The 57,671-nt window shown below is 40.8% G+C and carries 48 protein-coding genes (2 of these 48 cut by a window edge); 23 read left to right on the top strand and 25 right to left on the bottom strand.

Features of this window, described 5'->3' with window-relative positions; genetic code table 11:
- The 4 genes from PR795_RS11840 to PR795_RS11825 all read left to right on the top strand — a co-directional run.
- Positions 1 to 1,960 carry the 3' portion of an acyl-CoA reductase gene (locus tag PR795_RS11840; protein ID WP_181480858.1) on the top strand. The gene continues 446 nt to the left of window position 1, outside the view, so 1,960 of the gene's 2,406 nt are visible here — the last part of the coding sequence; its start codon lies beyond the left edge, outside the window; the stop codon is at positions 1,958 to 1,960.
- Between the two features lie 55 nt (positions 1,961 to 2,015).
- Positions 2,016 to 3,278 (top strand): phenylacetate--CoA ligase family protein, encoded by a 1,263-nt coding sequence (locus tag PR795_RS11835; protein ID WP_232373819.1) that lies wholly within the window; start codon positions 2,016 to 2,018, stop codon positions 3,276 to 3,278.
- Positions 3,275 to 4,171 (top strand): GNAT family N-acetyltransferase, encoded by an 897-nt coding sequence (locus tag PR795_RS11830; protein ID WP_181480856.1) that lies wholly within the window; start codon positions 3,275 to 3,277, stop codon positions 4,169 to 4,171. Before PR795_RS11835 ends, PR795_RS11830 begins: the two co-directional genes overlap by 4 nt.
- Positions 4,172 to 4,438: 267 nt before the next feature.
- Positions 4,439 to 5,533, top strand: coding sequence for a porin (locus PR795_RS11825; RefSeq protein ID WP_036963696.1), 1,095 nt, complete (start codon positions 4,439 to 4,441; stop codon positions 5,531 to 5,533).
- A 55-nt stretch (positions 5,534 to 5,588) separates the two neighbouring features.
- Here PR795_RS11825 and gss read toward each other — a convergent pair whose 3' ends face one another.
- Positions 5,589 to 7,484 (bottom strand): bifunctional glutathionylspermidine amidase/synthase, encoded by a 1,896-nt coding sequence (gene gss / locus PR795_RS11820; protein WP_154636600.1) that lies wholly within the window; start codon positions 7,482 to 7,484, stop codon positions 5,589 to 5,591.
- Between the two features lie 161 nt (positions 7,485 to 7,645).
- Positions 7,646 to 7,909: a DUF3811 domain-containing protein gene (locus tag PR795_RS11815; RefSeq protein WP_006659807.1), complete on the bottom strand. Its 264-nt coding sequence runs from the start codon at positions 7,907 to 7,909 to the stop codon at positions 7,646 to 7,648.
- A gap of 144 nt (positions 7,910 to 8,053) precedes the next feature.
- On the opposite strand from PR795_RS11815, the gene mnmH reads away from it, so the two are divergent.
- Positions 8,054 to 9,175 (top strand): tRNA 2-selenouridine(34) synthase MnmH, encoded by a 1,122-nt coding sequence (gene mnmH / locus PR795_RS11810; protein WP_036963691.1) that lies wholly within the window; start codon positions 8,054 to 8,056, stop codon positions 9,173 to 9,175.
- Between the two features lie 128 nt (positions 9,176 to 9,303).
- Positions 9,304 to 10,518, top strand: coding sequence for a hypothetical protein (locus PR795_RS11805; RefSeq protein WP_272516850.1), 1,215 nt, complete (start codon positions 9,304 to 9,306; stop codon positions 10,516 to 10,518).
- A 284-nt stretch (positions 10,519 to 10,802) separates the two neighbouring features.
- Here the strand turns inward: PR795_RS11805 and PR795_RS11800 are convergent, their stop codons facing one another.
- The 5 genes from PR795_RS11800 to PR795_RS11780 all read right to left on the bottom strand — a co-directional run bounded on the left by PR795_RS11800 (position 10,803) and on the right by PR795_RS11780 (position 14,888).
- Positions 10,803 to 11,447: a LysE family transporter gene (locus PR795_RS11800; RefSeq protein WP_181480912.1), complete on the bottom strand. Its 645-nt coding sequence runs from the start codon at positions 11,445 to 11,447 to the stop codon at positions 10,803 to 10,805.
- A gap of 121 nt (positions 11,448 to 11,568) precedes the next feature.
- Positions 11,569 to 12,027, bottom strand: a complete 459-nt coding sequence (locus tag PR795_RS11795; protein ID WP_006661738.1) for a YaiI/YqxD family protein — start codon at positions 12,025 to 12,027, stop codon at positions 11,569 to 11,571.
- Positions 12,028 to 12,194: 167 nt separating this feature from the next.
- Positions 12,195 to 13,220, bottom strand: coding sequence for a threonine aldolase family protein (locus tag PR795_RS11790; RefSeq protein ID WP_036965749.1), 1,026 nt, complete (start codon positions 13,218 to 13,220; stop codon positions 12,195 to 12,197).
- A 102-nt stretch (positions 13,221 to 13,322) separates the two neighbouring features.
- Entirely contained in the window at positions 13,323 to 13,964 is a 642-nt protein-coding gene (gene alkB / locus PR795_RS11785; RefSeq protein WP_036963683.1) for a DNA oxidative demethylase AlkB, read from the bottom strand.
- Positions 13,965 to 14,009: 45 nt separating this feature from the next.
- Complete coding sequence (locus PR795_RS11780; RefSeq protein ID WP_181480853.1) at positions 14,010 to 14,888, bottom strand: EamA family transporter; 879 nt, start codon at positions 14,886 to 14,888, stop codon at positions 14,010 to 14,012.
- Positions 14,889 to 14,972: 84 nt separating this feature from the next.
- Between PR795_RS11780 and PR795_RS11775 the strand changes: the two genes are divergently transcribed.
- Positions 14,973 to 15,458 carry a MarR family winged helix-turn-helix transcriptional regulator gene (locus PR795_RS11775; protein WP_006659815.1) on the top strand — a complete coding sequence of 162 codons (486 nt, stop codon included), beginning with the start codon at positions 14,973 to 14,975 and terminating at the stop codon, positions 15,456 to 15,458.
- 40 nt (positions 15,459 to 15,498) lie between these two features.
- On the opposite strand, the gene PR795_RS11770 is transcribed toward PR795_RS11775, so the two are convergent.
- The 5 genes from PR795_RS11770 to PR795_RS11750 form a co-directional block, all read right to left on the bottom strand.
- A complete protein-coding gene (locus PR795_RS11770; RefSeq protein ID WP_181480852.1) occupies positions 15,499 to 17,553 on the bottom strand; it encodes an SWIM zinc finger family protein in 2,055 nt (684 codons plus the stop codon).
- The gene (locus tag PR795_RS11765) at positions 17,550 to 18,713 is read right to left on the bottom strand and encodes a VWA domain-containing protein (RefSeq protein WP_006659817.1); all 1,164 of its coding nucleotides are present in this window, start codon (positions 18,711 to 18,713) and stop codon (positions 17,550 to 17,552) included. Before PR795_RS11765 ends, PR795_RS11770 begins: the two co-directional genes overlap by 4 nt.
- Positions 18,706 to 21,264 (bottom strand): DUF5682 family protein, encoded by a 2,559-nt coding sequence (locus PR795_RS11760; protein WP_272516849.1) that lies wholly within the window; start codon positions 21,262 to 21,264, stop codon positions 18,706 to 18,708. Before PR795_RS11760 ends, PR795_RS11765 begins: the two co-directional genes overlap by 8 nt.
- Before the next feature lie 63 nt (positions 21,265 to 21,327).
- Positions 21,328 to 22,437: an ATP-binding protein gene (locus PR795_RS11755; protein WP_006659819.1), complete on the bottom strand. Its 1,110-nt coding sequence runs from the start codon at positions 22,435 to 22,437 to the stop codon at positions 21,328 to 21,330.
- 38 nt (positions 22,438 to 22,475) lie between these two features.
- Positions 22,476 to 26,213 carry a DUF4132 domain-containing protein gene (locus PR795_RS11750; RefSeq protein WP_272516848.1) on the bottom strand — a complete coding sequence of 1,246 codons (3,738 nt, stop codon included), beginning with the start codon at positions 26,211 to 26,213 and terminating at the stop codon, positions 22,476 to 22,478.
- Positions 26,214 to 26,599: 386 nt separating this feature from the next.
- Here PR795_RS11750 and PR795_RS11745 point away from each other — a divergent pair, with 386 nt between their 5' ends.
- The 4 genes from PR795_RS11745 (at position 26,600) to PR795_RS11730 (ending at position 29,996) form a co-directional block, all read left to right on the top strand.
- Entirely contained in the window at positions 26,600 to 26,992 is a 393-nt protein-coding gene (locus PR795_RS11745; protein WP_181480850.1) for a RidA family protein, read from the top strand.
- A gap of 62 nt (positions 26,993 to 27,054) precedes the next feature.
- Positions 27,055 to 28,023, top strand: a complete 969-nt coding sequence (locus tag PR795_RS11740; RefSeq protein WP_036979384.1) for a threo-3-hydroxy-L-aspartate ammonia-lyase — start codon at positions 27,055 to 27,057, stop codon at positions 28,021 to 28,023.
- A gap of 85 nt (positions 28,024 to 28,108) precedes the next feature.
- On the top strand, positions 28,109 to 28,738 hold the full coding sequence (locus PR795_RS11735) for a helix-turn-helix transcriptional regulator (RefSeq protein WP_006659823.1): 630 nt from the start codon (positions 28,109 to 28,111) through the stop codon (positions 28,736 to 28,738).
- A 373-nt stretch (positions 28,739 to 29,111) separates the two neighbouring features.
- The gene (locus PR795_RS11730; RefSeq protein WP_181480849.1) at positions 29,112 to 29,996 is read left to right on the top strand and encodes an alpha/beta fold hydrolase; all 885 of its coding nucleotides are present in this window, start codon (positions 29,112 to 29,114) and stop codon (positions 29,994 to 29,996) included.
- Positions 29,997 to 30,059: 63 nt separating this feature from the next.
- Here the strand turns inward: PR795_RS11730 and PR795_RS11725 are convergent, their stop codons facing one another.
- The 3 genes from PR795_RS11725 to PR795_RS11715 all read right to left on the bottom strand — a co-directional run bounded on the left by PR795_RS11725 (position 30,060) and on the right by PR795_RS11715 (position 33,000).
- Positions 30,060 to 30,944, bottom strand: coding sequence for a 4Fe-4S binding protein (locus PR795_RS11725; protein ID WP_154601155.1), 885 nt, complete (start codon positions 30,942 to 30,944; stop codon positions 30,060 to 30,062).
- A gap of 91 nt (positions 30,945 to 31,035) precedes the next feature.
- A complete protein-coding gene (locus PR795_RS11720; RefSeq protein WP_006659827.1) occupies positions 31,036 to 31,698 on the bottom strand; it encodes a CerR family C-terminal domain-containing protein in 663 nt (220 codons plus the stop codon).
- A gap of 39 nt (positions 31,699 to 31,737) precedes the next feature.
- Positions 31,738 to 33,000, bottom strand: coding sequence for a M24 family metallopeptidase (locus PR795_RS11715; protein WP_006661749.1), 1,263 nt, complete (start codon positions 32,998 to 33,000; stop codon positions 31,738 to 31,740).
- A gap of 236 nt (positions 33,001 to 33,236) precedes the next feature.
- Here PR795_RS11715 and PR795_RS11710 point away from each other — a divergent pair, with 236 nt between their 5' ends.
- Positions 33,237 to 34,394 carry an iron-containing alcohol dehydrogenase gene (locus tag PR795_RS11710; RefSeq protein ID WP_036963659.1) on the top strand — a complete coding sequence of 386 codons (1,158 nt, stop codon included), beginning with the start codon at positions 33,237 to 33,239 and terminating at the stop codon, positions 34,392 to 34,394.
- 478 nt (positions 34,395 to 34,872) lie between these two features.
- Entirely contained in the window at positions 34,873 to 36,060 is a 1,188-nt protein-coding gene (ydeE, locus tag PR795_RS11705; RefSeq protein WP_006661751.1) for an efflux MFS transporter YdeE, read from the top strand.
- A gap of 47 nt (positions 36,061 to 36,107) precedes the next feature.
- Here ydeE and PR795_RS11700 read toward each other — a convergent pair whose 3' ends face one another.
- From PR795_RS11700 to PR795_RS11690, 3 genes are all read right to left on the bottom strand, one after another.
- Positions 36,108 to 37,514, bottom strand: a complete 1,407-nt coding sequence (locus tag PR795_RS11700) for an aminotransferase-like domain-containing protein (RefSeq protein WP_036963657.1) — start codon at positions 37,512 to 37,514, stop codon at positions 36,108 to 36,110.
- 491 nt (positions 37,515 to 38,005) lie between these two features.
- Entirely contained in the window at positions 38,006 to 39,070 is a 1,065-nt protein-coding gene (gene ada, locus PR795_RS11695) for a bifunctional DNA-binding transcriptional regulator/O6-methylguanine-DNA methyltransferase Ada (RefSeq protein WP_006659833.1), read from the bottom strand.
- Positions 39,071 to 39,224: 154 nt separating this feature from the next.
- Entirely contained in the window at positions 39,225 to 40,067 is an 843-nt protein-coding gene (locus tag PR795_RS11690; RefSeq protein WP_181480847.1) for an AraC family transcriptional regulator, read from the bottom strand.
- A 137-nt stretch (positions 40,068 to 40,204) separates the two neighbouring features.
- Between PR795_RS11690 and PR795_RS11685 the strand changes: the two genes are divergently transcribed.
- The 3 genes from PR795_RS11685 (at position 40,205) to PR795_RS11675 (ending at position 43,384) form a co-directional block, all read left to right on the top strand.
- Positions 40,205 to 40,750: a GNAT family N-acetyltransferase gene (locus PR795_RS11685; RefSeq protein ID WP_179896302.1), complete on the top strand. Its 546-nt coding sequence runs from the start codon at positions 40,205 to 40,207 to the stop codon at positions 40,748 to 40,750.
- A 201-nt stretch (positions 40,751 to 40,951) separates the two neighbouring features.
- Positions 40,952 to 42,379, top strand: a complete 1,428-nt coding sequence (locus PR795_RS11680; RefSeq protein ID WP_036963651.1) for a Na+/H+ antiporter NhaC family protein — start codon at positions 40,952 to 40,954, stop codon at positions 42,377 to 42,379.
- A gap of 15 nt (positions 42,380 to 42,394) precedes the next feature.
- The gene (locus PR795_RS11675) at positions 42,395 to 43,384 is read left to right on the top strand and encodes a D-cysteine desulfhydrase (RefSeq protein ID WP_181480846.1); all 990 of its coding nucleotides are present in this window, start codon (positions 42,395 to 42,397) and stop codon (positions 43,382 to 43,384) included.
- A 45-nt stretch (positions 43,385 to 43,429) separates the two neighbouring features.
- Here the strand turns inward: PR795_RS11675 and PR795_RS11670 are convergent, their stop codons facing one another.
- Positions 43,430 to 44,362 carry a DMT family transporter gene (locus tag PR795_RS11670; RefSeq protein WP_272516847.1) on the bottom strand — a complete coding sequence of 311 codons (933 nt, stop codon included), beginning with the start codon at positions 44,360 to 44,362 and terminating at the stop codon, positions 43,430 to 43,432.
- 105 nt (positions 44,363 to 44,467) lie between these two features.
- Here PR795_RS11670 and PR795_RS11665 point away from each other — a divergent pair, with 105 nt between their 5' ends.
- Positions 44,468 to 45,337 (top strand): LysR family transcriptional regulator, encoded by an 870-nt coding sequence (locus PR795_RS11665; RefSeq protein WP_272516846.1) that lies wholly within the window; start codon positions 44,468 to 44,470, stop codon positions 45,335 to 45,337.
- On the opposite strand, the gene yqfB is transcribed toward PR795_RS11665, so the two are convergent.
- Entirely contained in the window at positions 45,334 to 45,663 is a 330-nt protein-coding gene (gene yqfB / locus PR795_RS11660) for a N(4)-acetylcytidine aminohydrolase (protein WP_006659840.1), read from the bottom strand. The genes PR795_RS11665 and yqfB overlap by 4 nt on opposite strands.
- A gap of 118 nt (positions 45,664 to 45,781) precedes the next feature.
- Here yqfB and PR795_RS11655 point away from each other — a divergent pair, with 118 nt between their 5' ends.
- Positions 45,782 to 46,564 carry a GNAT family N-acetyltransferase gene (locus PR795_RS11655; protein WP_181480843.1) on the top strand — a complete coding sequence of 261 codons (783 nt, stop codon included), beginning with the start codon at positions 45,782 to 45,784 and terminating at the stop codon, positions 46,562 to 46,564.
- Between the two features lie 50 nt (positions 46,565 to 46,614).
- Here the strand turns inward: PR795_RS11655 and PR795_RS11650 are convergent, their stop codons facing one another.
- A complete protein-coding gene (locus PR795_RS11650; RefSeq protein WP_036963637.1) occupies positions 46,615 to 47,544 on the bottom strand; it encodes an acyl-CoA thioester hydrolase/BAAT C-terminal domain-containing protein in 930 nt (309 codons plus the stop codon).
- Positions 47,545 to 48,044: 500 nt separating this feature from the next.
- Between PR795_RS11650 and PR795_RS11645 the strand changes: the two genes are divergently transcribed.
- Positions 48,045 to 48,833, top strand: a complete 789-nt coding sequence (locus tag PR795_RS11645) for a GNAT family N-acetyltransferase (protein ID WP_036975755.1) — start codon at positions 48,045 to 48,047, stop codon at positions 48,831 to 48,833.
- A gap of 70 nt (positions 48,834 to 48,903) precedes the next feature.
- Here the strand turns inward: PR795_RS11645 and ddlA are convergent, their stop codons facing one another.
- Together ddlA and PR795_RS11635 are read right to left on the bottom strand one after the other, a co-directional pair.
- Positions 48,904 to 50,007 carry a D-alanine--D-alanine ligase gene (ddlA, locus tag PR795_RS11640; protein WP_006661762.1) on the bottom strand — a complete coding sequence of 368 codons (1,104 nt, stop codon included), beginning with the start codon at positions 50,005 to 50,007 and terminating at the stop codon, positions 48,904 to 48,906.
- Between the two features lie 134 nt (positions 50,008 to 50,141).
- The gene (locus PR795_RS11635; RefSeq protein ID WP_006661763.1) at positions 50,142 to 51,017 is read right to left on the bottom strand and encodes a LysR family transcriptional regulator; all 876 of its coding nucleotides are present in this window, start codon (positions 51,015 to 51,017) and stop codon (positions 50,142 to 50,144) included.
- 170 nt (positions 51,018 to 51,187) lie between these two features.
- Here PR795_RS11635 and PR795_RS11630 point away from each other — a divergent pair, with 170 nt between their 5' ends.
- Positions 51,188 to 51,808 carry a LysE family translocator gene (locus PR795_RS11630; protein WP_154636607.1) on the top strand — a complete coding sequence of 207 codons (621 nt, stop codon included), beginning with the start codon at positions 51,188 to 51,190 and terminating at the stop codon, positions 51,806 to 51,808.
- A gap of 10 nt (positions 51,809 to 51,818) precedes the next feature.
- Here the strand turns inward: PR795_RS11630 and PR795_RS11625 are convergent, their stop codons facing one another.
- Both PR795_RS11625 and PR795_RS11620 read right to left on the bottom strand, forming a co-directional pair.
- The gene (locus tag PR795_RS11625; RefSeq protein ID WP_006661765.1) at positions 51,819 to 52,301 is read right to left on the bottom strand and encodes an NUDIX hydrolase; all 483 of its coding nucleotides are present in this window, start codon (positions 52,299 to 52,301) and stop codon (positions 51,819 to 51,821) included.
- 25 nt (positions 52,302 to 52,326) lie between these two features.
- On the bottom strand, positions 52,327 to 53,664 hold the full coding sequence (locus tag PR795_RS11620) for an aminotransferase-like domain-containing protein (RefSeq protein ID WP_181480842.1): 1,338 nt from the start codon (positions 53,662 to 53,664) through the stop codon (positions 52,327 to 52,329).
- Positions 53,665 to 53,750: 86 nt separating this feature from the next.
- Between PR795_RS11620 and PR795_RS11615 the strand changes: the two genes are divergently transcribed.
- The 3 genes from PR795_RS11615 to PR795_RS11605 form a co-directional block, all read left to right on the top strand.
- Entirely contained in the window at positions 53,751 to 54,662 is a 912-nt protein-coding gene (locus tag PR795_RS11615; RefSeq protein ID WP_272516845.1) for a DMT family transporter, read from the top strand.
- Between the two features lie 111 nt (positions 54,663 to 54,773).
- Positions 54,774 to 55,865 (top strand): efflux RND transporter periplasmic adaptor subunit, encoded by a 1,092-nt coding sequence (locus PR795_RS11610; protein WP_272516844.1) that lies wholly within the window; start codon positions 54,774 to 54,776, stop codon positions 55,863 to 55,865.
- Positions 55,862 to 57,671 carry the 5' portion of an efflux RND transporter permease subunit gene (locus PR795_RS11605; protein ID WP_181480841.1) on the top strand. The gene runs 1,277 nt beyond the window's last position, so 1,810 of the gene's 3,087 nt are visible here — the first part of the coding sequence; its start codon is at positions 55,862 to 55,864; its stop codon lies beyond the right edge, outside the window. Before PR795_RS11610 ends, PR795_RS11605 begins: the two co-directional genes overlap by 4 nt.

Raw genomic sequence — 57,671 nt, 5'->3', positions numbered from 1 at the left:
ATTGTTACAGGCATTTCTTGAATGTGATGAAACCCATACGCTGGCGAACTATATTGCCATTTTACCCATCGCAATAAATAGTCTTCCCCTCTTGATGAAACATGTTGATGGCGTTTCAGCATGGGGAGGCGATAACACACTAACAACTATCAGAAATCAGCTTTCACCTAATTGTCGTTGGATCCCCTGGGGGCATAAAATCAGCTTTGCTTGGATAACGCAAAATACCATTAACGATAAACAGCTAGATGAACTGGCAGATGAAGTTTGCCGATTCAATCAACAGGCATGCTCAAGTCCACAAATTATCTTTGTCGATACCGAATCCTTGCCAGCGCTTATCAAAATGGGTCACCATCTTGCACAAGCAATGCATCGACGTTGTCATCATTGGCTCTTTCAGCAACCAGATGCAAAATCTGCAGCGGACATTACCGCCACAAACGCTTTTAACGAATTAGACCGTGTTTTTACTGATGCGCAAAACCGATGCTGGAAAGGTGATAACTGGCGTATCTGGCTAAAAAATACGGTTGAATTTGAACCATCCCCGCTATATAGAACACTTTTATTGCGCCCATTGCCTCGCCATAAACTGATTGAAACTTTACGTCCATGGCGTGCTTACTTGCAAACCTGTGCGCTCATCGCGACAACAAATGAAACGGCAAGTCTGAGCCAGCTATTATTGACTGCTGGAGTTAATCGCATTACAACACCAGCAAGTATGCATTCAGGATATAACGGGGAGCCGCACGATGGTGTTTTTGCATTAAACCAACTGGTTAGACGGGTTAGCGTAACCCTTGATGCAAAGAATTTATCAGGTTTAGCCACGCTCAATCTCCCTCCACAAGCGCCCAGTTTACTCATCGAACAACCCATTATGGATAAATCGTTATTCACTGAAAACGCGATTCAACCTAGTGCAAAATTATTTTTCCGCAGTGGGGGTAGCTGTGGTACGCCTAAGCTATCAGGCTTTACTTATCGTGATTACCACCTTCAAATGCAAGCTGCTGCGGATGGGATATACGCTGCGGGTCTCGACCCTGTGAATGACAAGGTGCTGAATTTGATGTTTTCCGGAAATTTATATGGTGGATTACTCAGTTTTTTCACCATCCTTGATAAAGCCGATGTGATGCATCTTCCAATGGGAGGACCGAAAAATACCAACTATGACGAAATTGTCAAAATGATCGAGAGCCAGCAAGTCAATACTCTCCTCGGTATGCCAAGCACCCTTTCCTCGTTATTCCAGCAACAAGAATCTCGGCTACGTCGTTATGGCGGCATTCGTAAATTATTGACTGGAGGTGAGTCAATGAGCCATGCCCAGCGAGAATTTTTGCATAGCTTTAATATCGAAATCATCCGTTCTGTACTATATGGCTCCATAGATGCAGGTACTCTGGGTCATTCCTGTAAAGCAAGTAGAGATGGCGTATTTCATTTAATGGCAGATATCCAGTGGCTAGAGATTGTCGAGATTCAGAACGATACTCCCGTTAAATTTGGTGAAATAGGTCGTTTACTCTTTACCTCCAGAAACCGTGAAGGTCATCGGGTTATTCGCTACGATATTGGCGATCTTGGGCGTTGGGTTAAAGGTCCTTGTGCATGCGGTGCCCTCACTCCACGCTTTGAATTACTGGGACGTCATGACAATCTAACACGTATTGGGACAGCATTTATCCCTATGCAACAACTGGCTCTATTGGCAGAGGCTCCCGTACAATTCATTTTAGATCACAATCCTCATAGCCGATCAGAACGGATACGTATTTTGACGGACGGTGATGCAACCGAAGTTAAGAATCGTGTCAAAAGTTATCCTCTACTATTAATGATACTCGATGCTGCTTTACTTGAAATTGAAGTAATAAGCCGCCCATTAATTGAGTTTGAGCGTCATCCTCATAGTGGAAAAACACCATTAGTCATAGATAAACGTTAAGCATTCCCAAACATAACTGTTGGAATAGATGAATATAACTACAATGAAAACATATATGAATGACACGTCCACATTATCTCTTGAACAACTTGTCGAATTTGCTCGCCAGCATTCTCTTTATTATGCTCGACATTATCAGCAAGTTCCCAAACATGGCTGGCAGCTATGTGATTTACCTCTGATTGAACCTGCAAATTATTGGGCTGAAAGTCATGAGTTGACCCGTTGGCCAGTATTAACTGCCCCTTTTACCGATGGTTTTGCCTTTAAAACAGCAGGCACCAGTGGTGCCTGTAAATTATCCCTCTATACTCGTAGCGAATGGCGTACCTTCGTGACCAGCTTTAGCCGTAGCCTATCAGTCCAATTACAATCGGGCGATCGCGTTGGAAATCTATTCTTTGCTGGAGACCTATACTCTAGCTTCTTATTCATTCATCAGGCGCTTTCCCATGTGGATATTCCCATATGTGAATATCCATTTAGTGGGTCAATAGAGCCTCAAAGCTTATTTGATCAAATAAGCCAATATAAAATCAATGTCCTCGCTGGTGTGCCCGCCACGTTATTACGGTTAGCAGCAAAAGCTGAGGAGCAACATAAGCAACTATTTGAAATTTCGCTTATTCTCTTTGGCGGCGAAAGCTTATTTGCAGAACAATTATTATTACTTAAACGTATTTTTCCTCATGCCCGTATTGCCTCTATCGGGTGTGCCGGTGTTGATTCAGGTTTGATAGGTCAGAGTGACCCACAGTGTCATGTTGGTGAGCACCGAGTTTTTGAACCCGAAACTATTATCGAAATTATTGATGAGATGACGGGTGAACCTATTAAGGATGAAAATCGGACAGGCATGCTGGTTGTCACAAACTTAACGCGCAAACTTATGCCGCTGATTCGCTACCCTGTTGGTGATATTGCTGCTTGGTCGGAACCTATGGGAAAACCGGCTCGTAAGTTCATTTTGCAAGGTCGAAGTAGTTTTGGTCATCGCATCCGAGTTGGTCTCTCGACGATTTACCCTGACGATATTGACATGCTTATTACCGAAAAACTCGGTAGACAACAATGGCAAATAATATTGGCGCACGATGAACACAGTAACCAATTAACATTACGTATTGCTTTTTCCGGCAATAAAACGCATTCCGATATGCTGTTTAATATCATCCAAACAGAGAGTCATAAATCTGAACCATTACATTGGATTATTGAATGGTGCAAACCCGATGAGCTCATCTGTAGCACTCGAACGGGTAAATTACAGCGCATTATCGATCGCCGTACATATGTGACGAAGAAGAGTAGAAGATGATTATCAGGCGCTTTCAAGTCACAGATGCCAATGAAATCAGCGCTCTCTTTCGTGAGATATACGCTGAACGCTATGTTTATTCTGATCTTTATGTTCCAGCAATGATCACTTGGCGTAATACACAACACAATTGGTACAGTGCTGTCGCAGTAATAAATAATAAGATTATCGGACACGCAGCCTTAAGACGGGAGAATAACCACGCCACGTGTGCAGAGTTGGCGATGATTGTTATCCATCCTATGGCCCAGCATCGTGGTATAGCATTCAAACTTGGCAAGTACCTATATGATGAAGCACATAAACAGCAATTAACAACACTCACTATTAAAATGGTATGTAGCCATTCTCGTTCACAGCAGTTGGCAATAAATCTAGGTTTCCATACGACAGCTCTTTTACGGGACTATGTCAGTTCACCATTTGAATCGGGTCATTTTGAGAGCGTTGTTGTCGGTGTTCAGGCTTTACAACCTAGACCCGTGCCAACATTAGGTAAGATGAACGGACAACCAAATACACTTTCATTACTGAGTGTTCCATTCGGTAACAAATCACCGTCTTCCATCGAGTCAATACGACACGCGTTTCCGATAGAAATAACTGATGTTAATGCGCGCATAAACGTCATTATTCACCAAGTAACACAAGACATTATCAATGAACTCAGTGAGTTGCCTCATGGTCGGCTTATCTATCTTCAAGTGCCAATAAATGGCGGATTAGCAAAATACCATCCCGTACTTTATCAAGCCGGCTATCGAGATGCAGGTCTAATACTCGACAATAGCGGAGAGTGGTTTTGGCTATTTCAGCGTGGGTTTAAACGGCAACATCTTCAATTATGTTGCCCCATTGCACAAAAACTACAAACAGATTTATTTTTAAATTAGCTCTAGTTTCATTCTTAAAGGGTTATGGCTCACCACAATGAAGCCATAACCCTGAACTCCTCAGTATTCTGTTATTACCGTTCAAACAATGACTTAGCAATATAATTTGCGAGTAATCACATTTAGTTCAGTTTAATCGACTTATTGAATAATTCTCATTTAATTTTTGATTGCCTGAATTAGTAACTTACATTGATAATATGTGCGATTTATTTCTTATCTATGCATAAAATCAACTGATTTATACGCTTTTTAAAGGATTTTTATATGAAATACAATAAATTAGCAACACTTATCACAATTCTAGCCGTCACCGGTTCAGCGAATGCCGCCGAAGTGTATAACAAAGATGGCAATAAATTTGATGTTTACGGACAAATTGACGTACGTCACTATATTGCAGACTCGAAAAGTGGTGAGGATGGTGATGATTCACGCGTTCGTTTAGGGTTCCGTGGTGACACCCAAATCAACGATCAACTCACTGGCTATGGTCGCTATGAGTGGGAGACACCAACCAATAAATCTGAGAGTGACAATGAAAACCAAAATCGCTTAGCCTATGCAGGGTTAAAGTTTGCTGATTTTGGTTCACTGGATTATGGTCGTAACTATGGTGTGATTTACGATACTAACGCTTGGACTGATGTTCTGCCTTTATGGGGCGCAGACACCATGGATCAAGAAGATAACTTCATGACAGGTCGTAACCGTAATCTACTCACTTACCGTAATAATAATATGTTCGGTTATGTTGATGGATTAAGTTTTGCCCTGCAATACCAAGGAAAAAATGGCGATCAAAACAAATCTTCAGGCGATGATGCATTACAAAACAACGGTGATGGTTACGGCTTTTCAACCGCTTATGAATTAGGTTACGGCGTCACGTTGGGTGGTGGCTATGCCAATTCAACGCGTACTCCTGGACAACGTGATGGCTCAGTTGGCGCAACCGGTAAACGAGCGGAAGTTTGGAATGTCGGTGGTAAATTTGAATGGGAAGATTTCTACCTCGCCGCAATGTATGGTCAAGCCCTGAATACAACCCGTTATGGTCATGATGATGCAGAGGCTGTTGCGAATAAATCAGAAAACTTAGAAGTTGTAGCGACTTATACTTTAGATTTTGGTCTAACCCCTTCTATTGGCTATAACCAATCTAAAGGGAAAGATTTGGGTGATTACGGTAGCAAATATTTAGTTAAATATTTGGCTGTTGGTGCCGCTTATGATTTCAATAACAACATGTCTGCCGTGATTGATTACAAAATTAACTTACTCAATAAAAATGATTTTACGCGTGATCACGATATCAACACTGATAACGTATTAGGTCTTGGTTTAGTGTACCAATTCTAATTAGTCGTCTGTCGAAAGTGGCGCTATCTTCAATATCAAAGATAGCGCCATTTTTTTAGTTACCTTGCTTTAAATACTCGTCGTCTTCAAGCACCCAAAGAGGCTCAATATCGCTGTCTTTCTTAATCACCAAAGAAGGATCTGAACGCAAACATGCGCCACCATAATGCCCGCCAACGGTGAAGGTACACACTTGAATATAACGGTCAGCAACTTTAGGCAAACACCACAGTTGTTGATAAACGTTCTCTTGATAGGCAAATTGACCACACGTTTCATCAAGAACTTCATCTTGATGATCCACCAAGCCAATATTGTTACCACAACGCCCCGCTATCGGTTTCACGGCATAACCGGTTTGACGTAACTCATCGTTAATTTCAAAGTCGGTATCCAATAAATATGGGTGATGCGGAAACAGTGACCATAAAATAGGCAAAATAGCTTTATTACCAGGGATCACGGTCCATAACGGTTCGAAAACACAAATTTCTGGGCGCAACAACACATCAATCAATCGAACATCATTATGGTGAGGGTGTCCTGTTCGGATAGGCAAACCCGAAAATTTAATATCGTTCTCACTTTCTTGGCGTAATTGTTCCAACGCAGTTTCCCATGCCCATGTTTTCCATACGCATTGAAGTATTCGCCCATCACCATCCACAACTTGACCCGTTTCATTCCAGACTAATTCGTCTAAACCATGAATAATCTTGCATTCAAATCCTGCAGCAATGATCGATTGAGCCATAAACAGTGCGTGATAGTCCTCTTCATTGTCTTTATCCTGCATGATATGAATAAAGGGTTTTGCTGTTGTATGCTTCCAAGTATCTGTGAGCAATTCTTGCAAGCGCTCACCGGGATTCCATCCTGTGCTTATCCCACTGATTTTTGACCATTTATCAATGATTAATCCAGTTTCTGTATGACAAGATGCTGAGTCCGCATTGTACTCATACACTTTCAGTCCTCGCTGATCCATACAAAAATCAAGTCGCCCCGTTACCATGTCATGCCTTCTATTTTGCCATGACAAACGTAAACGAGGCCAAAGGATTTCAGGAATATTAAATAATTTCAAAAGATTATCATCTTTCAAAACTTTTTCAGTTGCATGTAAATACATCAAGTGAACTTCGTTTGTCGCTTGCATCAATTGGTTTTCAGCGGTACTTGAAATCGTGAAATACTCGTGTGGATCGGCACTAATCTTATGACCGTGATTCGCCTTAACATACGCTAATTCGATAGGGTTAGATTCATCTAACCAATTCTGATTGAAATTAATTTGGCTATCTACTCTAGCAGCATGCAACTTCATTAATTGGGGATCAATCTCAGGCTCTTCATAGGCATACTGGTCATTATCCGTCTGTACCATCCAACCGAGGATTGTGGTATCTGTGAATGTGTCAGATAACGTATAGATTCCGTCATCAAACGTTAACGGAAGTTCTCGAGTCCATTGTTGCCCCACAGGTAGTTTATGGTGCAAAACATTTTGCTCCACAACTCTCACTTTGTTGTCAAAAACTTTTGTAATAACAGCGACATGCCCAGTATGTTGAAATTCGCCGCCCTCATCCCAAATCAACAAACTCCCCGCGGAAGGCTTCATGCGACTGCCATTTTTATAGGCGCGTAATGGCAAAATACCATCGTCTACCACATGGCGTAAAAAGCGTAATGCGAAAATTTCATACGCCATCCCGACATCCGTGAATACGACGCCATAGTTGAGGTAAAGAAAGCGGCGGGCAAACTCAACACATTGCCATTTATAGCCCATGTACTCATTATTGATATAGCTGCGAAAAGAGATATCTTCTTGCTTTTCGAGATCAGGAATAGAGCTGTAATCTGATGAATAAATCGCAACACCACCAGGGGCATAGCCAAGTAAAGTACCAAACGGTTCATGTTCTTCTGTCTTGCTCAGAGTCATATTACAGCCCCACTGATATTATTTAAATTGCAATTATAAGAATGCTAATAATCAGTATACGCCTGTAATATTTAAAAAACTTGGCTTTTTTTATGGCATAAAAAAAGCACTTACCAGTAAGTGCTCATCGAGTGAATATGGGATGGAATACTAAAATTTTGCTAGCGATGACCTCGAGTATGGTTATTCGATGACCAGTTGTATGTCGCAGAACTTTCACTTACACGTTCTTTTTTCTTTTGGGTTCTTTTTGCTTTCACTTCTTTTTCAACTTCAGCTGATATTTCAGTAATGATCTGTTTTCTGACTTTGTTCTCTTCTGAATTGGTTAAATCACGCCCTACACTTTTACGCTCTTGAGCTAACCGTTGTCTCACCCGCATTTTTTGAGTTTCAGTCATTTCTTGCAGCGTTAGTATTTTCATGTCATTACCCCTTCGAAAGTTGAAAGACGACTTTCAATATAGCACTCCATTCTCTTTTCGTCCCAGATAAGGTGCCATCCTGCCTATTTAGGAGTATAGTAGCCTTCATTGAAATCTGAATTGATATGAATCATTTTATTTATTATGGAATTAGCGCTATCCACTCTTGAAATTCGCCAGATCCTCGCTTCTGACACCCCAATTATTGATGTTCGTGCTCCTATTGAGTTTAAACAAGGTGCCATGCCATCTGCACTCAATTTACCGTTAATGAATGACGAGGAACGTGCTGCTGTAGGTACGTGCTATAAACAAAAAGGTTCAAAAAAAGCCGTCGAGTTAGGTCATCAATTAGTATCTGGAGAAGTGCGAGAAAACCGAATTAATGCTTGGAAAGCAGTGTGCCAACAACACCCTGAGGGCTATCTTTGTTGTGCTCGTGGTGGAATGCGTTCGCATATAGCACAACAATGGCTAAAAGACGCCGGTATAGACTACCCACTCATCAATGGAGGGTATAAAAATTTGCGCCAAACCACCCTTGATGCCATTGATGAATTAGCACTGCGCCCAATACTATTAATTGGTGGCTGTACGGGGAATGGAAAAACATTATTGGTCCAAAGCTTCGATAATGGAATTGATCTCGAAGGGATTGCTCATCATCGCGGCTCCTCTTTTGGCCGTACATTAGAAACCCAGTTTTCACAAGCCACGTTCGAGAACCATCTAGCGGTTTCTATGTTAAAAAAAGCCCCCAAGCACAACCGATGGATAGTAGAAGATGAAGGTCGTGCGATTGGTGTTAACAGCCTGCCTGATTCACTACGTCGAGCAATGGAAACCGCAACCATCGCTGTTGTTGAAGATCCTTTTGAGCGGCGCATTGAAAGGTTAAAAGAAGAATACTTTGACCGAATGACCCATGATTTTTTGACTGCATTCGGTGAAGAACAAGGTTGGATTGCCTACAGTGAATATTTACATCATGGATTGTATGCGATACGTAAACGTTTAGGCTCCCAACGAGCCATTGAGCTAACAAAATTACTCGATGAGGCTTTAATCGCTCAGCGCCAAACCGAAAAAACTGATGTCCATTTTTCGTGGCTAACCCCGCTTCTCCATGAATATTATGACCCGATGTATCGTTATCAATTGAGTAAAAAATTGGATCGAGTGGTATTCAAAGGGACATATGATGAAGTCTCTGAATGGGTCAAACTGACCGCCAACGAGGAATGTCCCCTTCCATCATATAAATAACCTTCGCCATTTTTTTAGATATTGGTGATTTTCCATGCATAACATTGCTTTTTGCAAGTTACTTAATAACCGTTTGGTATGTTAGCTGTGAATATATCAACACATATAATTAACTCTGGAAGAAAACAATGTCTACTATTAATACTAATACTCAATCAACTCAATACATACAGACCCTTTCTAAGCAAGCACTTAGTGAGAAAAAACAAACGCTCACCAACCAGCTTAAAGTAATTAATAATACAATTGAAAGCCATCAAAGTCTGTTTCATGAACAACAAAAAGAGATTAAACATATACAAGAGGGAGTATTACCTGAATTGATGAAAATATCCGATCAGTATGGCAGTGATAGCATAATTCGTATCAAAAACAAACAGATTCGCGAGCAACCAAGTAACAGTTTTTTAAAAAAACTCTTTTTTGGTAACCGTTATAAATCAGAGTTAAAGATTGCGGCTGAAATAGCGGAGAGCAAAAAGAGCCATATTACAGCCTCTGAATTTAGTAACTATCTCAATCGGAGAATATTTAAATATAAAACAAAAAATAATGAATTAACACAGACAATATGCTCTGAGAAGAAGAGTCTTCCTTCAATTAACAAAGAACTCACACAAATTAATGCTCAATTGGAAAAGATTCAATTACAAGAAGCCGAAGACCAAAAAATTGATGAACAAAACAACAATTTTGCATTGATTTACCAAAGTAATGCTGGCTGTGAAGCGATTAATGCGCAAGTGCGATATCTTTATGGTTCATCCACTCAAAGCGCAAGCTTAAGAGGTAGTGACGTCATCAACGAATATGAGCGTGTTCATGGCGATAATATTTTTACCAAAGGCAATAAACATTACAAATTTAAGTTGAAATACTATGCAGAAGAACTGAAGCAACTGGTCGAGACTGCAATACAAAACTGGTATACCCCAACAATGACAAACAAGAAAACGTATCGTGGGCAAAGAATGACGAGTGAAGGACTCCAGACATTAATACAGCATTTTAATGCCGATAAAAATCACGATCATAAAACTGTTTATCAATTAGGGCAGTTTTTCTCCACCTCTTCAAGATACGATATCGCTGAACGCTTTGCTAAGTCTGGCGATAATGGGGTAAAAGTCATATTTACTGTCATGGGTAACAGTGGAAACGAGATTTATGTTTCTGATGGACTTGGCTTTAATGATAATGAGAGTGAGAGGCTTTATTCTCCACTCGCAAACTTTACGGTGACCAATTTCACCCGAAGTTCAGAGAAGAATAAGAATTATACCTATTATATTACATTAAAAGAAGTCCCATCACAGGAAGGGGCAAAATTACTTCCTTACTAAGTCAAACTTCCGCTATATCATCAAAAAACGTGACACCGTCACGGAATATTGATGATATAGCCAATTAACAAAACCCGATTCCCAATAGAAATAACCCCTCTAATACACAACATATCCCTGAACTAACATACCAAAACAGATCATGATAATACGCTTCCCCGCTTGAGCCATTTGAATCCACCTGCCCCAACACCAAACAAGCAAAATGTAATAGTGCGGCGTTCCATGTTAGAACGGCAGCCAAATACTATGCGGTTATTCCTATGCTTGATCTTCCCATGAGTCTATTTTTTAAAGGCGAGCTCGGTAATACCTTGGTAAATCAATTTAGAAGCTAATCCGCCTAAAATCAATCCAACCCCTTTACCAATAACTTTATGAATACGGGAATAAGTACGCCTAACTGAGGATAATGAGAATGTCTGGCATAATATAATACGCCAAATAAGGGATGCTAAAACAATTCCAAGCCAAATCAAAAGTTTAGCCCAAAGCGGTGTTGACGGTGAAATCGTCGTAGAGAAAATACTCATAAAAAATAAAACGGTTTGCGGGTTAGATAGATCAGCAATTAATCCTCTACGGAAATAAACCCCTGTCGGAAAAATTTCAGTTTTATTTTCAGCTGCAAGAGACAGTTGCGTTTTATTTCGAAAGACACTGATCGCGTAATACAGCAGGTATAAACCGCCTAAAATCTTAATCAGGGAAAATAACGATTCAAATTGAGTCATTAAAGCCACCAGCCCAAATAACCCTAACCCTGAATAAATCGCATCCCCTAAGACAACGCCATAACCACATGTTAATCCGGCTTTTTTACCTGAACTTAACGTCGTTTGAACAACAGTGAATAAGTTAGCTCCAGGATTAAAAAAGGTCAGAACAAATAAAAACAGCGTAATCACAATACTGTGTAGTGGATCCATCATGGTGTCTCACATTTGAGGAGGATTTTTTTATTATAGACACAGATAACTCACCGTAGTGCAATCTATGTCAGGTTATTGAAACTCCATCCTAAGCGAAAAATGTGCTCCCCAAAAACAACTATGCCAACGATTTTCTGCGTTGCAGTAACCACTTATCCAATTCATTAGCAAATTGTTGACGATCTCGCTGATTTAAACTCGCGGGGCCCCCTGTTTGCACACCACTTGCTCGCATCGTATCCATAAAATCTCGGATGGTTAAACGCTCACGAATGGTTGCCTCACTGTAACGTTCACCTCGTGGATTTAACGCAACAGCCCCTTTTTCCATCACTTCTGCTGCCAATGGGATATCCGCGGTAATAATTAAATCCCCCGCTTGCGCTCGTAAAACAATTTCATTATCCGCAACATCAAAGCCCGCAGGTACTTGTAACGTTTTTAAAAATGGTGAAGGCGGAACGGACAAGCGCTGATTCGCCACAAACGTAATTTGCACTTTCTCTCTATCTGCTGCTCGATATAACACTTCTTTAATTACTTTCGGACAAGCATCCGCATCAACCCAAATTACCATCATTAACTTATAACCTATTTATCTAAAAATTTGTTGCCTCACATCTATAGCATGTGATGAAAATTGAGAAGGAACTCACTGCTTAGCGTTAAAGCTGAGGATGATAGCATGAACGACACCTGTTAGCTGGAAAGTAAGCCCTAATCACAGGGCTTACACTAACTTAATTAACGCAGTGATTTAAATACGCGAATAAATGCCTCAACATCTTGCTCGCTTGTTGACCACGAAGTACATAAACGCACACACGTTTTACCCGCTTCCGGTGCTGGCATACTACTTAATACATAGTGAGTAAGCAGTTTTTTCGCTAAATCATCCGGTAACACGACAAACACTTGGTTCGATTCAACTGGCGCTAAGAATTCAAAACCTTGCTGAGTAAAGAATGCCGCTAAGTGCATTGCCATCTCATTTAAATGTTTACCCAATTTAAAATAAAGATCATCTTTAAACAGGGCGTTAAATTGCGCTGCAAGTAACCAACCTTTAGCCTGTAACCCACCTTTTTGCTTGATGCTAAAGCGAAAATCAGATTTTAAGCTTGGGTTTAGAATCACTAAAATTTCGCCAGTTAATGCGCCAATTTTAGTGCCGCCAATATAAAAAATATCGGTCAACTGAGCCAGATCCTCAATGGTGACATCACTTGCATGAGACATTAATCCTGATGCCAAACGCGCGCCATCCATAAAGAGCCATAAACCCTGTTCATCACAAATCTGGCGCAGTGCAATCAGTTCGTCTTTGCGATAAACCGTTCCAATCTCTGTCGAGTTACTGATATATACCAGTTTTGGCTGTACACAATGCTCATCAGTGTGGTGCGCTAATACTTGTTTAATCAATGCGGGTGTCAACTTACCGGACGCTGAAGGTACCGTGAATACTTTATGTCCTGTTGCTTCAATCGCACCCGTTTCATGTACGGCAATATGCCCCGAATCCACAGCAATAGCAGCCTGATGCGGTCTTAATACATGGGAGATAGCCGTTAAATTGGTGATCGTTCCACCATTAAAGAAATGAATATCTGCATCTGGACGACCAATACGCTGTTTTACTTGCTCAGCCACACTGGCGCATAACGTGTCGGTACCATACCCTTCAAAACGCTTACCCACTAAACTATTGAGTTCTTCCATCACTGCTGGGTGCGCTATTTCATTATAATCGTTAATAAAACTGTACATTGGCAACCTACCGTTAACTCGTGTTGTGTTAAAAACAAGCCAACAGTTATATGCGTATATTATTCAATATTCAATGATATTTTATCGGGGATCGATATCGCATTACTTTGCTGATTGTGAACGACGAAATGTGAGGTTAAATCGATACGCGCCGAATTGCGGATGAACCCCTGATTTAATGTGGCGTACACCATGGTAATTCAGTCGTGAACGTCCCCCCCAAACGAATACATCGCCATGTTCCAATTCAATGGATTTACGAGGATGCTCTCTCGTTGAGCCGCCAAAATCAAATATCGCCGGTAACCCTAATGAAAAAGAGACAATGGGTTGAGAAAAATCGGCTTCATCTTTATCTTGATGCAACGACATTTTCGCACCTACACCATAACGATTTATTAAGCAGGCATCGGGGGCAAAACCAACGAAACCTGCTTTTTCAGCGGCATTTATCGATAATTGTTTAAATAATGCAGGCATTAGCGGCCATGCTTGTTGAGTGTTCGGGTCAATCGAAGAATAACGGTAACCATGATGATCAGTCACCCAGCCCCAATCTCCACAATTGGTCATCGCGACTGACATGGCATAGCCACTGGGTGTTTCCATATGACGTAGAGGTGCTTGGGATATCACCGCCGATAATTCAGCGAGTATTTGTTCCCCTTGCCCAAGCAGAAAACCTTTAAGAAGGTAAGCATCTGAGGCAATGTCGATCGTATTGTCTTCATCTGGAAATAGCATAATCACCACGTATCGGAAATGAGCGCCTATTCGGCGCTTTTCTATTTAAACCTCTTGCTGTCGCCTTTTCAAGGCTAATTTGCGCTCCACTCTTTGGCTCCCCCATACACTGAGTAAAATCACTAACATTCCCAGTAACTGCAATGGACTCAACTGTTGATCAAGCCATAACCACCCTAGAATCACTGCGCTCATCGGGCTTAAAAAGCCCAATGATGCCACAGAACTCGGACCTAAAATGGCGAGTCCTCTGAACCATAATGCATACGTCAGTGCGCCACCAATCAACGTTAAATAGCTCAACCCGACAATATTTAAAACACTCAACGATGGCAATGCAGGCTCAAGAAGCAATGCGAATGGCAGTAAAACTACCCCTCCGGCAGTTAATTGCCACGAGGTAAAAGTTAATGCCGAAACGGGTGGCTGCCAGTGACGACTTAATACCGTTCCCGCCGCCATCGAAAGTGCACCACCAAGCCCTGCAATAATTCCCGTAGCATCTAATGCGGCACTTGGCGTCAGTAATAAAATTGCTACACCAAAAATACCACTCAACGCCGCAAAAATAGAAAGGCGAGATAATGGACTATTTAATAACCATCGACTCAGAAACAAGACAATCAACGGTTGTATCGCACCCACCGTTGCCGCTACGCCACCGGGTAAACGGTATGCGGAGATAAACAACAGCCACCAAAATAGCGAAAAATTTAAAATGCCAAGCATAAGTACTCGTCCCCACCAAATCCCCTGAGGCAATTTGCGTAAAAATAGTAAAAGTAACAATCCTGCGGGTAAAGCACGGAGCATGGCTAATGTCAGAGGCATACCCGCAGGCAGCATTTCAGTGGTCACTAAGTAGGTACTTCCCCATACAATTGGCGCCAGCGCAGTTAAAAATAGAATCCAATATCTATTCATGTTTACACTCTAATTGATTTATCTTGAGGTCAAGATAAATTCAAGTTAGTTTGACGTCAAGATAGTTTGTTGTATGATTTACCGATGGATAGAATAGATAAAATCACTCAACAATGGGAACGAGAACGCCCAGACCTTGATATCAGCGCCATGGGGCTGATTGGTCGCTTAGGTAACGTCGCCCACCACCTCACCCGTGAAATGGAAAAGGTGTTTACGCAATTTGGTCTAAATCGATCAAGTTTTGACGTACTTGCTACCCTGCGTCGAGCAGGCGCCCCTTACACCTTAACGCCCAGTGACATGCTGGCAACATTAATGGTCACATCTGGCACCATGACTAATCGCATCGATCAGCTCGAAAAAGCGGGGTATGTTGTTCGTCATGTTAATCCTGATGATGGGAGAGGCTTTTTAGTGAGCTTAACGGAGGAAGGACTCGAGTTGATAAACCGTGTCGTGACTGCACATACCGAAAACCAATCTCGTTTGGTCGCATCACTTTCTCATGACGAGCAGCAGGCATTGAATCAATTATTACGCACCTTTTTAAATGCCCTAGAAACATAGTCTATGGGTAGGTGGGGAATTCCCTTTCCCCACCTACCCATTAATGATTAAATTCAAACGGCATAAGCATTTGTGAACGTTCAAATTGATCACAAAGATAAACCAGTCGCAGGAGATTCTCCGCCGTCTGATTCTCCTGCTTTAGGTAGTGCATCAGCTGTTTTGCAAACCACAACATACCTAAATCCTGCAATGTATTAGCCACAAAGCTTAACTCTTCACGTTGGCTGACAGATAATTGTGTACGCCCAGTACAACTTTGTGCTTCAAGAATAGAAAAAATGGGGCGAGTAATTTGCTGCGCCAACAGCGTTTTTGGCACAAATACCGCATTATCTTGCTGTTTTTTCGCCATATACTCGCGAATAGCAGTCATAAATTTAGATGACTGTTTTTGGCGCGGGACTGATTCAAAATCGAGGTAAAACAGCTCAATGCCTAACTCTCTTTTTAACCAAAGTGTCTTGGGTATCAGGTGTAATTGCTGCTGATAAATATCGACTTGTACGGTAACTGCACGGATATCCCAATTTTTTTGTGTGATAAAACGTAATTCATCAATTTTATTATTTTCAATACCTTGCCAGTTTAACCGTAAAAATGCCCGATTTTGATTTGTATCCTTCACTTCCCAAATCACACATTGTTCAATCTCATTCCAGTGCAAGGGTTCATAGCTTTCAATATGCAACACGACAGGCTCAAATTGAGCATCCTCCTCCCGTTCACTCAAAAAGGTTGCTGCCGCTTTCCAATCATCAAAGCCCAGCGTATTTTTTAGTGATTGATAAGCATCATCTGTCATACGCGGCTCTATATTCACCGCATAGCTATCCCCATTAGCCGCAAGCTTGCCTTCATCGGACAAACGCGGATTATGCAACGCAAAACCACTGCGCATTAGATTATCCGCCGTTTGTTTCCAAATGGCTAAAGTCTGCCAAACACTCTGGCGGGTAAAGCTTGAGTCAAGGGTATTTGCACGTACCTGACTACATTGAACGACTTTTTTCTCTTGGCTATCCCAAAAACTAAACGTTCCCCCAATTGCCCCGCTTTGGGTCTGCCACCATTCGGCATTGATAGGTATTAACGTGAGTATGTCGGTTTTAGTATCATATTGACGGCGGCCAAAGGCGCGTAACCTAGGCATTTGTTCATCATTTGCATGGGTTAATTGATAGAGATAACTGCGAATTTGCGCGATAAATCTCAATACTTGCCCTTCATCCATCGTGAAATGACGCAGTGCCAATAATCTCACTTGATAGCTTAAACGCTTTAAATAATTCGCTAAGCGAGGTAAACCTTCTGCACGTGCCGACATATTGAGTAAATGTAATTGTGCCGCACTACTCTGGCTAATATGGGAAAGACCTTGGCGCAACATCTCCTGAATGAAATGTTGAATCGTGGCGATCACTGTATGCTCATCATCACTTAATGTTAGTGTCGCTTCATGGCTCGGCATTAAATCATCTGGCCAAATCCAGCGTTGATTCTGCTGTACAAATACCTTGGCAATTGCAGCCAAATGCAGTGCTTTTTGTTGTTTTTCAGGTAATGAAGAAAGCATTCCCTGAAAGCCATTACCACGAATATAATTAATCGGCTCTTCATATTGAGGTAATGTTATTTTCAACTGATTAGATTGGTCGTCGACGATCACCGTGTGATCTTGCCAATCCTGCAAGATCTTCACTGCTAATCGACAATCTGCCTTACTGTTTTGCTTTATCAATACAATAGGATCTAACGCTAATAGCTCTGGTAAGAGAGGCTCGATGTCAATAGAGTTGATGTTATTCTCTGTAGAATCAATTGATTGCTCACTCTCGTATGATTGAACCCAAAGCACGGCTGCAAGGATATGCTTACAGCACCCCGCCGCTGAACAATCGCAATGGGCTTTTTGCACACCTTGAGGATCTAATGTGACTTGCTGCCCATCACTGGTAAAAGTTCCATCCGCTAAACAAATGGGTGTGACTTTGTCATTTTCCAGATCTTTGCGGGCACGGCGCAATAATCCGACATTCGCAAATACCGCCAATGCGTCATCATCATAGTGTAGATAAACTGTTTTCCAACTCATTGCATCACCTCAGCTAACCAATGAGCGAAATGCTCCGGCGTTAATGCCGCCACACTCATGCCCCTATCCGCCAGCTTCTGCGCAATTTCAGTATCATAAACTGGCAATGCCTCATCATCTAACGCTGCCAATCCCAACAATTTGACCTGCTGGCTATGCAAACGCTCCGTGCAATTGAGTAGATGGTTCAGCGCACCACCTTCTTCGAAATCACTGATCAACGAAATAACCGTACGTTTTGGGTTGCGGATCAAACTTTCACAATAGTGCATCGCTTTGGCAATATCCGTTCCTCCCCCTAACTGCACAGTCATTAATACCTCAACTGGATCATGCGCCAAATGGCTCAAATCAACCACTTGAGTGTCAAAGACAATCAAGGAAACTCGAACAGTTGGTAATGCCGCTAAAATACTGGCACACACCGCCGCATACATAATTGAGCTTGCCATTGAACCACTTTGGTCAACACACAAAATCACATCCCACGGTAAATGTTGTTGCTGGCGGGCGTTAAAATACGGTGTTTTTATCACCAATCGTTGATTTTGTTGGTCGTAATTTTTTAAATTCGCCGCAATTGTCGCTCGCCAATCAAAATTGCGGCTATTGGGGATCAAAGAACGTTTAAAACGATTACGGCGTCCCGTTAGGGCTTGGCGGAATTGATGACGCATCTGGCTTAAAATATCATCCACGACTTTGCGAATAATATTTTTGACAGCATCTCTCGTCTCTTCACTCATTTTACCGCGTAAACTTAACAATGATTTAGCCAACGCTTTTGTCGGTTCCATCGCATTAAGTGCCTGCGGGCTTTTTAATAAGCTGCTGATCTCGTAGCGTTCTAACGCTTGGGATTGCATTCTTTCAAATGTACTATTGGGAAACAATTTCCGCGCTTGGTTCAACCAATTAACCGCAGTTAGCTGCGAAGCATCGAGTGAACCATGGCGACCACCTTCTTGGCGCAACCCACGGCGCTGATATTCTCGGCGATATAAAAAGTCCAAAGAGCGCTCAATTTTAAGTTCATCCGCATTTAATGCAGCTTGCCCCAATGCATTATCCGCATATTGCCCTAATATCAAACGCCAACGCTTCGCCAGTTGGTACTCTTCTTCTGTTAATGCAGTCTCTTTTGCTTGTGGCTTATCCATGAGATTGCCCCTCCGTGGATTCATCAAACCATCCAATGACCCCTTGCTGTATAAGTTGATGCTGAATTTTTTGTTCTAATTCCATAGCTTGGAGTAACTCTTGCTGATTAAATTGTGTTTGATGAAGCGTCAAATCTTGAGTTTCTAATGACAATTTTTGTGCCACAACTCGCGCCATTTGCGCATTTTGCTTAGGGGTTAATTGGCTAAACGCAAAACGTAGATCGGGTAATACCTGAATGAATCGTGCGTCATCCCACCCATTAAGCAGTTCATTCAGTTGCTCAATCAGCAGAGGTAAACGAACCACTAATTCCGGTGCCGTACGCATAATCCCGATGAAATAGCCAATTGCCAGCTCAGGATCACTACCTAAACTGAAGGTACGTTGGATTTCATTAATAAGAACCGATTCATCAATTTTTCCCCCCAGATAACGAATGGCATCCACGGCACCTTTAATTAATGGCGTATGATTCAAACGTCCATCAAGCCGGTTTAATTGCGCATAAAACTCAGCGCTATAATTGGTTTCTGGGCTAATTTCAGGAATAAACGTGATCAATTCACGACAAGAAAGCAATGCATCAAAATAGCGTTCCTGTTGCTGTTCATCCCCTTGAGAAACTTGATCCAAACAGAAAAATGTCTGCTGAACTACCCTATTAATACGCTCTTTGATGCCTGAATCTTCTGCCAGATCGAAAAAACCACGTCCGCGCCATAAGTGCACTAATTTATGACCGCATGCGACCAGCGACTCAAATTTATTATCTTGCTGAATATAACTATCGAGCAACATGAACAATGTTGGAATGCGCTGATGAAGCCCAATCAATGCCGCCTGCATCAGCAATGTCACTGCACTTTGGCTAGAGCGACTAACGCCTTGCTCTTCTAACTGTTTTTCCATCGCCAAAATTTTATTTAATGCAATGGACTTCAATTGCGTCCCTTTCTCTGAAAGCGCAATCAGCTCACCTTCTACATTAGGCGTCCACGCGTATTGCCACTCTTCAAATAATAAGTCCATCTGGTTACCTGACAGGAAATTGGGACCTGAAATGGGTTTAGCGAAATGGATCTCTAAAAATGTCAGAAGATGCAGAAAACGGCTGCGCAAGCGATGTTGCTTATTGCGATAAACATCCAAACGACTGGTTTTGGTTAACGTATCATCCAGTTTGAAACGAAACGCTTTCGCCAGTGAATATGCCTCAGAAACCAACGGCGGTGAGAGTGTTCCTTTGGGTATTTGCCCTAATGTGAAACCGGAAAAGCAGGTTTTGATTTGCTGCCAAAGTTCATCTTGGCTTTCATCTAAACTGCCTTTGATAAAGGCACTTTGGAGTCCATCTAGCAGATCATAGCGTCCCGCCCCTGTATGACCTCGAAAAGCAGCTAATCGAAGACTCTGCTCTGCCGCTAATTTGACGGACAAAAATCCAGGGGCGGCATCAAATTGTTTTTCGCGCAGGACTTCTGCCACGTAAGCCAAAAATTGAATGCCCAACTGATTGCGATACGCCGCCGTTGCCGCGATTTTTTGCTCTGATTGGTCGGCACGTTCTGTCAGCAACCCTTCCCACACTTTTTGATAAAATGCAGGGGATGGCATGCCTGACGCGTAGCCATTCAACGCATCAAGTCGGTCAAAGCTATAGCGGATAAGCCATGCACTGTCCCGCTCAGCCAGCTTTTGCTGTGCAGTAAATTGCTTTTGTTGTTCTGTTGATAGCTCAAATTGCTGGTCAGCCGTTTTTCCAAGCCCCTCGATCAACGCTAGAGTATGAAATCCGCCAGTCACCACGACAATTTTAGCATTCGGCTCCGCTGCTTTGATCGTCTGAATATGTGCTTGCATATGGGCTTCACGCTGTGTTGATCCTTCAGACACTAACACTTCAGGTTCATAATCTAAACGAGCCAAAGCACACCAAACAAAGCTATCACGAAAAAAACCGGACCAATTTGCTACTGACGCCAACGGGCGTAATTCAAACAGATGCTCCCAAAGCTCATCGTGATCACGGCATCCGCATTTTTTAGCAAGCTGAGCAATAAACAGGCTATGCGCAAGATAACGTTCCCGTTGCAGGCTATGATGCGGGTTTTCACTTTCATGATCGCATTCCACCTGCGCAGTCCATGGCAAGTCGATAAAACGTAATTGAGCTTGGTGCTGCTGCCCAATACGTAACGCTTGCCATTCTGGTGAGTATTCACAGAATGGAAAATACGCAGATTTCGTGACAGCGTCACTTTCATCGCATTGCTCGGGTGCGCATTTTACTGCGGTTTGCCCCATGATAGCCACCGGTGGTCGTGTATCTCCATCCAGTAGACCCGCAATTAATGGATTAAAACTGTCAGGCCCTTCTATCAACACATAGTCAGGTTTAACCTGCTCGATTAAAGCGAGTACGCTGTATGCACAGGCAGGGCTATGATGACGAATGGGTGCAAAGTAGAGGTGCTGTTCCTCTAACATTTCCCATTGATCAAGCGCATGCTGTAGCCGTTCTGGCAGTGTGATATTTGATAAACTCACCGATGATTTCTCTTATTGAGGTCGTGTGGCAGCCTGACGCTAGCCACACGGTGATGACTCAGATTATTGCCAAAATTCACGCGAGGCGTCGAAAAAGGCTTTCCATGCTTCGCTCTGTTTTGCACGCTCACGGGCGACATTATCAATGTAATAACGCATCCGCTTAATATCATCGACATTATCTTTGAGTACCACGCCAATCAACTGACGCGCGACCGCCCCTGCATTCAACGTCCCATTCCCTAAATAGTGCGCTTCTAACGCACACGCATAAGCAATATTGACCGCTTCAGCCGTAGACATCACCGCATCCGGAGTCTTAATACTCCCACCATCTTTGGTAGTGCCCGAACGCAGCTCTTGGAACGTCGTCACTAATAGCTCAATAACCTCTGTCGGCACCGTCACTTTACCATCCAATTCGCCTAACTCTACGGTGAGTTGCTTATTGATTAGTTCAATTTCAAATGACGGATCTTGGATAGGTTTGACGGTTTCAAAATTAAACCGGCGTTTGAGTGCCGATGACATTTCATGGACACCACGGTCACGTAAGTTGGCAGTACCAATTAAGTTAAATCCTGATTTCGCGCTGATCCGTGCATTATCTTTCATCTCAGGGATCATCATCTGTTTTTCTGACATCATACTGACCAATACATCCTGAATTTCAGGAGGACAGCGGGTGATCTCTTCAAAACGGACAATTTTACCTTGCTGCATGCCTTGATATAACGGTGAGCTGACAAGCGCTTTTTCTGTTGGACCTTCCGCCAGCAACAGAGCGTAATTCCATGAATACTTAATATGGTCTTCCGTTGTGCCTGCCGTCCCTTGAATAGTTAAGCCCGAATCACCACTGATCGCCGCGGCTAATAACTCAGACAACATGGATTTTGCTGTACCAGGCTCCCCTACCAGCATTAATCCTTGTTTTCCCAGCAGCGTTACAATAGCGCGATCCACTAGCGCATCATCGCCAAAAAATTTAGGTGTGATCTGTAATGCCTCATCGCCCAAAATAAATTGGCGCACTGCCCGCGGTGAACGTAGCCAACCCTGTGGTTTAGGGTTCGCTTTATCTGCTTGAGTTAATCGCTCTAACTCATCCTCGAAACGGACTTCTGCGCTCTCACGCAGAACCCCTTCCGTTACTTTTTTCGCCTTTGCCATGTCTGTTTCCTAAATTGTTGTCTTTATTATTTGGGTAATCACCAAGGGGTTTTCTTTTCCCACTCAGGATCAAAACCGGCACAGGCATCTGCGACTTTCAAGTAGTCAGCATAGCTTTCCGCTAATAAAATCGGTGGGACATTTTTTAGCTCAACATAGCCTCTATCCCATGAACTTTTTTGTGCGCGATCGAAGCTCAAGGAATATAACACCGCAGGAATATTCTCTTCCGGTACGTAGCTTCCGCTGAATTCCATATACACATAGCAATCTAAACTGGAGAAATATTTAAAATAGTGACAGAAGCTTCCACCATCTTCCGCTTGACCTCGCTGATAGCCCATCTTGGTCAGTACACCACGTAAGGTAAAAGTATCCGTAACCCAACCTTTCTTATCTTCAATTTCAGTCAGGGTTAAATCTAGCGCTGGGATCGTGTGATCCATTTGAGAGAATAAAAACTTCACTTTGTAATCTTTGAAGTGGGCGATCCACGCTTTGCGGTCATCATTCGATAACAATGCAGCATGAGCGAGTTGAATGCTGGAGCCTGCGCTAAGTTCTACTTCATCATCATCGAGGTTCAATAAGCAACCATCATCGGATGGGCGGAACTGATTAATCACTTGGTCATCTTTTATTTCTAACCAAACGAGTCGCTCAATCAAACCGCGCATCACAGGGTGATTTTGGATATATTCTTGCCAATCAGCGGTGCTCCACACACGCTCAGCACACATGGCTTCATACAGACGCGCAGTTTGTAATTCAATGACTTGCTTGAGCTCTTTCTTGCTGGATGTCAGTAATTTTTTCGATTCTTTAATCAGCTCTTCGTTATCCGTCTTACGAGCAGCGGGTAATGCTTTTATCTCTTTACCTTCAGGGTTAAACAACACCAATTTTTGTTGGGCATCGAGTTTTGCTGTAAACGTGCGGTCGCCGTATTCCAGCACGATGGTGCCCGTTTCATCCATACCTGCTGTTGGAATGGTACGATCCGCTAATTCATCCGCGCTCCACCCGTTACGCTGAGCAATATCAGCCACCAGTCCACGGGCTTTTTCCTGTACTGAAGCAGTGCGATACCGGCGAGAGAGTGACAATAAGAGTTGGATAATCAAAGGATCATTGCTAACTGCAATCGCATCAATCATGGCTTCAATTTGGGCACGGCGTTGGTAATGATCACGCATATACTGACGTAACATAGTGACCGCAACATGCCCTTCGATACCACAAATTAAAGCCAGCATCCCTTTTTCACTGATTGCTGAACCTAAATAACGACCTAAAACTTCGTTTTTGATTTCATTGATGGTCTGCTCAAGGGTGAAGTTCTCATATTTCGCATAATATTCAGGCCAACGTTTTACCCAATCTTGGTAATTTTTCAAACGCTGTGGAGCATCTTTTTCTGCTTCTGCCATCGCAGCTTCCAATGACGGACCAGCCACGTCTTGGCTAATAAAGCTATTTAAAATAAAGCTGCCTAATTTACGCTGACTTTCTAACGATAATAAACTGATATAACGCTGTAATAAGCCGTTACCCGCAGGCATTTTTAGCTTCACCGCCAAAATGATCCACCAGCGAATAATATCAGGATCAACCGCCTTGTTATCTCGCCATGTTATCGCCGGGATGGAGTCTAAATCAAACCATGCCATGCTGGCTGGTGCTTTAGCTTTTAAGCCTTTTTGTGCTTCGGCTAAAAGCACTTTTGGCGCTAAATAGCCGGAAATATCTTCGCCAAGCTGTTCTAGTGCCGTCAATAACGCCGCTCGCACAACTTCGCGTTTCTCTTTTTTCAGTAAGCCATACAACGGTTTGAGTGAATCTGAGTGCTTCAAGCGAGCTAACCATTCTATCGCGGTAACGCGGATCTCTTGCTTGCCCGACTCTAGCCCTTCCGCCGCATTCACATGAATATTTGGTAACGTTTCCAATAATTTTTGCGCACTTAAACGGTGGGTTTTATTTTCACCTAATGCTAACTCCATGATACGCGGAATAAATCGCGCTGGAATCGTCGGATATAACGCCAAAATAGCAACTGCATTGGATGCATCATATTCTTGGTAATAGCGGTGCCCTTCATGTTGCGGGATCAGCCCCAATGCTTCACTTAAGAAGTCTGGATACTGCATAAAGAAAGGCCAAACCTGCGCAGGTTCTCTAAATAACGATAACCCATGGTTATACGAACGCAGGCAGAGATCGGCGATTAAGCGGCTACCATGTTTAAAATGGCATTGTTCCAGCGCACGTTCTAACTGACGCAAATCGAGTTGTGAAAGGATCCGTACAGGCATTTCACGGGTGAGTTGATAGTGAGAAAAGTGGTCAACATCTGAGCGGTTATGGCTTAACAAACGTAGCGCATGGAACAGCGTAAATTCCGGTAGATTGTTAATACGCTCTTTATGTTTAAGAATATTATATTCATGGTCAGTAATGACCCCTACGCCTGTATTGAGTTTAGCTAATAAACCTGCGCACTCATCTTCGCTGTGCTTTTTAAACTCATTGTAATGGCGTTGTGACCACGTATATTTATGTTTTTCCTGCTTATTCTCTTCCAGCTCGCGTTCCGCATTTTCTTTGGCTTTTTGCAGCATTTCGCGGAAGTTAGACACCAGAATCTCAGCCGTACCCTCTGGTAACGGAGTATCTTCTATAAATATCACTTCCGGAATATCCACGTCTTCCACTTCGCTCGCACAATCCATAACATCAAAACGAGAAAGCGCACTTTCAATACTTTTTAGCACGGTTTTATTGGTTTCGACTTTCAATGCCGCTTCAAGTATGTCTCTATCTTTACCGATACGGGCAAACAGATCCGCAGCTTGAGTACGTTGTTTTGGCGTTCCTTCTAACAGCACTTTGGTTAAATGGGTTTTTACCGCATCATCCGGCAGGATAGACATCACTGGCTCTGCCGCAGAGCGTACCGTTTTCAGTGAGCTGGTTGCCAGCAGCACTAAAATATCAGCAAAAACACAGTATAGTGCTTCATCTTTTTTCAGTGTGTCGATCAGCTGTACCTGGCCACACGCGGAAAGATTACTTAACAACGTTTGGCGAATAAAATCTTGTTCAGCAATCAAATAGTCTTTAAAACCAGGTATCGCGAATAGTAACGCTAAGTTTTCATAGTGGTAATCAGACAGGTTTTGTCTATCAAAAATACCGTATAACAGCGTATGACCAGCTTGTTCCGCTTCACTTTCAACTAACTGGCTTAACAGCTCATAGCTCCAATGTTTGCGATGCTCATATTTTGCATTGCGGGCGTTATTCTCAAACGTGGTTCCAAACGCATCACATAGTAAATATAGCATCCAAGACGGTAGCTCCGGTGTTAACACCTTAATATTGACCTCTTGGCAAGCGGCTGCCACAACTTTGGCAAAACGAGCAATCTGGACAGGCGTAATCTCATCACCGACTTTAGCATACAATTTATGTCGCGCATTTTTGCCTTGGCGGATCAGCTTGGTATAAGGATTCGCATCAAAACTATGGCTGCCCCACCACCAATCTACTGTCCCTGGCTTATCTAATAAAATTGTGGCTTTTTCTTTATCCAACTGACCTAATTTAATCAAGATTTCAGGGGATTTTCCGTCAATAACATAATCAAATAACGCTTTTGGTAAGCTTTCTTCAAATGCAGCCAAAGGAAGCAAGGATTCTTGTAAATATTGTAACCCCGCAGTTGATCCTTTTTCGCCATATATTGGAAGAAGGTCAAAGGTGATTTTAGCCATGTCAATTTCCTAAATGTAGTTATATAACAACTTCTTATCATTTTTAGTTATTCGTCTCAATTTGATTATTCTTATTCCTGATTATTTAATTTTATTGCTTAATTATGCACCTGGAATTAAATATCAATAATTTAAATATTCCCCCTTTATTTACCCAGAAACCTTCCTGGATTCCTAATATGACGGAAGATTAATTAGCAATATAGGGACTAACACGATGATTACCCGTCATAACAATTTTTTTCAATTTTTGAATTAATTGCACTGATATCCATCGGCAAATTTGCACAAATTGTTAGTTTATTTAAACAGCAAAAGCCTGTTGACTAAACTTATAGTCTAATATTAGACTAATTGTATAAATACATTCCACATAAGGAACAGCCATGAGCCAGAACATCATTTACACTAATGCCCCTCAATTAATCCCGCCTAGAGGGCACTATTCACACACCGTCAGGGCGAATGGTTTTGTCTTCGTGTCAGGGCAATTACCGACAGATAACCAAGGAAATGTGTACGCAGATACTCCATTTTCTCAACAAGCTGAGCAAGTTTTAGCTAATTTAGATGCCTGTTTATCTGCGAGTGGCGTTGCTCGACAACAACTGGTGCAAGTGCGTGTTTACATTGCTGATATGGACAATTGGCAGATTTTTAATCAAATTTATGCTAATTGGATTGGAGAATGTCGGCCTGCTCGTGCAGTTGCAGGTGTTTCCGAACTTCATTTTGGTGCAGGAATCGAAATTGAAGCCACGGCAATCGCAGCAAATTGAAGTATTCAACGCCATGTTCTAAAAAATTATCAAGAATAAGCTATTAAACAATGGGGTATATCATGTCTGAATTAACGTTACCGACCTACCAAGATGTCGAAGCCGCTGCACAACGTATTGCAGGTTTTGCCCACAAAACGCCAGTAATGACATCCACTACCGTCAATAATGAGTTTGGTGCAGAATTCTTTTTTAAATGTGAAAATTTCCAACGCATGGGTGCCTTTAAGTTTCGAGGAGCGCTTAATGCACTGTCACAGCTATCCCCAGAACAAAAAAAAGCAGGCGTTATTGCCTTTTCATCTGGAAACCATGCACAAGGTATCGCGCTGGCGGCCCAAATATTAAATATTCCAGCAACGATTTTAATGCCTATTGATTCCCCTGAAGTTAAAGTCGCTGCCACGCAAGGATACGGTGCAAAAGTCATCAGATTCGATCGTTATACTCAAGATAGAGAACAACTTTGTCGTGAACTGGCTGAACAAAACGGGTTAACTATCATCCCCCCTTATGATCATGTTGATATTATTGCGGGACAAGGTACAGCAGCCAAAGAACTCTTTGAGGAAGTGGGTGAACTCGATGCCCTATTTGTCTGCTTAGGCGGCGGTGGACTGCTCTCTGGTTGTGCCCTTGCCGCCCGAGCTTTATCACCAAATTGTAAAGTGTATGGTGTTGAACCGGAGGCTGGAAATGATGCCCAACAATCTTTCCGTAGCGGAAAAATCGTCCATATTGCAACCCCAAAAACGATCGCTGATGGTGCACAAACCCAGCATATCGGTCATTATACATTCGAACTGATCAAGCAAAACGTTGATGATATTTTAACCGTTACCGATGCACAGTTAGTCGACCGCATGAAATTCTATGCTGAACGTATGAAAATCATTGTGGAGCCAACCGGTTGTCTCTCTTTCGCTGCCACTTTAAACATAAAAGAACAGCTGCGAGGTCAACGCGTTGGGATTATTATCAGTGGTGGAAATGTGGACATTAAGCGCTTCGCAGAATTAATGTTAGCTTAAGTAATTTATGCCCCTTCTCTATTAGAATTGAAAAAAATAGTTTAGAATTTAAAGAGATATCCAAAATAGACGAAGGGGTATAGTCGTGGCAAAACCAAAAGAAAACAGTTTATTGGCTCAAATTGAAGCCATTGCACAAGGATTGAGTGAGACCTTTGCCCCTTTTTGTGAGGTCGTCGTGCATGATCTCAAAAACCCTGAGCATTCGATTATCTCCATTCATAACAACCTTTCTGGACGTAAAGAAGGTGAAGCAACCACCGAGTTGGGGCTTGCACGTATTGAATCTGCTGACTTTCCCAATATCATCACTAATTATGCGAACCAATTTCCGGATGGACGCCCTGCTAAAAGCACCTCCATTGGTATCAAAGATGAAACAGGTCAATACGTTGCGGCACTGTGCCTCAATTTAGATATGACGCAATTTCGAAATATGCAAAGCATGCTTTCACAGTTTACCGAAGTCGGATGTAGCCCAGTAAAAGAACATTTAGAGCCAAATGGTAGTGAGGCCATTCGTGCTCGTATCGACCAGTATGCCGCTTCTATTGCGGCAACTCCGCGTACGCTCAAAGCGGATGATCGTGTTGCTCTTATTGAGCTATTACGCAAAGAAGGTCTTCTTGATATTAAAAAATCCATGGATACTATCGCACAACATCTTGGTGTTTCCCGTGCGTCTGTTTATTTGTACGCCAAGAAAGACAGTTAAGACTCCCAGATAGCTTTTCCTTGCCAAAATTCATCAATAGATACGAGGAAATAGTTCACTTTTAACGGTCGGTCAATAACGCTGGGTGGGATAAAAAGCACAAACAGATGATTATTGGTATGAAAGTTCGCGCAATATCGGGTACAACTGCTTTTGTTGTATGGCTGTACCCACTAACAAAGCCCCCAGCGGGTAAATACCTTTCCCCTTCAATTTTGCTGAAAAAGGTTTACTAGGTTGCTTGAACTACTTTTGTTTATCATTGATAAACAAAAGTAAATGGAGCTTAAATTAATAGTGATTGTTTTTTTAGCACTCGCCTTTCTCGCTGAGTTATTGCATAAATAACTATCACCAAAAATAGGGAAATAAAATGACAGAGACAACACCATTATCATTGTATTACGACACGTTTGGTCAGCCCGCTAATCCAGCCGTCATCCTTATCGCTGGTTTAGGTGGGCATAATATTAGTTGGACCTCGGAATTTTGCCAACAAATTGCCGACGCTGGTTTTTATATTATTCGCCCCGATAACCGCGATGCCGGCTTATCACCACATTTAGATAATTATCCACCACTGAATATCGAAGAGTTATCCGAACGCTTACAACGTGGTGAACAGGTTGATGTTCCCTACACCTTATTTGAGATGGCAGATGATATCATTGGATTGTTAGATCAATTATCGATTGAAAAAGCCCATGTTGTCGGTCGCTCAATGGGCGGCATGATAGCGCAAGTGGTTGCATCAAAAGTACCAGAGCGTATTCTTTCGCTCTGCCCAATTATGTCATCAACGGGTAACCCTCAGTTACCGCAAGGCGAACCGGACGTCATGCAAATGTTGATGTCACCGGGTGTTGATCCTAAGCAGGACTTTGAAGGCTATATTGCGGGGCAAATTGCATTTAATCGCCGGATCGCCTCGACTTGTGTTCCATTTGATGAAGAAAATTGCCGTAATTATCTTGTACAAGCCTTCCAGCGTAACTATTCTCCTGAAGGCACTAAGCGACAGCTCGCTGCCGTTGCAGTAACTGGAGATTTAAGACCACATTTAAGCACAATTACCGCGCCAACATTAGTGATCCACGGCTCTACTGATCCACTATTTCCGGTCACTTCTGGGCAAGATATTTTCGACAATATTGAAACGGCTAAATTAGAAGTGATTGAAGGCATGGGACACGATACTCCATCCGCATTAAACCCTCAGATTGCCGAAATGATCATTGAAAATATGCAAGACAATTAATGAAAATACGATGACATTAAGCGCCCAGATCGTGGCGCTTTTTTTATGAATAAAAGGCGCTAATTATAACCAACCTTGCTTTTTATGCTGCGCGCATATTGGGCATAGGGTTTCTTGTGCGGTCCATGTGGAAAATGGCAACTGGCACTTTTGGCATGTCCCGTCATAATAATGGAACTGGGTAGGTTCACTATTCTTCGCAACATGTGCATGAACATGGATAGATTGCGGAAAACAAACAACTTGGCAGCTCATACACCCCGTACAGCGCTTATCGTCTATGCTAAATTGATGATTTTCAATTTCAATGGCTTGTTCATCACACACTTTGGCGCAGGCACCACACAAAATACAACTTGCCGTATCTAATTCAACATGAAACCAGCTATCTTCAGGATAAAACTGTTTTCTGGCATTTAAACCTGTCTTTACCTTACCGCTGTCTAAGGGCTGATTATCTAGTTTTTGACGAAAAAGCATTCTACGACGCCCGCTGTCCACTTCGGCAGGTTCCGTGATCATCAAGCGCCAAATAGGCTCTTGCAACGTTTCCAGTTTTAAATTTAATGCCGCTAACGCAGGCAGCCATTTATCGACTAATGGTCTGGGGATCTGCATGCCTCTAATTGCATATTGACGATGCCAAACAATCAATTCTTCTGGACTGGCGAGTGGCTCATCATGACTGATAACAAGAACGCCATTTTGGTAGGTTCGTTCGTGAGGTTCAATATTTTCAATTGCATCAACTGGACACGTAAACAGGCAGTTACCACATTGATAACATAGCTCATTATCAATTTTGGCATCCATAAAACCGAAAGAAATCGCGCCAACAGGACAACTGTTAGCACAATTATTACACACACTATTTTTCAGGCGTTTATGAACACACTTATCATTAATAACAGGTTCTGGAGGAAGATCTAAATGAATGAACCGCCGCATAATATGACTGTTTACCTTTGATGATTAAACGTAATGTTACCTTAATCATCTTAATGCAACGGCTTAAAATTAACATGATGTAAGTTAAAAATTAACGCGGTATGATCGCATTGCACGCAAATAAGCTGACTTGTTCTAAGATTTCATCCAATAAATGTGCATCAATACGATCTTGATTTAAACGTTTTAATAATGATTTTTTCGCAATCACAAACCCTAAAATTTGACCAATTAGAGCATGAGCTGAAATAATTGCCGAATGTTGCTCTTCTTGGGTGATAAATTGAATCAACAACGTTAAGCGAGAATGGAAAGGCTCAATAAATTCCTTAAAGATAATATCCGCGTTTTCAGTGGGTTCCAACTGCTCACGAAGAATTAATATAGAATAATATTCATGTTCTGGGGATAATAACGCTAAACCCAGCCCTTTCATTAATAAACGGAGTAATGATTCAACCTGTACCGCCTCATAATCTGCTTGCCCCTTTAATTCCTCAAATTGCACATCAAATGTACTTACATTACTCATTTGAGCCAGATCTGTTGCAATCTTACGAATAACAGCTGCATAGACACCCAGCTTCCCTCCCATATGATAAGGGATAGCGGATTGATTAACCCCTGCGCTTTCAGCCAATTGACGAGTCCGAACACCATTAATTCCGTAAAGTGCAAATTGCTTGATGCCTTCGTTCACTAATTTTTCTTTCGTCAGTTCAGAAGAAAGCGTGTTTTTATTCATTTCTGTCATATGCTGCTGAGGATCCTAATTACATCGAATGTAACAACATTATACGTCAGCACGCATTAAATGAGTCGAATTATTATTTAATTCTATTCCTTTCTCTTTTCCCACAATAACCGTACCGCCAAGATTACATAAATGATAATCAAAGGCGCAGTTAGGCTCAAACGCGAATGTCATGCCTGCTTTTAATACTAAATCACGCCCAGGATTAGGTAATCGACTAATATGCCCATATTTTTGAGCTAGCGGTAATACTTCAATTCCTGGTGCAGTACCAAAACCAATAGGCCCATAAGGATTAATGCTATGAATAAGTGGATGAACATGCCAACCTTTTGCCTTTAATAAAGGTTGTTCCATTTTGTCGACCAACTCTCCGAAGGTAACCCCCTCTTTTAGGTTTTCAACACCGATTTCATAACACTCTCGAGAAACTTGGGCTGCTCGCTCAATGTTGGGATGCACTTTACCGACGGCAACCGCGGCTTGATGTTGAGTTTCATACATCCCATATAGAGCAAAAATTTCAGTTAATACAATATCCCCATATTGAATCTCTCGCGGTTTTTGTGAGCGGTATTGCCATGCTGGCTGTCCCCACCCAATATATTCCGGTCCTGAACCCATCAAAATTTCTGCCGTAAAGCCTCCCCGAGATAAACATGTTGACGTGACGGCGGCTGCAATATCTGCCTCTGTATTGCCCGGAACCGCCGTTTTACGCATCGCTTCACTCATGGCCTCTCCTATCATCGCGGCATGTTTAATATGGGCAATTTCTTCATCACTTTTGATGGATGCAAGCTGGAAAAACGCTTTATAAACAGGAATAAAACTCACATTAGGTAACTGCTCCTTAATACCAGACAACGTATTAAACGGCATCGCTCCATCAAAATAAAATGGGGGATAAGGTTCAAGACCAATGACCCCGATACGCGCATAGGATGCAACACCTAGCTGAAGCAGAATATTACCAATGTTTCTCCCCGTCTTTCCGACCATAATCTGCTCTGCTGCAATCCATTGCATATCGTGGCGCAAAGAAGCTTGCATATGATCCGCTACCATCATTGGCGCGAATGTCACAACAACAGGAGGCTTATCTTGGTGAAACAGCACCACTGAACCTAATCTATCATTGGTAAAGTAATGGTCGATACAAAATGGTGCTGGTGCCGCGGACTCGCGATCACCGTATACCATTAAAACTTCAAGGTTATTCTCTCTCATTATCTGGCGAGCCAGTTCCCATCGTCTATCTCGCTCTTTAAGAGTCAATGCAGCGGGTATTCTTGTATTCATCAGTATTTCCTTCTCATCAATATTATTTCATTTGAATGAATTAAATATTGATCGAGGTATAGCCAAAGTCAATCTGTTCATTAAGCATTTAATGCGGTCTATCGGATACATAAAATCATCCATTACCAAACTTTTTGATCAGAATTTGAATAATCCCACGTGTATACTAATAAAATATTTTCAACTCTCACCGATGCCAAATGACATCTCCTTCAATTCCCAACTAAGGTTTGTATATGAATAATTTTGAGTTTTACAATCCAACACGTATTGTTTTTGGTGAAGGCAAAATTGGCGAACTGGACAGGCTGGTCCCTGAAACTGCAAAAGTTCTTGTGCTATATGGTGGCGAAAGCGCCCGCAAAAACGGTACCCTTGATGAAGTCACTAGTGCCTTAAAAAATCGTCAAATTGGTTATTTTGGCGGTATTGAAGCCAATCCACGCTATGAAACGTTAATCAAAGCTGTCGCCCTCATTGAAAATGAAGGCTACGATTTTTTGCTGGCTGTCGGTGGTGGCTCTGTCATTGATGGTACTAAATTTATCGCTGCTGCCGTCAATTATGCGGGTGATAAATGGGAAGTGGTGACCAGTGGAGGGGCGACTATTCAGCACGCATTACCATTTGGTACTGTTTTGACACTTCCGGCAACTGGCTCTGAAATGAATAAAGGCTCTGTGATCACTCGCGAAGAACTCCACGCGAAACTCGCCTTCATGAGTGACAAAGTTTTCCCTCAATTTTCTATTTTAGATCCTGTAAAAACCTATACATTGCCACCTCGCCAAATCAGTAATGGTGTGGTGGATGCCTTTGTCCATGTTATCGAGCAATACCTCACCTATCCTGTGAATGCGAATGTTCAAGATGCCTTTGCCGAAGGTTTGCTCAGAACCTTAATCGATATTGGACCGAAAGCGCTAGCTAACCCAACCAATTATGATGTCCGCGCCAATCTCATGTGGACAGCCACGCTCGCCTTAAATGGTTTAATTGGTGCGGGTGTCCCGCAAGACTGGGCTACCCATATGTTAGGACATGAAATTACGGTTCTCTACGGTTTAGATCATGCCCAAACATTAGCCATTGTTCTGCCTTCGTTAATGGAAGAAAAACTGCCACAGAAACAAGCGAAAATGGCACAATACGCAGAACGCGTTTGGGATATCCGTGAAGGTAGCGAAAAAGAAAAAGCGCTCAAAGCCATTGAATTAACAAGAGACTTTTTCGAATCAATGCAAGTTAAAACTCGCTTTAAAGATTACCAACTCAATCAAGATGTTGTTGAGCCATTAGTGAACAGCTTGGTGGCACATAGCATGGTGACCCTAGGCGAACATCGCGACATTACCCCAGAAGTCAGCCGCCGAATTTACATCGCATCATTATAAATCGTTGATTGAACAAAAGAGCGCATCTATTGCGCTCTTTTTTATAATTCTGACCCATCCTAAATAAGGTGACTCTTTTTTCATCAAATCTTGGCATACACAACACTGACTAAAAACACAATGTTGGTATATCAGATACTCTCTATCAAGCTTGTACTCAACAATACGATTCCCCGCTCTCCTTTGATATTGAAAAGGGAAATCCCTGCCTTGTTTATATGCCTGTCAAAATGAACAATACTAAATAATTAATTTATTTTTTATGCAGTTAAGCCGATAGCAGATAACTCTGCTATCGATGTTTCGCCCTTCTCTAGCCAGATAATTGATTGGCAATGGCACAATAGCATGATCAAAATATTGTTTTGATTTTCGCCCCTAATAAGCCATTTCTTGGGGCTGAAATTTTAGGTATTTTATAGCACTAAATTACATAAAACATTTTTATAACAATTATTGTCTTCCTAGGTCGTGAGCCATGTTTTCTAAATCCAATATCTCTAATACTGCACTGCTCGCATCTTCATTGCTATTAACCATTGGCCGTGGCGCGACCTTGCCATTTATGGCGATTTATTTAACACGTCAGTATCACATGGCCATCGATATTGTTGGTATTGCCATGACCATCGCGTTAACGGTGGGAGTCTTATTTAGTATGGGATTTGGCATGCTGGCGGACAGAGTCGATAAAAAACGCTGCATGCTCATTGCCGTATTCGCCTTTATTTGTGGCTTCATCGCCATTCCATTAATGAATAATGCCCTGCTAGTTATTATCTTTTTCTCACTCATTAACTGCTCTTATTCCGTCTTTTCGACAGTTTTAAAAGGCTATTTCGCCGATACACTCGCTTTATCCTTAAAAACTAAAGTTTTTTCGCTCAACTATACCTTTATTAATATCGGCTGGACGGTAGGCCCCCCTATCGGGACATGGCTATTAATGTACAGCATTAATTTACCTTTTTGGTTAGCCGCCGTTTCAGCAGCTGCACCGATATTCTTTATTCAACGTTTTGTTCAAAGCACCAAACCTGCTAGCCATGTTGATGGTCAGCCGCGAGTGTGGAACCCTAAGGCGATGCTTCACGACCGTGCATTAGCTTGGTTCATTCTCTCAACCTTTCTTGGTTCCTTGGTATTCGGTTCATTTACTACGTGGATTTCCCAATACGTCATCACCGTTGCTAACAGTGATTTCGCGCAAGCCGTTATTGGTGTCATCTTACCCGTCAATGCCGTCGTCGTGGTGACATTGCAATATGCGGTTGGAAAACGCATTACACCCGACAATTTGAGGCGTTTAATGACCTTAGGTAGCCTATTCTTTTTGGGGGGATTAGCTGTCTTTATGGGCTCAGGTGATAACCTCTATTTATGGGCATTAGGGTCATTTATTTTCACGCTGGGTGAATTAATTTATGCCCCAGGAGAATACATGTTAATTGATAGCATTGCGCCTGAAGGTATGAAATCCAGCTATTTTTCAGCTCAAGCGCTAGGGCTACTTGGCGGGGCGTTTAATCCGATGATGACAGGGTTCGTTCTCACTGAACTCGCGCCTTATTCCATCTTTATTATCTTAATGATTGTCACCGTATTGGCGTGGCTGAGTATGCTTAATGGCATGCGGATAAAAAACAAACAAAGCCTCGTTGTTTGATTGTATAAAACCCGCAAATGATAAGCCATTTAGCGGGTTTCTTTTTGCTATTTCAACATGGTCATTTTTAAAGTTTCTCCCAAAATTTTGATAGCATTGCGTCTTCTTGGGATCAACTCAGATGCATAATTAATACGTAAGTGATTTGAGTAACAATCTCCAGCAGCAAAGTGTGCTCCTGTCAATACAGTCACTTTATTGCGATGTAAAATATCCATCAGCTTTGTACTGTCCACAGCAGGATGCTCGACCCAGAGTGAAAATCCTCCTTGAGGTCGTGAGATCCGCGTATTTGCTGGAAAATGCGTTTCGACTAACTCACGATATTGACACTGTAATTCACGGTATTGCTGACGCATTCGGCGTAAATGCAAAAAATAATGCCCTTCTTTTAAAAAATTACTCATTACTTGCTGCATAAATACCTCACCCGAACAATGGGACAGGTATTTTAAGTGCATTACTTTTTCTTTATATTTACCGGGAATAATCCAACCAGTACGTGTTCCCGGTGCCACCGTTTTAGAAAATGAGCTACACAAAATCACATGCCCATCAGTATCCAGAGATTGAATTGTTGAAGGGCGTGGGTAGGTATACGCAAGCGGCGCAAGGCAATCATTTTCGATCACGGTCCCTTGGTACTTATTGGTTATTTCCAGCAGCTTTTGCTTATTTTTTTCCGGCATAATACTGCCCATAGGATTATTACATGTCGGTGTTACAACCACGGCTTTCACTTGCCAACACTGAAATGCCTCTTCTAACCTATCAAGATTAATTCCCGTTTGAGGATCAACAGGAATTTCAATAATTTTACGACCTAATCCATACAACGTCTGCAATAACCCCGGAAATGTAGGAGACTCCACCGCGACCACATCATTTCCTTGTGTACACGCTTGTATTGCAATTGAAAGTGACTGGTGTGCGCTAGTCGTTGTCACAATATCATCAGGGGTAAATGACTGGCGATAATCTGACACATGATAAATTTGCTCCCTTAGTGCGGCAAGCCCTTGTAAGCTATCATATTCCAGCGTTAAGGGGTTTTTACGACGCGCAACCATATTCATTTCTTGCCATAACGGCTCTAAGGTTTTGCCCATAATATTCGGTACCGCACACGAAAGTGATGTCACCCCGACACGCTCTTCTACACGTAAGAAATCCATCGTCGGATTCCACTTATCAATATGAACCGGTTTTTGAATATAGTTTGCCACCTTAGGCAGCTGGGCTGTTACCTTTTCAGGGATCACAAAATAACCTGATTTCGGTACCGCATAAATGAGCTGACATCGCTCCAGCTCACGATAAGCAAGCTGAACAGTGGTAATGCTTACATCATGACAACGGCTAATATCACGTACAGACGGCATTTTTTCTCCGCCAAGAAACTCCCCTCGATGGATTTTGCTCTGAAGCATCTGGGCTATCTGTTTATAAAGCATCGCTCTCATATCCTTAACATCGTATCCCGTAACTGTAATGTAATACAAATTACGCTGGAATGATCTGTATTTTGCAAAAAATCAGATCTGTCACTTTTTTAAGTTAATTTCTAATGCGATGCTAAATAAACAAAATACAACGATAGGATTTTATTTATGGAATATGAAAAAAACATAAAGGGTAAGCCATACCCTAAGTTTATATTAGCTCAAGTAATTATGTTTATTTTAAAAAGCATAAGGAACTTATTTTTAAGGAAAAAACATGAAAAATACAAAAACCAGAAAATCTAATTTGTTATTCAAAGAAATAAAATTAATTTTAATTAATCTTTAAAGGATATAAAATAGGCTTCGCATACCATAACAAATAATACCTGCTATTTTTATAATCCTATTAACCAATAAAAATAAGTATGTAATTTTCATATTAAAATTTGCTGCACAATTGTTGTATTGGCGCAGCATTATCTTTTTCATCATGAATATGATTATTTTCTGATGGACTCTTTTAATAATAAAGCGCGTTTGCGATCAATTCCCCACCGATAGCCAGATAAAGCGCCATCATTTCTTACCACACGATGGCAAGGGATCGCGATTGCGAGCATATTAGCGCCGCAAGCATTCGCCACAGCACGAACCGATTTAGGCGAACCTATTTTTTCTGCGATTTCTCGATAACTGACTGTTTTACCAACAGGAATGGTTCTCAAAACTTGCCATACTCGCTGTTGGAAAGCGGTTCCTCGGATATCTAGCGGAAGATGAAGACCTATTTCAGGGACTTCTATAAATCCAATCACATTTGCGACAACTTGATCGAAATCTTTGTCTCCACCAATCAATTGCGCATGAGGAAATTTATCTTGTAAATCATTGAGTAACAACTCTGGATCATCACCCAATAAAATGGCACAGATACCGATTGAGCTCTGTGCAACAAGCACATTTCCCAATGAGCACACCGCTAAGGCAAAATAAATTTGATGCCCATCTCCACCGGACTTCCATGCCGTGGGTGTCATTCCTAAACGCGCAGTCGCCGTTTCATAAAAACGACTATTTGAATGAAAACCCGCATCATATATGGCATCCGTAATCCGTTCATTCTCAGCTAATTGAGCTTGCACTTGCTGATGGCGATAGGCATCGCGATAAGCTTTAGGCGTCAATCCCATCTGAGATTTAAATAACCGATGAAAATGAAATGGACTAATACCGACATATTCGGCTAACTCCGCTAAAGTGAATTGTTGATTCGTTTGCTCTATATACCGACAAGCAAGCTCAATTTTTTCTTGATAAAACTGAGCTTGCTGTGACATTTCATTACGATGACGTTTTCCTGAACGGAACCCTTGCTCTATCGCTTGCTGCTCATTATCAAAAAACAGCACATTGTCTCGATTCGGTAAACGACCAGCCGCAGATGGGTGGTTATAAATTTTTGACGTTTTTACACCATACACAAAATAACCATCCGCCGATTTATCACGGTTTTTCAGTGCATTCCAGCGCTGCTCATCGGTGATCCATTGATTCTTCGTTGTCATAATATTAACCCTTTACTGATTTCACCATGCTCAGTATCTTCGGTTATTATATGCCTAACACTCCAAACCTTGCTTTTTAATTCGCCGTACAGACTGCGCCTTGTGTTTGTTCTTCAGTATTTTTTCGACGAACGATCAGCAAAATTGAGCCAAGCTAAGTGCCTCGTTTTCTTTTTCTAAATTCGCTTAATGTCATTCCGGTATGCCGTTTAAAATAACGGCATAAGTATGACGTATCTTCAAAATTTAATTCATCCGCAATACCTTGAATAGATAATATACCTCTCTCGAGCTGTGCTTTAATTTCTAACACCACTTGTCTGTCTATTAAAGCTTTGGGCGGATCATTAAAAAAATCCTTCACGATTTGCGATAAATAAAATGGCGTAATGACCAGTTGTTTTGCGTAAAACTTAACATCCCGTTGCTGCTTACAATGCTGTGTGATTAGCGCCCAAAATTGCCAACATAATTTAGCTTTACGACTACGTTCCTCTTTAAAAATAGCCCCAGAATGATCAACTTGATTAGCGATTTCCAAAAAGAAGTTTTGCAGATGCTGGCGCAATTGCAGCTTTCTATGTTCTGTACGTTCCTGCAGGTAATAGCGAAATAGTGCGTACCAATGTGAAAATAAACGTGCTTGCGCCGATGTCATCGATAATCGAGGCTGAAAATTAAAAAAAGCAAATAGCGAGTTAGGTAAAACAAACGCAATATCTGTGGCAAAAGCCTTGTCAATATGAATGTAATCAACAATAAAGTTCCTAGAGCGCTTTTGTAGCATCACGAATGTATCTTCATATAGAACAAATAAATCATCTTTACGTAAAGCATACTGTTTAAAATTAATATTAAAAACAGCCATTCCCTGCCGACCAATGCATAACGTCACATAATCTGGCGATATTACGCTATTTTGTAGCTCCTCGAATGTCGATGACCCAAGACATACGACGCCGCTCCATATTAATTGATGATGTTTTAAATCTTGCATATAAACTCACCTTACTGGATTTCGCTCCTTATCATTAGTTTTCAAAAGTACCTAAACTAACGAGATTTTTCCCTTATATACCACAAATAAATACCTAAAATAAGTCTTGTTAATTACCCCCAACAACGAAGAGAAATATGATGGTGTTATATACTGAACGACTGATTTTACGTCCTTGGCTGATGAGCGATGCCACTAATCTGTATCATTACGCTAAAGATGAACGTATCGGTCCTATTGCCGGTTGGCCGCCTCATCACAGCATTGAAGAAAGTGCTGAAATTATTCAATCCATTTTTATGCGTGATGGTGTATTTGCCGTTGCATTGAAAGAAGACAACAAAGCAATTGGGTTAATTGGTTTATCCATTGGCAAAGACAGTAATTTTCCTATTGGCGATAATGATGCAGAAGTAAGCTATTGGATCGGCGTTCCATTTTGGGGTAAAGGATTTATTCCAGAAGCTCTATGTGAAATTATGCGTCACGGATTTAAAAACCTTAAAATGGATAATTTATGGTGTGGATATTTTCAAGGTAATCAACAGTCTAAAATTGTGCAAGAAAAGTGTGGATTTCAATATTACGCGACATTAGCACCGCAATTTATTGAATTAATCGGTGAAACAAAAATCGAAGAAATTAGCCGTATTACCTATGAGCAATGGCAAGCGTGTATTTGACTTGCCGAATTACGCTATCCTAACCAGATAGCGTAATTCCCTCATAACGACTCATTGCAGTTTATCTGACCACTCATATGGAATTTGTAACAATCTACTGCAATTCAAAGAAAATAACCGACAGCCCTCTCCCATCAATGCTATGATTTCCTGATATTTACAAATAACTTTTCATATTATAAAAATATCCAAGGTAAACACATGCACGACTATGGTATTTGGACAATTATCACACCGATTGTCACAATTCTCTTGGCAATACTCACTCGCCAAGTGATGCTTTCATTAATGCTAGGGATTTTAGTTGGTTTTACTGTTATTAATGACCATAACCTATTACTCGGTATTCGAGGAACAGTGGACGGCATCATTGATACATTTTCTTCGGCGGGTAATACACGTACCATTGTCTTTATGGTCATGATTGGCGGGATCATGCGTTTAGTCGTCGTCACCGGAGGGGTTAGAGCCCTCGTCCAGTTACTCACTAATAAGACAAAGTTAATCAAAAATAGAACAGCAACACAATTGCTCGCCATAGTAATTACATCCCTGATTTTTATTGAGAGCTCCATTAACCAGCTAGTAGCTGGTGCCTCTACTAAGAATTTAGCGAGGCAATATGGCGTCGCGCCAGAAAAAATGTCCTATCTTATTCAAACTGCCTGTGTGTCGGTCTGCTCATCTGCCGTTATTAATGGTTGGGGTGCGGTTATTATGGGGCTAATAGGTGTACAAATCTCCCAAGGTCTTATTTCCGGTGAACCTTTCGATATTCTCATTAAATCTATTGGCTACAACTTAATGGCATGGCTATCGCTTGCGACTATCTTATTTTATGTATTCACCAATTTTTCTTGGGGACCAATGAAAAAGGCTGAAATAAAATATCAGCAAGATTTCAACGCAGGTAAATTAACAAAATCCTCATTAAAAAATGAAGAAGAAGAAATTATCGACCACCCGAATGCACATTCGGCACTGAATTTTTTTATTCCTATTCTTTCAACTGTATTAATGGTTCCTGTTGCCTTATATATTACGGGCGACGGTGATTTCAGCAAAGGTAGTGGGTCTACTTCCGTTTATTGGGGAGTTATGTTTGGTACGGCTGTTTCTTTTTGCTGGTTTATCGGAAGACGGCTATTAAATATAGATAACTTCTTTAAGGAATTATTCATTGGCTACGCCAGTATGCTAAAAATCAGCTCTATCATGATTTTAGCTTTCTTAATGGGTAATGTATCCTCTGAACTTAATACTGGAGCTTATATTGCTGAGGTCACTCAAGGTATTATGGCGCCAGGTTTCTCTATTGGCTTTATTTTTATTATAAGTGCCATCATGTCTCTAGCGACGGGAACCTCGTGGGGAACCTTTGCCATTATGATCCCAATTGGTGTTCAATTAGGCTTATCCGTTGGTATGCCAATTGAATATATGATTGGGGCAGCAATTTCAGGATCAATCTTTGGCGACATGACCTCACCTATTTCCGCAGATGCCATTGTTGCTTCTATGGCCACAGATTGTGACCATATAGAACATATTCGTACTCAAATGCCTTATGCATTAGTGACCGCAAGCTTTGTACTGGCTATTTATCTCTATTTAGGGTTTACCAATTAATACAGGGGAATTTAGATGTCTCTTCAACAAACATTAACTCAATTCGCGAAAGTTGACTTGCTTAAAGCATCGACCCCACTGAATCGACTCGATAATTTGTCACGTTTATATGGACGAGAAATCTATATTAAACGTGATGATATGACGCCGTTGGCGATGGGCGGAAATAAACTCCGTAAGCTCGAGTTTTTAATGGCTGATGCTTTAGCCCAAAATGCAAAAATTATTGTCACTGCGGGTGCTATTCAATCTAACCATGTTCGCCAAACGGCTGCTGTTGCCGCTATGTTTGGGTTAAAATGTGTCGCTTTATTAGAGAACCCTATTCAAAGTGAAGATAGCAATTTCCTGCATAATGGAAATAAACTACTCACTGACTTATTTGGCACTCAATGTGTAATGTGTGAAGAATTAACCGACCCACAAGCGCAAATGGCAGAATTGATTCAATCGTTAGATCTTAAAGACGCTTATATTGTCCCAGTCGGTGGTTCAAATGGAATTGGCGCATTGGGTTATGTCCAGTGCGCCATTGAAATTGCCCAACAAAAACCAACCAATATTGAGTTTGATAAAATCATTGTTGCTTCAGGTAGCGCAGGAACTCACGCCGGTTTAGCGATGGGTCTGCAAGAATTGCTTCCAGCATCGCAACTCATTGGTGTCACAGTTTCTCGTAAACAGCAAGATCAGGCACCCAAAGTTGAAAAATTGCAAAACGAATTAGCGCAATTACTGAAACTCGAAAAAACCCCCGAAATCACTCTTTGGGATGATTTCTTCGCCCCCATGTATGGCATGCCGAATCGTAGTGGTTTGAATGCAATAGCGCTGTTAGCACAAAAAGAAGGGATCTTGCTTGATCCTGTTTATACAGGAAAAACCATGGCTGGCTTGATTGATTACTTAGATAATTCATCCGATAAAACCCCTGTATTATTCGTTCATACAGGTGGAGCACAAGCACTTTTCGCTTATTCAGAAATCAACAAAACCATTAAATAATAAATATCGCTCTATGGGGTCAGTTATTTCCATAGAGCGTCTATTTTAGACTCGCGATTTATTCGTTACCCATAACCCGAAGATAATCACTATCCCCCCCAATAATGCAGAGAATGTAATCTCTTCATTTAAAAACAGCGCTCCTATTATTACCGCTGTCAACGGATTCAGTGCAATGAATGACCCCGCACTCGCTGCACCTAACTGATCAACACCTTGGTAATACCAAATATAAGCCAGTGCTGAACCTAAAACACCTAAATAAAACAAGCTAACAATATCAGTATTAGTTAAATGAGCTACCCCTTCGATTGTTAATTGCCCTGCCATTCCCGTCACGATAATCAACAGTAAAGTTCCTAATAACACAGCATAAGCAACAGTATGTATCGCACCAATTTCTCGAATAATATTTCTACCAGCAACCGTATAAATTCCCCAGCTCACCACACAACCTAATATAGCGATATCACCTTGATTTGTTAAAAATCCATTTACCCCTGATGTTTTTGCAGAGAGTAATATCGTTGCACCTAATACACAGCAACTAATACCAACGCCTTTCATTAAGGTGATTTTTTCACGCCATAATAAATATGATATTAGTGCAATCATTGCGGGGTTAATTGCGACTAATAAGGCCGCTCTTGATGCCGGAATCAACTGTAACCCATAGAAAAAAAGTACCTGATAAATAAAGATGCCACTACACCCTAATAACAAGACTTGGGCAAACTGACGGATATTTATTTTCTTCCAACCCAAACGAGTCACACTCAGCAAAATAACTAATGAAACGCTAGCAAAAAGAAATCGCACTGTAGCTGAAAGCAATGGAGATATATCAAACTGTAGCACCCTTCCTGCAATAAATGTTCCTCCCCATAAGATAGAGACACAGATCATTTGCAACACAATCATGTTTACCGGTCTAAGGTATTTATTATTTTTCATTCCATCGCGGATTACCCTATTCAAAATACTCACCTCTTCCAATCAGAAATTATGCAATTTATTGACTCGCCCACATCAGATGGATAAGTTATTGGTTATCTATCATCATATGCAAATGAGCTTTTACTCATGACATTAAGTCAATTGGAAATATTTACCCTTGTTGCTGAACTTAAAAGCTTTACCTTAGCGGCAATGTCATTGAAGATTTCCCAATCTGCGGTTTCCCATGCGATTAAATCACTCGAAAAAGATTTAAATGTCATGCTATTTACGCGGGAACAAAACCAAATCACGCTGACAGAAATTGGTTGTACCCTATTAAACCGAGCACAATACATATTGAGTCTTCAGGAAACCATGAGGCAAGAGGCCCAAGCCTCTAATGGATTGAAAAAAGGTGTACTACGGATTGGTTCTTTTGGACCAGGCTCTTCAACTAACATTCTGCCGCCATTATTGACCGTATTTCGTCAACAATACCCTGATATTCAAATCATTGTTGATGAAGGTGATGACGAAAGTGTGACTCAATGGTTGCAAGAAAAACGCGTAGATGTTGGCGTTGTCGTCTTGCCAGACGAACGTTTCGATACTTTTCTTGTGAAACAAGATCAATACGTAGCCATATTGCCATTAAACCACCCATTAGCGATTCATGAGGGGCTTACTTTAAAACAGTTATGCAATTATCCTTTTAACCTAACTCAAGCTGGCTCAGGAAAGGTTGTACTGAGCTTATTCTCTGCACAAAAGCTGACGCCTAAGATTCAATTTAGAACCCGCCAACTTCTAAGCACTTTTTCATTAGTAGCTCGAGGTGAAGCTGTGTCAATTGTGGCTCAACTCGCAATCCCCGAAAATATTAACAACATCGTCGTAAAACCATTAATTCCTCGCGTGACTCGGGATATTGCCTTTGCAGTTAATAACCTCAGTGATGCTTCTCCAGCCACAAAAGCCTTTATTAAGCTAGTAAAAAGCTGTCATCGTGATTAAGCGTTTGCTGTTGTTAATCGGTAATGAATAACATATAGGCAATTTTCTGTTGGGTAAATTTCACGAATTAAAGCTTTCAATGTTTCTAATGTCATTGCTTCTTGAGTCGCGTGATACTCTGAAATATCATCGTAGTTCAGTGGCTCAACAGAAAGTATTTCAATGTCGGTATAGTACTCGCCAGTTTCTAAAGCGTGGACTTTGACAACTGAGCCTGGTACATAATGACTCTCACTTTCATCACGAATGGTGATCACTTTTTCACCGGAAACAACCAGTGGTAATAAACGCTCAAAGAACGTGATGGTTTCGGGGATATTATTCACAGATATTCCTTAATCTTTTATTAATTAAACAAATGCTATCCCATGTACCATAGTGTCAGCAATCTCAATTTTCTCAATAGACTAGAAACGTTCAGTTAATTTATTAGGACACCATGAAATGACTCACAACGAAGCGTGTTTTTACTTATTAGAAGATATTTTTTGGTCTGCTATCTGCCTAAAGACGCATCATGTAGAGCCAAATACGTTTGCCTATTTTACTGAGCTAAAAACTCCCGCTTTTAATTATATTTACTTGCATTTAGGAGCAACTATTGCTGGCTTTGAAGCGGCAAATACATTGTTTCAACAACATTCAAAACCCTATATTTTAGTTGTTCACACCGATGAATTACCCAAGTTCTCACATTGTATACAACAACATGATCTTATTGATGATGGTGAATCAACAGCGATGGTATTTGAACTTACGGGGAATGAACTCAAAACGGGAAATCAGTTACCAGACGGCTATGATATAAAGCTTAGTAATCATAATCTCTCAGACTGGTCAAAACCGCTTATTACTGCGTTTCCTGTAGTCAATGAACTAGATTGCGATAATGATGAATCCATTATTGATGAATATATTCGCTATCATCAGCGTGCGTTGGACAAGCAAATCAATATCATGCATTTTGTCTTATTTAATCAGCAGACCCCAGTATCATCACTAACACTCACGCTACACAATGACATTGCGCGCTTAGATGATATTGGTACAGACATTGAATTCCAGAGGCAAGGATTTGCCACGGCATTGATTAAATATGCCTTACAGATTTGTAGTCAACATAGAATCAAGCAGTGCTATTTGGAAGCGTCTAGCGATGGTTTATCGGTATATCAAAAGCTTGGATTTAAATCGATATTTAAATATCACAGCTATATTTCAGAATAAAATCAATTACGTCCAACTCTATTCTATCGGAGTTGGGCGTAAAGGCGGGTTTATTTTTGTTTGTTTATCCCTGCATACCAATCTTGAATATCCTTGATAACACTAGATGACTGATTATTACCCTGACTATTTTGAAAATAATGGTCCAATGTTGAATAGGTTTTATAGGTAATATTAGGATTTTTTACCTCATCCATCATTTTTTTTGCCCCTTCAACATCGACATTCGTATCTGCAAGAGTTTGAATCACTAAGTGCGGTTTATGTACACCTTGCAATAGTTTTTTATTATCAATAGTTAATGCTTCATACCACCAATTTTGCCCATGCCCACTCGGAAATTGATTGTCCTCTAAGTGTTCATGCAATACAGCATTTGCAAACTGGTTAAATCCTTCAATTGCACCGTCTACTTCTTCGGGGGGAACACTCTTTTTAATGCTATAAAACACATCATTAATAAAAAACTGTCCGCCACCATTTAACGAAATCGCTGCATCAATAAAATTGACCTTAGACGCGATAATATTGGTAATAATTGCCCCTTCGCTTCCTCCAAGTAAAACAATATATTGATACTGAGGTTTTAGTTGATTTAACACAGCAATATAATTATCCACACGCTCAAAATAAGAATCATTCCTCATGTATTCTACAGGGCACTCATCTTCTGAAACTTCTTCACCATTTTGTCCTATTTGGGCGTTTAACCCTGTTTTTTCCACCAATAGAACGTCACTATTAGGTAATACAGCCCTAAAATTCTTAATCATATTTTGGTTATTTACGACACTTTTGCAGTCAGAACCTTGAATTAATACTAAGAGTTCTTTCGATGAATTTGACTGACTCTTTAGCAAATAATAGTGGATCTCTTTTTTATCAATTTTCAGTGTTTGCATCTCGAAATTGTCATTCGCTGATTTGGCAAACATCGAATAGCTCGCTAAAAGTACAATGCCTAATATGATTCTCTTCATATCCGCAATCCGACTCCTCTATTTTTTGTGTTCTAAAACAATATGTTGGTGCATGCTGGCTTCTATTTCGTTATTTATGCTATTTTTCTCACAAGATTAAGCATGTTTATGCAGGTACGATCTCTTTATTTTCGCTATCATAACAACGCATTTATAGATAATATCATTGAGTTATATAGTTTTTTATAAATTAAGTGCTTGGCGTAGGATAGCATTAAATAACAAATTATCTGCATATCGCACGAAACGCCTTAATTTATCCTCAGATTTACTTTATAGATATTGCTAAAAAGCACTGTAAGCGTTGCATAATAATGAGAGCTAAGACTAAAGATAGAATGACAACTGCGGCAACAGTTGCCGATTTTAGAGGTTTAGTTATTATCAGTAGATAAGTATCAACAGCTTTACTACCAATAAGTTAACAGAATTTTACATGGGATCAGATTGATTATTTACCCCATTTTTGACTAACACATTTTGTATCAGGTAACTGACTAATGAATATACCGCTCTACTATTTACGACATTACCAATCGATCGAAAAGACGTTTTGGACTTCGATTTGTGAGCACAGTATCCAGATTGCACAACATACAATTTGTTATTTAACTCCGTTAAATTCCCCCGCATTTAATTTTATCTATTTGCAGCCAGATTCGACCCATCACGCATTTATGCAAGCTTATAATCTGTTTGTGTCGCAGAAAAAAAATCATACCTTGGTTATTCCAGAAGAAATGCTACCAAAAGTGATTGATGATATTGAAGCACTTAACTATAAGCGTGACAGCGTCACTACAGCAATGGCATTAACTTTATCACAGCAAAAAGAAGTTAATTTACCAGATAATCAAGTAGATATAGTATTAGCCAACCATGATTTGTCCCTTTGGGCAAAACCATTAGTTTCTGCTTTTTACCTTTCAGAAGAACACGATTTAGTGATCCAAGAATATGTCCGCTACCATGAGGATGCTCTTCAACAAGGTGCTCCTCAATTCCATTTTGTTCTCTTAGTCAATGGTGAACCCGCGACATCAATGACTGTGACTATTGAAGGTGAATTAGCACGTTTTGATGACATTGGCACCGAACCTAAATTTCAGGGTAAGGGCTACGCATCCCAACTCATTGACTATGCGCTAGCATTTTGCCGTCAACAACGTGTGGAACATTGTTTCTTAGATGCTTCTGAAGCAGGTTTTGACTTATATAAAAAATTTGGATTTGAGCCACTGTTTCGTTATATCAATTATGTTTGGTGTAACAAAAACACAATGCATTAATGGCTTAATGTGATGATCAGTATTGCCGATAGCGACTGACTATCGGCAATACTAGTAGAAAAATTAGAAACTAAATTTCATCGCAGGCCGTTTTTAAAGCCGCTGTTTGCTCGAATTTTTCAATTCCCAGCTCAATTAACTGACTGATCAATTCTTGATAAGTCATGCCACCTTGCTGCCATAACTTTGGATACATGCTGATATTAGTAAATCCTGGTAATGTATTGATTTCATTAATCACAACATCGTTGTTTTCTGTTAAAAACACATCAACACGGGACATACCACTGCAATTCAATGCTTGATATGCTTCTAGCGCAATCGCCCGAATTTTATCACTAATATCATGCTCTAGATCTGCTGGGGCAACAACGGATGCTCCATTTTCATCAATATATTTAGTATGGTAAGCATAGAAGCTATCATGCAACACAATTTCGCCACATGGGCTTGCAAGTGGATGCTCATTTCCAAGCACTGCACACTCAATTTCACGACCTTTCACTGCGCTTTCAATCAGCACTTTTACATCAAATAAAAATGCAAAATCTAATGCCGCGTTAAACTCGCTTTCATTATTAACTTTACTGATCCCAACTGATGACCCTTGGTTAGCAGGTTTAATAAATAATGGTAAGCCCAGTTTTTCAACCGTCGCTGAGTAGCTGATTTCATCACGCCCACTTTTTAATATCGTGATAAATGGTGCAATATGTAACCCGGCATCTCTCAGTAGGCGCTTAGTGACATCCTTATCCATACATGCGGAAGAACCTAAAACACCCGGACCTACAAAAGGTAGATTCGCCATACGCAACAACCCTTGCAAAGAACCATCTTCACCTAAGTTACCGTGGACGATTGGAAAAATAACATCAATTTGCGGGAGCGGTTTTGCATCTTCTAAAGAAATGAATTGTTCACTCTGTTTACCAGGAACAATTGCAATACTGCGTTTTGGTGTATTTAACGCAATATGAGCAGGATCATCACCATGTAGCAGGAAGTTTGCTTCATCATACTCATGCCATTGCCCTTCTTTATTAATACCAATCAGGCATACATCAAATTTACTACGGTCTAATCCATTAATAATATTTTTAGCTGATTGCAACGAAACTTCATGCTCGGTAGATTTTCCACCAAAAATGACACCAACCCGAATTTTGCTCATTATTCACTCCAACATAAAGACACCAAAACGATTCTGGGAAATATAGCACGCAGAGAAATAGTTAGGGCATAAAATCTTCACTGCATCAGTAGGTTCGATGATTTAATGACCAACCCCTTAAAATTATACAATTTTTATACCGATTGCTGAGTCATTAACAAGCTTTGTCTAACGTTCTCTTCTAACCATGATTTAAAAATTGCGACAGGGGTATTCGCGTTTATCTCTTTTGCTGAAAGTAAATAATACGCTGATCCATCTTCAATGAAGCCTTCAGGAGCAATTAATTGTTTTGTTTCAATTTCATCTGCAACCATTAGAAATGATGCGATAGCCGCCCCTTGCCCAGCTAAAGCTGCCTGTAAGCAAAGATAAAAATGTTCAAAACTGATTCGTTTATTCTTTTGTAAATTGATCCCACTGCGAGATTGCCATGTTTGCCAAACATTGGGACGTGATGACGGTACAAGTAATGGCATATCCGTATATGGTTGGTCATCCAATTTTTTTACAACCCCCATCCATTCAGCACATATTTTTGTCGCATAAATATTATCACTCCATATGAAATCATTGCGACGAAGTGCAAGGTCAGTCCCCGTTTTGGCAAAATCAATCGGTCCACCAGCTGCAATTAAGTGCACTGTAATTTCAGGATGCTGTTGATAAAACCGAGTTAACCGCGGTATCAACCATTTCATTGCGATAGTGGGTTCACACGATAAGCTCACCATTTGGCTTTGAGGATGATGAATTATTTTCTCTACTGCCTCAGCCAGTTGCTGAAACATGTTTGCGGTTGTTTGAAATAATAATTTACCTTCAGCCGTCAAAAAAACAGCTCGATTACGGCGCTCAAACAACGCTACGCCAAGGTATTCCTCGAGCAATCTTATCTGACGGCTAATCGCACTATGCGTGATATGTAGCTCCTGTGCAGCTTTAACAAAGCTTTCATAACGTGCAGCCATATCAAAAAATCGTAATGCGGTTAATGGTGGTAATTTCATAATATTGGTCACTTAGCATCCAAATAAGTAATGAAAACAAACAGATTTTTGTGAGAATAAATCGCTTTTTTAATATCTACAATCTATTGATAATCAATAATCAAGTTTATTTAATTCATTTGTTATTTATCAATATTTACGTCAGCTTTCATTACAATTAGGACCCCACTATGAATGAACTCATCGCCGTTGCAACAATAACTATTTTGGCTGTTATTAGCCCAGGTCCCGACTTTGCTATGGTCACGAGAAATAGCTACTCTTATGGCACTAAAACGGGTTTATTATGTGCCCTTGGTATTGCTGCGGGTGTTCAAGTCCATGTGTTGTACACTATTTTTGGTGTAACGCTAATCATTATGAGCTCTCCCACATTATTTATGGCCGTCAAACTTCTCGGTGTCGGTTACTTGGTCTATATCGGCTTCAAGTCCCTGACAAACAAAATAGCGATCAACACGAGCCATAACCTTAGCCCTGTCTCAGCCCAGACCTCATTAACAGCCTTCAAGACGGGTTTTCTAACCAATGCACTCAATCCGAAAACTATGTTTTTCGTTATTTCTATCTATACGCAAGTGATCCAAACAGGTAATTCCCAATGGCTTAATTTCAGCTATGGCGTATTTATTTCCTTTGTGCACTGGCTATGGTTTAGCTTAATAGCTTTATTTTTTTCATCTCCATTAATTAGAAACAAAATTCTACAATATCAATTCGTTATGGATAAAGTGATCGGAGCTTTATTAATTGTCTTAGGTGTTTCATTACTGTTTTTTAATATTTCATAGTCAGTTTGAATCATCTAAACCTAGGAGACGACTTTTCTTGATAAAACTCATTAACCATGATCGCAAGCTCATACACATCGTTAGGTAGATTTAAGTGACGCATTTGATGGAGAGACACCCAGTGAAAATCCGTATGACATTGAGCATCACTTTCTAGTAACTCACATAAATAAACCATATCGATATGCCAATGTTCTCCTTGATGCTTATCGGCAATACGTTCTTTTAAAATAGCTAATGGGATGGGCAAGGAGTCAGTCTGACCTGAATGATTAACTTGTGCTTGCAGTGGGTAGCGGCAATCAATCACTTTGCAGTGTAACCTTGTTTCTTCCAACACTTCGCGTACAACCGCCTCTTGCGGCTCTTCATTCGGGTCGACATGACCTCCTGGTGGTAACCAAATTCCCAATTTAGGGTGTTCATGTAAAAGAAACTCACCTTGTCGATTGCAGATCATCGCCGTTGCTGTGAAATGTTTAACTTGCTCCACTCTTTTTTCCTTAAAGTAATTGGACCTATAAATCAATCAAGTACAAAATAACATGCCTAATTGCCTGTAGTGCCACCGTCAATTCTTCATGGGATAAGGTACTAATTGCAACTCTTAACGCCTGCGGCGTCTTATTAGACGTGCTATAAGATTCCGCACTGCTAATAGCAATATGCTGTTTTTTTAACTCACTAACCACGATATCTGCACGTACACCTTCAGGTAACGGTAACCAGACAAAATAACTGGCAGGATGCGCAATATAAGGTATATCGACAAAAATCTGCTGGACTATTTTTTGCCGAATTTTTGCATCTCGCCGTTTATCTCTTTCAATACTGTCGACTTCACCTTTCTCAATCCAATCACATAAGATGGCAGTCGTTATTGCTGGTGTATTCCACGTTGTAATACGAATAATACGCTCTATATTCTCAATATATTGCTGTGGTGCCAACACGGCTCCTACCCGTAATCCGGTGGCAATATTTTTCGAAAAACCCGTCGTATAAAACGTAATTTCTGGTGCAAGCGTTGCTAACGGAACAACCGCAGGTCGCTGTAAAAACGCATAAGAACCGTCTTCAATTAAGAAGAATTGGTACTGCTTTGCTAAAGCAACTAACTTTTTGCGATCAGATAAATTCATTACCCAACCCAACGGATTGTGCAGTGTCGGCATGGCATAGTACGCCCGAAATTTTCTTTGCTGACACAATTTTTCTAATGCCTGTATGTTAGGACCATTTTCGGTCGTAGGCACTGATATCAACTCTAAGTGATACATTTTCGCGAGAGCTTTAAATCCAGGGTAAGTGAGTGCATCTACCGCAATAATGTCCCCAGGGCTAAACATACCCAAAATAATGGTTGCTAGACCATGTTGCCCACCACTCACTAAAGCGACTGTATCTACTGAAGCATGAGTCAGTCCGCTCTGTTTCAAATAGTTAGCAACGGTTTTTCTTTCATGTTCTCTTCCTGTATGTTGCTGATAATAAAGAATACCTTCCAAATCACCACCAACTGCAATCTCCCTCAGAGATTCACGCAAGAGCTTGGTCTGTTCTTTAGCTATTGGGTAACTGAAGTTGAGATCCAATGTATTTTTAGCTACATCTTGTTCAATACTCAGCTTAGGTAATAGATTGATATCTCTAACAAACGTTCCTCTTCCTGTTTCTCCTATAATCAATCCCTTTTCAATGAGTTCGCGATAGACCCGTGAAGCGGTCACTAAAGAAATACCGGATTTTTCTGCAAACTGCCGGTGAGTCGGTAAACGGGTTCCTACTTTTAATTCCCCATTCATGATCTGTGCTGAGATTGAATCAACATACTGCTTATAACGATTTTGTGTCATGAAATTGTACCTATGACAATTTTTTGATTGTCATGATTATGTCGATTAGTTTTGCAAAACTCCATGACAAATAACAACGGTCAATTATGAATCAAAATAAATCGTTAACCTCAAATCACACGACCATACCTTCTACCTCTCAGACCACACGAGGTTGGATTAATGGCTTTATAGGTATCGTTATTTTTAGCGGATCGTTACCTGCAACCAAGCTGGCTATCAGTGGCTTTACACCTGATTATTTAACCATATTACGCGCTACCATTGCTGGGATCTTGGCTCTCATTATTCTGATAGTTCTACGCCAAAAAATACCAACAAAACAAAAAATTGCTCCACTTTTCATTGTTTCCTTAGGTGTGGTACTCGGTTTTCCATTTTTAACCGCACTTGCATTACAGTACATTAGCTCCTCTCACTCCATTGTATATTTGGGCTTACTTCCGCTGTCTACTGCTTTATTTGGTGTATTACGCGCAGGCGAGCGCCCTCGCAAATTATTCTGGTTGTTTTCAATCATGGGAAGTTTATTTGTAATCGGCTTCGCAATTCTTCAAGGTGCAACACACGCATGGCAAGGCGATTTGTATATGATCATTGCGGTCATTGTCTGTGGGCTGGGTTATGCAGAAGGCACCGTACTCTCAAAATCATTAGGTAGCTGGCAAGTTATTTGTTGGGCTTTGGTTCTCGCATTACCAATCATGCTGATATTCAGCTTTTGGCGACTACCAACTACATTTTCCACTGTCTCATTTGAGGCATGGATGGGGCTCGCTTACGTATCTCTATTTAGTATGTTAATTGGTTTCTTTTTTTGGTACCGAGGTCTAGCGGATGGTGGGATTTCTGGCGTAAGTCAATTGCAGTTATTACAACCTTTTATCGGCTTAGTTCTTTCTGCTTGGCTACTCAATGAATCCGTTAATAGTGTCATGATAACTTCGACACTTGGCGTTATTCTTTGTGTGGCTGGTTCAAAATACTTTGCGCGTTAAGTATTGAAATTACTAACCTTAACGGAAAATTAAGGTTTAATGTTGGTTTATGGTAATGCTCAGACAATTTCATTAATTTACACCAATATCACTATTGACATGTGTGGACCTATGATACGTCTAAGTATTACCTTGATACTGCTTTACTCATTATTTATTTCTCCCGCTTCATTGTCTGAAACAGTACGATTAAATATGACTTCCCCCGAGCAGACCACCTATGCGGAAACTTTTTCGCTACCGGGGACGTTCGTTGCAAGAAATGAGATCGCTATTGGTTCACCATTGCAACAACAAATGGTGATTGATGTTTTGGTTGAGGAAGGTCAATGGGTCGAGAAAAATCAGTTGCTCGCGATATTAGAATCTCCGATTCAAAATGCATCGGTTAGCCAACTTCAAGCCGAAACTGAAAAAGCAACTGCATATATTAAGCAGCAAAAAGTGGTGGCAGAACAAGCTCAAAAAGAGCTCTCTCGCCTTACACCACTTGCTAAAACAGGTGCTATTTCTACCAATGATTTCGAGAAAGCGAAATCAGAGTCATTAGCTGCACTTGCACTCCTAGACGCTAACAAAGCAGAGCTACGCCAGTTACTAGCACAGCTTGTAAAAGAAAAAAGTCAGCAAGAAAAATCACGTATTGTGGCGCCTATTTCAGGAGTAATCAGTGAGCGGCATGCTATTCGAGGAATGTTATCGGATAACCAATTGCTATTTAAAATCATTGAAAATGGTGAAATTGAATTTGATGCTTTAGCGCATATTTCTGAATTAAAGCGCTTATCAAGCCTTGAGCGCATTCAATTAAAAACATTGAATAATCAAATAATTACAGGTAAATTACGTTACTTATCCCCGAAAATAGATCCTATTTCACAACAAGGACGAATTCGCATTTCACTTGATGAAAATAGAGACAATCTTCAAGCGGGTGAATCCGGTACCGCCATTATTTCCAATGCAGAAAAACTGCAAACTACACTTCCATACAGCGCCATTCGCACATTAGATAATGGCGAAAGGATTATATTTATTGTTGTTAACAATAAAGTGAAACAACAAAAAGTCACCACTGGAAAAATTCACAATGGTCGTATAGAAATCTTATCGCCTATTTCTAGCGATATATTTGTCGTAACAAATGCCCAAGCATTTTTAACGGAAAATGATACGGTGAGTCCAGTAAAGGATAGACAATGAAACTGCAGTTATCTTCATGGGCAATTACCCGACCAATTCCTACTCTTGTTATTTTTTTAGCGCTGACGGTTGCGGGAATATTTTCATTCAATCAATTACCTGTGACCGCCAATCCTGTTATTAATTTTCCGATTGTAACGGTGACAATTACTCAAGATGGTTCCTCTCCAACCGAAATGGAAAATGCGATTACAAAACCCGTTGAGCGGGCAATATCGGGCATTCCTGGAATTCGACATCTTACATCAACAATTACAGAAGGAATTTCTACCACAACGGTTGAGTTTGATTTAACGATCGATGCCTATATCGCAACAAATGATATTCGTGAACAAATTGCACAGATCCGCAGTGACTTACCCCAATCCATTGATGAACCATTAATTAATCGCATTGATGTTGAAGGTGGTGCAATACTTCGTTATGCGGTTTCCTCTAATCGTCAATCTATCGCCGACTTATCATGGTTTATTGATGACACCGTCAGTAAACAGTTAATTATGGCTCCGGGTGTACAAAAAGTGAGTCGACTTGGCGGCGCTGACAGTGTTGTACGTATTGAACCTGATGCCAATAAATTAGCGGCATTGCAACTCTCAATAGCAGATATAAATGAGTTACTAAGAAGCATTCATCAAAATTCTTCTGGCGGTTCATCTAAATACAATGACTTGCAACATACAATTAGGATTTTAGGCGAAAAAAAGGATATAGATGAAATTAAGAATATCCAGTTACCTATTGGCAACCAGCAATGGATTAAATTAGGGGATATCGCGTCAATTTACCAAGGTCAAAAAGCAACCAAAACCATTTCCCAATTAAATGGTGACGATGTAGTAGGCTTTGCTGTATTTCGTGCGAAAGGCTCTAGTGATACTGCTGTGGCAAATAATGTTGAATATGAACTTGATAAATTAAAACTGAAACACCCAGATATTACCATCCAACTAGTCTCATCAACTGTAAAGTATACTGAATCAAGTTACTATTTAACTATCCAAACATTATTAGAAGGTGCCTTCTTAACCATTATTATTGTGCTTTTCTTTCTAAAAAGTTGGCGTGCAACGTTAATCGCTGCAATAGCGTTACCATTATCCATTCTTCCTACTTTTTTTGTTTTAGCTATATTTGGCTATTCACTTAATAGCATTACCCTACTTGCTTTGACATTAGTCATCGGTATTTTAGTGGACGATGCTATTGTTGAAATTGAAAATATTCAAAAATATATCGAACGAGGTGAACGCCCTTATTTAGCTGCATTGAAAGCATCAGATGCTATCGGTTTTGCCATTGTTGCTATAACGTTAACTATCATTGCAGTCTTTTTGCCGGTTAGCTTTATTGGCGGCCTCGTTGGTAAATACTTCGTACCATTTGGCATTACTGTCTCTGCGGCTGTTTTGTCTTCCTTATTAGTTGCTCGCTTAGTCACGCCATTAATGGCAGCCTATTTACTGTTACCGACTAAAAAACAGCAGAGTAAACACGTTATTCCTAACTGGATAAATCGATATACTCGCTTGTTAATGATGACATTAAAGCATAGGAAAATTGCGCTTTCGCTTGCTTTCATCTTTCTAATCGGCTCCATTTCCAGTATTGCTTATTTACCCATTGGCTTTATGCCTAACGGTGATATTAGTGTTAGCCAGATTGACGTTGAGCTCCCGCCCGGAACACCCGTTGAAAAAACACAAAAAGCGGTTCGGAATATGGCGGAAAAATTGAAAGAACGTACTGAAGTTGAATCAATTTATACCATTGCAGGTATAAGCGATGATGCCGATGGAATAGCTC

It is taken from the genome of Providencia sp. PROV209 (assembly GCF_028479485.1).
Lineage (GTDB): Bacteria > Pseudomonadota > Gammaproteobacteria > Enterobacterales > Enterobacteriaceae > Providencia > Providencia alcalifaciens.
The sequence above is the reverse complement of the archived record's forward strand: the minus strand, read 5'-3'. Positions and strand labels throughout refer to the sequence as shown.

What these genes read in the sequence shown, in the direction of transcription:
- PR795_RS11825 (WP_036963696.1), top strand. Translation starts at nt 4,439, where the DNA reads ATGAAATACAATAAATTAGCAACACTTATCACAATTCTAGCCGTCACC.
- PR795_RS11700 (WP_036963657.1), bottom strand. Translation starts at nt 37,514, where the DNA reads ATGCTTTATAAACAGATAGCCCAGATGCTTCAGAGCAAAATCCATCGA.
- PR795_RS11775 (WP_006659815.1), top strand. Translation starts at nt 14,973, where the DNA reads ATGGATAGAATAGATAAAATCACTCAACAATGGGAACGAGAACGCCCA.
- PR795_RS11790 (WP_036965749.1), bottom strand. Translation starts at nt 13,220, where the DNA reads ATGTACAGTTTTATTAACGATTATAATGAAATAGCGCACCCAGCAGTG.
- PR795_RS11755 (WP_006659819.1), bottom strand. Translation starts at nt 22,437, where the DNA reads ATGGCAAAGGCGAAAAAAGTAACGGAAGGGGTTCTGCGTGAGAGCGCA.
- PR795_RS11730 (WP_181480849.1), top strand. Translation starts at nt 29,112, where the DNA reads ATGACAGAGACAACACCATTATCATTGTATTACGACACGTTTGGTCAG.
- PR795_RS11725 (WP_154601155.1), bottom strand. Translation starts at nt 30,944, where the DNA reads ATGCGGCGGTTCATTCATTTAGATCTTCCTCCAGAACCTGTTATTAAT.
- PR795_RS11645 (WP_036975755.1), top strand. Translation starts at nt 48,045, where the DNA reads ATGAATATACCGCTCTACTATTTACGACATTACCAATCGATCGAAAAG.
- PR795_RS11740 (WP_036979384.1), top strand. Translation starts at nt 27,055, where the DNA reads ATGTCTGAATTAACGTTACCGACCTACCAAGATGTCGAAGCCGCTGCA.
- PR795_RS11680 (WP_036963651.1), top strand. Translation starts at nt 40,952, where the DNA reads ATGCACGACTATGGTATTTGGACAATTATCACACCGATTGTCACAATT.
- PR795_RS11770 (WP_181480852.1), bottom strand. Translation starts at nt 17,553, where the DNA reads ATGAGTTGGAAAACAGTTTATCTACACTATGATGATGACGCATTGGCG.
- PR795_RS11620 (WP_181480842.1), bottom strand. Translation starts at nt 53,664, where the DNA reads ATGACACAAAATCGTTATAAGCAGTATGTTGATTCAATCTCAGCACAG.
- PR795_RS11630 (WP_154636607.1), top strand. Translation starts at nt 51,188, where the DNA reads ATGAATGAACTCATCGCCGTTGCAACAATAACTATTTTGGCTGTTATT.
- alkB (WP_036963683.1), bottom strand. Translation starts at nt 13,964, where the DNA reads ATGCTATTTCCAGATGAAGACAATACGATCGACATTGCCTCAGATGCT.
- PR795_RS11615 (WP_272516845.1), top strand. Translation starts at nt 53,751, where the DNA reads ATGAATCAAAATAAATCGTTAACCTCAAATCACACGACCATACCTTCT.
- PR795_RS11765 (WP_006659817.1), bottom strand. Translation starts at nt 18,713, where the DNA reads ATGGATAAGCCACAAGCAAAAGAGACTGCATTAACAGAAGAAGAGTAC.
- PR795_RS11610 (WP_272516844.1), top strand. Translation starts at nt 54,774, where the DNA reads ATGATACGTCTAAGTATTACCTTGATACTGCTTTACTCATTATTTATT.
- gss (WP_154636600.1), bottom strand. Translation starts at nt 7,484, where the DNA reads ATGACTCTGAGCAAGACAGAAGAACATGAACCGTTTGGTACTTTACTT.
- PR795_RS11635 (WP_006661763.1), bottom strand. Translation starts at nt 51,017, where the DNA reads ATGAAATTACCACCATTAACCGCATTACGATTTTTTGATATGGCTGCA.
- PR795_RS11715 (WP_006661749.1), bottom strand. Translation starts at nt 33,000, where the DNA reads ATGAATACAAGAATACCCGCTGCATTGACTCTTAAAGAGCGAGATAGA.
- mnmH (WP_036963691.1), top strand. Translation starts at nt 8,054, where the DNA reads ATGGAATTAGCGCTATCCACTCTTGAAATTCGCCAGATCCTCGCTTCT.
- PR795_RS11745 (WP_181480850.1), top strand. Translation starts at nt 26,600, where the DNA reads ATGAGCCAGAACATCATTTACACTAATGCCCCTCAATTAATCCCGCCT.
- PR795_RS11835 (WP_232373819.1), top strand. Translation starts at nt 2,016, where the DNA reads ATGAATGACACGTCCACATTATCTCTTGAACAACTTGTCGAATTTGCT.
- PR795_RS11815 (WP_006659807.1), bottom strand. Translation starts at nt 7,909, where the DNA reads ATGAAAATACTAACGCTGCAAGAAATGACTGAAACTCAAAAAATGCGG.
- PR795_RS11710 (WP_036963659.1), top strand. Translation starts at nt 33,237, where the DNA reads ATGAATAATTTTGAGTTTTACAATCCAACACGTATTGTTTTTGGTGAA.
- ada (WP_006659833.1), bottom strand. Translation starts at nt 39,070, where the DNA reads ATGACAACGAAGAATCAATGGATCACCGATGAGCAGCGCTGGAATGCA.
- PR795_RS11795 (WP_006661738.1), bottom strand. Translation starts at nt 12,027, where the DNA reads ATGGTAATTTGGGTTGATGCGGATGCTTGTCCGAAAGTAATTAAAGAA.
- PR795_RS11805 (WP_272516850.1), top strand. Translation starts at nt 9,304, where the DNA reads ATGTCTACTATTAATACTAATACTCAATCAACTCAATACATACAGACC.
- PR795_RS11690 (WP_181480847.1), bottom strand. Translation starts at nt 40,067, where the DNA reads ATGCAAGATTTAAAACATCATCAATTAATATGGAGCGGCGTCGTATGT.
- PR795_RS11830 (WP_181480856.1), top strand. Translation starts at nt 3,275, where the DNA reads ATGATTATCAGGCGCTTTCAAGTCACAGATGCCAATGAAATCAGCGCT.
- PR795_RS11750 (WP_272516848.1), bottom strand. Translation starts at nt 26,213, where the DNA reads ATGGCTAAAATCACCTTTGACCTTCTTCCAATATATGGCGAAAAAGGA.
- ddlA (WP_006661762.1), bottom strand. Translation starts at nt 50,007, where the DNA reads ATGAGCAAAATTCGGGTTGGTGTCATTTTTGGTGGAAAATCTACCGAG.
- PR795_RS11780 (WP_181480853.1), bottom strand. Translation starts at nt 14,888, where the DNA reads ATGAATAGATATTGGATTCTATTTTTAACTGCGCTGGCGCCAATTGTA.
- ydeE (WP_006661751.1), top strand. Translation starts at nt 34,873, where the DNA reads ATGTTTTCTAAATCCAATATCTCTAATACTGCACTGCTCGCATCTTCA.
- PR795_RS11655 (WP_181480843.1), top strand. Translation starts at nt 45,782, where the DNA reads ATGACTCACAACGAAGCGTGTTTTTACTTATTAGAAGATATTTTTTGG.
- PR795_RS11720 (WP_006659827.1), bottom strand. Translation starts at nt 31,698, where the DNA reads ATGACAGAAATGAATAAAAACACGCTTTCTTCTGAACTGACGAAAGAA.
- PR795_RS11675 (WP_181480846.1), top strand. Translation starts at nt 42,395, where the DNA reads ATGTCTCTTCAACAAACATTAACTCAATTCGCGAAAGTTGACTTGCTT.
- PR795_RS11685 (WP_179896302.1), top strand. Translation starts at nt 40,205, where the DNA reads ATGATGGTGTTATATACTGAACGACTGATTTTACGTCCTTGGCTGATG.
- PR795_RS11665 (WP_272516846.1), top strand. Translation starts at nt 44,468, where the DNA reads ATGACATTAAGTCAATTGGAAATATTTACCCTTGTTGCTGAACTTAAA.
- PR795_RS11650 (WP_036963637.1), bottom strand. Translation starts at nt 47,544, where the DNA reads ATGAAGAGAATCATATTAGGCATTGTACTTTTAGCGAGCTATTCGATG.
- PR795_RS11800 (WP_181480912.1), bottom strand. Translation starts at nt 11,447, where the DNA reads ATGGATCCACTACACAGTATTGTGATTACGCTGTTTTTATTTGTTCTG.